The sequence below is a fragment of the Clostridium autoethanogenum DSM 10061 genome (assembly GCF_001484725.1).
Classification (GTDB): Bacteria; Bacillota; Clostridia; order Clostridiales; family Clostridiaceae; genus Clostridium_B; species Clostridium_B ljungdahlii.
Window position 1 is genome coordinate 2,825,901 of record NZ_CP012395.1, and the last position, 57,671, is coordinate 2,883,571.

Annotated in this window: 47 protein-coding genes and 1 riboswitch (2 of these 48 cut by a window edge); all 47 genes read left to right on the forward strand. The window is 30.2% G+C overall.

Going from position 1 to position 57,671, the window contains the following annotated elements; genetic code table 11:
• Positions 1-1,153, forward strand: partial view of a beta 1-4 rhamnosyltransferase Cps2T gene (cps2T, locus tag CLAU_RS12840; protein WP_013237224.1) — the 3' portion only. Its footprint begins 2 nt before the window's first position; only the last 1,153 of its 1,155 coding nucleotides appear in the window; the start codon is cut by the window's left edge — 1 of its three bases falls inside, at position 1; its stop codon occupies positions 1,151-1,153.
• A 70-nt stretch (positions 1,154-1,223) separates the two neighbouring features.
• Positions 1,224-2,339 carry a glycosyltransferase family 4 protein gene (locus CLAU_RS12845; RefSeq protein ID WP_029170088.1) on the forward strand — a complete coding sequence of 372 codons (1,116 nt, stop codon included), beginning with the start codon at positions 1,224-1,226 and terminating at the stop codon, positions 2,337-2,339.
• Complete coding sequence (locus tag CLAU_RS12850) at positions 2,323-3,471, forward strand: O-antigen polymerase (RefSeq protein WP_023162742.1); 1,149 nt, start codon at positions 2,323-2,325, stop codon at positions 3,469-3,471. The genes CLAU_RS12845 and CLAU_RS12850 overlap by 17 nt, the downstream gene beginning before the upstream one ends.
• Positions 3,471-4,199, forward strand: coding sequence for an acyltransferase (locus CLAU_RS12855; RefSeq protein ID WP_013237227.1), 729 nt, complete (start codon positions 3,471-3,473; stop codon positions 4,197-4,199). The genes CLAU_RS12850 and CLAU_RS12855 overlap by 1 nt, the downstream gene beginning before the upstream one ends.
• 13 nt (positions 4,200-4,212) lie before the next feature.
• Complete coding sequence (locus CLAU_RS12860; RefSeq protein ID WP_023162743.1) at positions 4,213-6,009, forward strand: asparagine synthase-related protein; 1,797 nt, start codon at positions 4,213-4,215, stop codon at positions 6,007-6,009.
• Positions 6,010-6,024: 15 nt separating this feature from the next.
• Complete coding sequence (locus CLAU_RS12865; RefSeq protein WP_023162744.1) at positions 6,025-7,479, forward strand: capsular polysaccharide export protein, LipB/KpsS family; 1,455 nt, start codon at positions 6,025-6,027, stop codon at positions 7,477-7,479.
• Positions 7,480-8,538 carry a UDP-N-acetylglucosamine 4,6-dehydratase (inverting) gene (gene pseB, locus CLAU_RS12870; RefSeq protein ID WP_013237230.1) on the forward strand — a complete coding sequence of 353 codons (1,059 nt, stop codon included), beginning with the start codon at positions 7,480-7,482 and terminating at the stop codon, positions 8,536-8,538. It abuts the gene before it with no gap.
• A gap of 16 nt (positions 8,539-8,554) precedes the next feature.
• The gene (gene pseC, locus CLAU_RS12875) at positions 8,555-9,745 is read left to right on the forward strand and encodes a UDP-4-amino-4,6-dideoxy-N-acetyl-beta-L-altrosamine transaminase (protein WP_023162745.1); all 1,191 of its coding nucleotides are present in this window, start codon (positions 8,555-8,557) and stop codon (positions 9,743-9,745) included.
• Positions 9,746-9,753: 8 nt separating this feature from the next.
• A complete protein-coding gene (locus CLAU_RS21470; RefSeq protein WP_023162746.1) occupies positions 9,754-10,938 on the forward strand; it encodes a GNAT family N-acetyltransferase in 1,185 nt (394 codons plus the stop codon).
• A gap of 7 nt (positions 10,939-10,945) precedes the next feature.
• Positions 10,946-11,998, forward strand: coding sequence for a pseudaminic acid synthase (gene pseI, locus CLAU_RS12885; RefSeq protein WP_023162747.1), 1,053 nt, complete (start codon positions 10,946-10,948; stop codon positions 11,996-11,998).
• Between the two features lie 9 nt (positions 11,999-12,007).
• Positions 12,008-13,012, forward strand: a complete 1,005-nt coding sequence (gene pseG, locus CLAU_RS12890; RefSeq protein ID WP_023162748.1) for a UDP-2,4-diacetamido-2,4,6-trideoxy-beta-L-altropyranose hydrolase — start codon at positions 12,008-12,010, stop codon at positions 13,010-13,012.
• Between the two features lie 25 nt (positions 13,013-13,037).
• Positions 13,038-14,468: an oligosaccharide flippase family protein gene (locus CLAU_RS12895; RefSeq protein ID WP_023162749.1), complete on the forward strand. Its 1,431-nt coding sequence runs from the start codon at positions 13,038-13,040 to the stop codon at positions 14,466-14,468.
• Between the two features lie 52 nt (positions 14,469-14,520).
• Positions 14,521-15,888: a mannose-1-phosphate guanylyltransferase/mannose-6-phosphate isomerase gene (locus CLAU_RS12900; protein WP_013237236.1), complete on the forward strand. Its 1,368-nt coding sequence runs from the start codon at positions 14,521-14,523 to the stop codon at positions 15,886-15,888.
• Between the two features lie 75 nt (positions 15,889-15,963).
• Positions 15,964-17,019 (forward strand): dTDP-glucose 4,6-dehydratase, encoded by a 1,056-nt coding sequence (gene rfbB, locus CLAU_RS12905; RefSeq protein ID WP_023162752.1) that lies wholly within the window; start codon positions 15,964-15,966, stop codon positions 17,017-17,019.
• A gap of 211 nt (positions 17,020-17,230) precedes the next feature.
• On the forward strand, positions 17,231-18,133 hold the full coding sequence (gene rfbA, locus CLAU_RS12910; protein WP_023162753.1) for a glucose-1-phosphate thymidylyltransferase RfbA: 903 nt from the start codon (positions 17,231-17,233) through the stop codon (positions 18,131-18,133).
• Positions 18,130-19,005 carry a dTDP-4-dehydrorhamnose reductase gene (rfbD, locus tag CLAU_RS12915; RefSeq protein WP_023162754.1) on the forward strand — a complete coding sequence of 292 codons (876 nt, stop codon included), beginning with the start codon at positions 18,130-18,132 and terminating at the stop codon, positions 19,003-19,005. Before rfbA ends, rfbD begins: the two co-directional genes overlap by 4 nt.
• A gap of 33 nt (positions 19,006-19,038) precedes the next feature.
• Positions 19,039-19,605, forward strand: a complete 567-nt coding sequence (rfbC, locus tag CLAU_RS12920) for a dTDP-4-dehydrorhamnose 3,5-epimerase (RefSeq protein WP_029170085.1) — start codon at positions 19,039-19,041, stop codon at positions 19,603-19,605.
• 694 nt (positions 19,606-20,299) lie between these two features.
• The gene (locus tag CLAU_RS12925) at positions 20,300-21,613 is read left to right on the forward strand and encodes a putative bifunctional diguanylate cyclase/phosphodiesterase (protein ID WP_023162756.1); all 1,314 of its coding nucleotides are present in this window, start codon (positions 20,300-20,302) and stop codon (positions 21,611-21,613) included.
• Positions 21,614-21,689: 76 nt separating this feature from the next.
• Positions 21,690-21,773, forward strand: a riboswitch (cyclic di-GMP riboswitch).
• Between the two features lie 54 nt (positions 21,774-21,827).
• Positions 21,828-22,577 (forward strand): prepilin peptidase, encoded by a 750-nt coding sequence (locus CLAU_RS12930; RefSeq protein ID WP_023162757.1) that lies wholly within the window; start codon positions 21,828-21,830, stop codon positions 22,575-22,577.
• Positions 22,578-22,646: 69 nt separating this feature from the next.
• Positions 22,647-23,174, forward strand: a complete 528-nt coding sequence (locus tag CLAU_RS21375) for a type II secretion system protein (protein WP_023162758.1) — start codon at positions 22,647-22,649, stop codon at positions 23,172-23,174.
• A gap of 63 nt (positions 23,175-23,237) precedes the next feature.
• Positions 23,238-24,914, forward strand: coding sequence for a GspE/PulE family protein (locus CLAU_RS12940; protein WP_023162759.1), 1,677 nt, complete (start codon positions 23,238-23,240; stop codon positions 24,912-24,914).
• Positions 24,911-26,104: a type II secretion system F family protein gene (locus CLAU_RS12945; RefSeq protein ID WP_023162760.1), complete on the forward strand. Its 1,194-nt coding sequence runs from the start codon at positions 24,911-24,913 to the stop codon at positions 26,102-26,104. The genes CLAU_RS12940 and CLAU_RS12945 overlap by 4 nt, the downstream gene beginning before the upstream one ends.
• A 40-nt stretch (positions 26,105-26,144) precedes the next feature.
• Entirely contained in the window at positions 26,145-27,557 is a 1,413-nt protein-coding gene (pilM, locus tag CLAU_RS12950) for a type IV pilus biogenesis protein PilM (RefSeq protein ID WP_029170083.1), read from the forward strand.
• The gene (gene pilO / locus CLAU_RS12955) at positions 27,544-28,272 is read left to right on the forward strand and encodes a type 4a pilus biogenesis protein PilO (RefSeq protein ID WP_023162763.1); all 729 of its coding nucleotides are present in this window, start codon (positions 27,544-27,546) and stop codon (positions 28,270-28,272) included. Before pilM ends, pilO begins: the two co-directional genes overlap by 14 nt.
• 28 nt (positions 28,273-28,300) lie before the next feature.
• Positions 28,301-29,722 carry a type II secretion system protein gene (locus tag CLAU_RS12960; protein ID WP_023162764.1) on the forward strand — a complete coding sequence of 474 codons (1,422 nt, stop codon included), beginning with the start codon at positions 28,301-28,303 and terminating at the stop codon, positions 29,720-29,722.
• Positions 29,723-29,749: 27 nt separating this feature from the next.
• Positions 29,750-30,109, forward strand: a complete 360-nt coding sequence (locus CLAU_RS12965; RefSeq protein ID WP_029702419.1) for a type II secretion system protein — start codon at positions 29,750-29,752, stop codon at positions 30,107-30,109.
• Positions 30,110-30,126: 17 nt separating this feature from the next.
• A complete protein-coding gene (locus CLAU_RS12970; protein ID WP_023162766.1) occupies positions 30,127-30,651 on the forward strand; it encodes a PilW family protein in 525 nt (174 codons plus the stop codon).
• A 24-nt stretch (positions 30,652-30,675) separates the two neighbouring features.
• The gene (locus CLAU_RS12975) at positions 30,676-31,158 is read left to right on the forward strand and encodes a pilus assembly PilX N-terminal domain-containing protein (protein WP_023162767.1); all 483 of its coding nucleotides are present in this window, start codon (positions 30,676-30,678) and stop codon (positions 31,156-31,158) included.
• Positions 31,159-31,344: 186 nt separating this feature from the next.
• Positions 31,345-32,007 carry an MgtC/SapB family protein gene (locus tag CLAU_RS12980; protein WP_013237244.1) on the forward strand — a complete coding sequence of 221 codons (663 nt, stop codon included), beginning with the start codon at positions 31,345-31,347 and terminating at the stop codon, positions 32,005-32,007.
• 245 nt (positions 32,008-32,252) lie between these two features.
• Positions 32,253-33,644 carry a cell wall-binding repeat-containing protein gene (locus tag CLAU_RS12985; protein WP_023162768.1) on the forward strand — a complete coding sequence of 464 codons (1,392 nt, stop codon included), beginning with the start codon at positions 32,253-32,255 and terminating at the stop codon, positions 33,642-33,644.
• A 304-nt stretch (positions 33,645-33,948) separates the two neighbouring features.
• Positions 33,949-34,875 carry an MBL fold metallo-hydrolase gene (locus CLAU_RS12990; RefSeq protein ID WP_023162769.1) on the forward strand — a complete coding sequence of 309 codons (927 nt, stop codon included), beginning with the start codon at positions 33,949-33,951 and terminating at the stop codon, positions 34,873-34,875.
• A gap of 91 nt (positions 34,876-34,966) precedes the next feature.
• Positions 34,967-36,121: an ABC transporter permease gene (locus CLAU_RS12995; protein WP_023162770.1), complete on the forward strand. Its 1,155-nt coding sequence runs from the start codon at positions 34,967-34,969 to the stop codon at positions 36,119-36,121.
• On the forward strand, positions 36,114-36,788 hold the full coding sequence (locus CLAU_RS13000; protein WP_013237248.1) for an ABC transporter ATP-binding protein: 675 nt from the start codon (positions 36,114-36,116) through the stop codon (positions 36,786-36,788). The genes CLAU_RS12995 and CLAU_RS13000 overlap by 8 nt, the downstream gene beginning before the upstream one ends.
• Before the next feature lie 268 nt (positions 36,789-37,056).
• Complete coding sequence (locus CLAU_RS13005) at positions 37,057-38,100, forward strand: hypothetical protein (protein ID WP_023162771.1); 1,044 nt, start codon at positions 37,057-37,059, stop codon at positions 38,098-38,100.
• A 17-nt stretch (positions 38,101-38,117) separates the two neighbouring features.
• On the forward strand, positions 38,118-39,296 hold the full coding sequence (locus tag CLAU_RS13010) for a zinc ribbon domain-containing protein (RefSeq protein WP_023162772.1): 1,179 nt from the start codon (positions 38,118-38,120) through the stop codon (positions 39,294-39,296).
• Between the two features lie 6 nt (positions 39,297-39,302).
• A complete protein-coding gene (locus tag CLAU_RS13015) occupies positions 39,303-41,909 on the forward strand; it encodes a GAP1-N2 domain-containing protein (RefSeq protein WP_023162773.1) in 2,607 nt (868 codons plus the stop codon).
• Between the two features lie 21 nt (positions 41,910-41,930).
• Positions 41,931-43,385 carry a vWA domain-containing protein gene (locus tag CLAU_RS13020; RefSeq protein WP_023162774.1) on the forward strand — a complete coding sequence of 485 codons (1,455 nt, stop codon included), beginning with the start codon at positions 41,931-41,933 and terminating at the stop codon, positions 43,383-43,385.
• Positions 43,386-43,404: 19 nt separating this feature from the next.
• Positions 43,405-46,812, forward strand: coding sequence for a tubulin-like doman-containing protein (locus CLAU_RS13025; RefSeq protein ID WP_023162775.1), 3,408 nt, complete (start codon positions 43,405-43,407; stop codon positions 46,810-46,812).
• Positions 46,813-46,844: 32 nt separating this feature from the next.
• Complete coding sequence (locus tag CLAU_RS13030; protein WP_013237254.1) at positions 46,845-49,190, forward strand: hypothetical protein; 2,346 nt, start codon at positions 46,845-46,847, stop codon at positions 49,188-49,190.
• A gap of 555 nt (positions 49,191-49,745) precedes the next feature.
• Positions 49,746-51,005 carry a vWA domain-containing protein gene (locus CLAU_RS13035; protein WP_023162778.1) on the forward strand — a complete coding sequence of 420 codons (1,260 nt, stop codon included), beginning with the start codon at positions 49,746-49,748 and terminating at the stop codon, positions 51,003-51,005.
• A 386-nt stretch (positions 51,006-51,391) separates the two neighbouring features.
• Positions 51,392-52,039, forward strand: a complete 648-nt coding sequence (locus CLAU_RS13040) for a hypothetical protein (protein ID WP_023162779.1) — start codon at positions 51,392-51,394, stop codon at positions 52,037-52,039.
• 548 nt (positions 52,040-52,587) lie between these two features.
• Entirely contained in the window at positions 52,588-53,100 is a 513-nt protein-coding gene (locus tag CLAU_RS13045) for a hypothetical protein (protein WP_013237257.1), read from the forward strand.
• 170 nt (positions 53,101-53,270) lie between these two features.
• Positions 53,271-53,744, forward strand: a complete 474-nt coding sequence (locus CLAU_RS13050) for an NUDIX hydrolase (RefSeq protein WP_023162781.1) — start codon at positions 53,271-53,273, stop codon at positions 53,742-53,744.
• Between the two features lie 233 nt (positions 53,745-53,977).
• A complete protein-coding gene (locus CLAU_RS13055) occupies positions 53,978-54,466 on the forward strand; it encodes a hypothetical protein (protein WP_029170082.1) in 489 nt (162 codons plus the stop codon).
• 185 nt (positions 54,467-54,651) lie between these two features.
• Positions 54,652-55,926 (forward strand): TRAFAC clade GTPase domain-containing protein, encoded by a 1,275-nt coding sequence (locus tag CLAU_RS13060; RefSeq protein ID WP_023162784.1) that lies wholly within the window; start codon positions 54,652-54,654, stop codon positions 55,924-55,926.
• 2 nt (positions 55,927-55,928) lie between these two features.
• Positions 55,929-56,984, forward strand: coding sequence for a GAP1-N2 domain-containing protein (locus tag CLAU_RS13065; RefSeq protein WP_023162785.1), 1,056 nt, complete (start codon positions 55,929-55,931; stop codon positions 56,982-56,984).
• A gap of 13 nt (positions 56,985-56,997) precedes the next feature.
• Positions 56,998-57,671, forward strand: partial view of a YARHG domain-containing protein gene (locus tag CLAU_RS13070; protein ID WP_023162786.1) — the 5' portion only. 106 nt of this gene lie beyond the right edge of the window; 674 of the gene's 780 nt are visible here — the first part of the coding sequence; the start codon lies at positions 56,998-57,000; the stop codon falls past the right edge of the window.

Here is a 57,671-nt window from a genome sequence, read left to right on the forward strand (position 1 = left end):
GAAAAATATTTTTATTATAGGTTCAAAAGGCATACCTGCAAGATATGGTGGTTTTGAGACATTTGTTGATAAACTTACTTTTCATAAAAAAAATATTGATATTAAGTATCATGTAGCATGTTTGGCAGAAGATGAAAAAGAGTTTGAATATAATAATGCACGATGCTTCAATGTTAAAGTAAAGAATATAGGAAGTGCTAGGGCCGTTCTATATGATATAAAGGCATTAAAAATGGCTGAAAAATATATAAAGAAAAATAATTTAAAAGATTCTATTATTTATATACTAGCTTGTAGAATAGGTCCCTTTTTAGCTTTTTATAAAAAAAAATTAGAGAAGCAGGGCATTAAAGTATATGTTAATCCTGATGGACATGAATGGAAAAGGAGCAAGTGGAACAAAGCAGTAAAAGCATACTGGAAATATTCTGAAAGACTAATGGTAAGGCATGCAGATTTTTTAGTATGTGATTCACTTGGAATTGAAGAATATGTAAAGGAAGAGTATAAAGAGTATAATCCTAATACTACATTTATAGCTTATGGTGCAGATATCAAAAAATCAACTTTACCAGATGGTGATCCAAAGCTATTAAATTGGTTTTATAAAAATGGTATTAAATCTAAACAATACTATTTGATTGTTGGAAGATTTGTTCCTGAAAATAATTATGAAGTTATGATTAGAGAAATTATGGCATCAAAAACTGATAAAGATTTAGTTATTATAACTAATGTTGAAAAAAATAAGTTTTATGATGAGTTATTATTAAAAACCCACTTTGATAAAGATAAACGTATAAAGTTTGTTGGTACAGTTTATGATCAGGAGTTAATTAAAAAAATCAGAGAAAATGCCTATGCTTATATACACGGCCATGAAGTAGGGGGAACAAATCCTTCCTTATTAGAAGCTTTAGCAAGTACTCAGTTAAATTTACTTGTAGATGTTAATTTTAATAGGGAAGTTGGCAGGGATGGAGCTATTTACTTTAAGAAAAGTAGGGGTGACTTGTCAACCTTAATTAAAGAAATAGATAAATTGGATATAAGTAATATTAATAAATTATCTGAAAATGCTAAAAATAGAATAATTAGTAGTTACTCATGGAATAAGATTGTAAACGACTATGAAGAATTATTTGGTATTTAGGCATTTGAAAGAAAGTAGGCTAGCATATTGACTAGTTATTTCTTTGAAAATGTCTTATTAGGGGGAATTTATGAAAATAGGAATTGATGCACATGTTATAGGTGATAAATCCGGAGGTAATGAAACATATTATAGAAATTTGATAGAGCAAATAACTAAATTAATTACAGATGAAGAAATTTATTTATATTTCAATGATTTAAAAAAATCATCACTTATTAATATTGACAATGAAAATAATATTAAAATAAAAAGTTTTAAGACTTCTAATGCAGTTAAGAGATATATGAAGTATTTACCGGATTACGTGCAAAAGGATAAACTTGATGTACTTCATTTACAGTATTTTCCGGTAATAAGGAAAAAGTGCAAGATTATAGGCACTATACATGATATTTCTTTTGAACATTATCCACAGTATTTTACTAAAAAAAATTTATTGATGAATAAGATTTTGATACCTGCTTTGGCAAAACAGGCTGATAAAATTTTAACTGTTTCCAATTTTTCAAAGCAGGATATTAGCAATAAATATGGAATTGATCCTGATAAAATTGTTGTTACGTATTTAGCTGCCAGTGAAAAATATAAGGTTATAAAGAATTATGAATTATTATCACAAGTCAGGAAAAAATTCAACATTAATGGAGAATTTCTTTTAACTGTAGGAAATCTTCAGCCAAGAAAAAATTTAAGCAGATTATTTACTGCTTATATCAACTTGAGAAATAAAAAAATGATTGATGAAAAGCTTGTTGTTGTTGGTAAAAAAGCCTGGTTATTTAACGATATTTTCAAGTTTGTCAATGAATCAAAATATAAGGATGATATAATTTTTACGGATTATGTGTCAGAAGAAGATTTAGCATTACTTTATAATGCAGCTAAATTATTTGTATATCCGTCTGTATTCGAAGGCTTTGGACTGCCGCCTTTAGAAGCAATGTCATGTGGAACCCCTGTTGTTACTTCAAATATTACTTCTATACCTGAAGTAACAGGAAATGCAGCAGTTTTATTTAATCCATGGAATGTGGAAGATATGGAAGAAAAAATTGTTACTACAATAAATAATAAGGATATGATCAATAAATTAAGTGAACTGGGATTAAAAAGATCACTGGATTTTTCTTGGAAAAAAACTGCCCAAATAACATTGGAGGCATACCATGGAATGGTTACTTAGTATTTTATTTGTTACACATCAATTTTTCGGGGGTAATTTTGACCTCTTTTATATAATGGCTTCGTTATTGATATTAAAAGATATCCTTTTTTTTAGATATCGTAATATATCAACTACATTTATATTTTTACTGCCCATAATCATTATATATATACTCCAAATTCTTATGCTGCATGATTTGAATGTTGAAAAAGGAATAGCATCTGTAGGTAAGATGTTCTTATGTTTATATTTATTAAATACAGTAAAAAATAATTTTAGCAGAATTGATGTTACTAAACTATATAAATATGCTGTGTTACTATTGATGTTACTATTTGTTATCAGCTTATTTGTGAAAACAGATGTTTTTTGGATATTTAATGATTTAACTAATAAATTCCTTACAACCAGATTAAAACTTTTATATATAGAGCCTAGTGAATTATCATTTCATGCTGCAGTTTTAGCCTTATTTATCTTATTTTACAATAATAATTGCGAGAAGCTTTTTATAAACTATGAGAATTTATTATATTTAGTTATCCTTTTAGTAATTATGGCATATTCAGGTGGTTTAGGTGGAATTGTACTAGTTTTATTTACAGTTATATTTATATTGGGTCGTGATAATTTAAAAAAATCTACAGTTGGAAGAAAAATTATATATATATATGTAATCCTATGTATGATTCCAATAATTTTTATTTTCGTTAACTATTTTCAGAGTTCTATAGTATTAAGGCTTCAAGCTATTATGAGCGGATCGGATTCTTCTTTTAACTATAGGGTATTTAAAGGATTTAATGGAATGAAAGCATGTTTAGAGTCTAATCCATTTTTAGGAATTGGCTTTGGAAATCTAAACACGGATTATTATGAATATATGTTGCTTTCATATGGATTAGTAAGTAAGATAGCGAACTCCTTTATGTATGCAATAGCAGAAGGAGGATTATTACTTTTATTTTATCTGGGCTGCCTTTTTGTTTATATGTGGAAACATATTAATAAGGATACTTTTAAATATGCACTATTAATATTCATATTTTTATATCAAATAGGAGGAGGATATTTTACCAATCCAATTAATTGGATTATTTATGGAGTAATATTAAGTAATAGTGCTAAAGAAAGATCAGAGGTGTCATGATGAAAATAAAAAATTTCTTATTAATGCTTGTTCCAATAAGTAGGCTAAAAATATATTTATACAATAAATTATTGCATTATAAAATAGATAAAAGCTGCAAAATTGGATTTTCTTATATTGATGCTGTTTATTTTGAATTAGGAAGAGGAAGTGTTATAGGAAACTTCAATTTAATTAAGAATTGCAGCAGAATAGTAATCAAAGAAAACTCTACAATATTGAAGTATAATTTTTTCAAAAGTTGTAAGAATGTAATTGTTGGAAGTAATACGGTAATTGTAAGAGATAATAAATTCTTACACAATAATAATGTAGGACTTGGATTTGGGGGCAATATTGTTATTGGAAGTTTTACTACTATTGTTAATAAGCATTATTTTGACTTAACAGATGATATTTATATTGGTGATAAGTGCACAATTGCAGGTAATGGCACTGAATTTTGGACACATGGATTTGATCTGGAAAATAATAGAGTTCAAGGTGAAATTAAGTTACTGAACAATATATATATTGGGGCAGGTGTAAAATTTAACTTTGGCTTAAAAGTAAATAGTAACAATGTTGTAGGAATGGGCAGTATATTAACTAAATCAATTAATTGTGAAGGATATTTAATAGGTGGCATTCCGGCAAAACCAATATCAAAATTGAATAATGACAAAATTGGTTACAAAGAAATAGGCACTATTAATAATAAGAAGGTATATAGAAAAATAGTTGATTAATGGAGGAGATAACTTGGATATAGGATTACAGGATAATTTATTTTTTCTAAATTCTTATGATAGTAATGTAGAGTTAAATGGCAAATTTATTGGAGAGCAATATAATTTTAGTAATATAAAAAAAGATAGGTACAATATATATTTCACTAAAACAGTTGAATATTTTAAACATAAGGATAGATATGAAATCCTGTTTTTTTCCAAGAGCAAGTATGATATAAGAAAATTATTTGAAAATTTAAGCTTTATAGATATTAGTGTCTGCAAAGAGTTATTTAATTATTTATTATATAAAGTTGACTATGCAATTATTATTATAGATAAAGTAGAAGATAAAATATATAGTTTCAGAACACCAAATGGTGTTGTACCTATGTATTATTTTTATAAAGATGGCACATTGGTTATGTCAATGCATGTTCATAGTATTGCAAAAGCTATTAAAAAGGTTGAAATTAGTAATTTTGCAATTGAACAGCTGTATGTGATGGACTGTTTAATGGAGCCATATACGTTATACGAAGGTGTTTATGAAATAGGCAGAGCATATATTTATGAATTTAACTTAAATAACAATTCTTTAAAAAAAGAAAAAGTGTATAGTTTCAAGTATGAAATTAACAATAATATCAGTTTGGAAGAATCAATATCAACTTTAAAAAATAAAATAATAAAATCTCATCAAAAACGAGTAGGTTCAATTAATGGAATAATGTTGTCAGGTGGTATAGATTCTAATGTTATGTGTTATGCCTTAAAAAATTGCACAACCAGTTCACTGGAATCATTTAATGTATCAGTGAAAAACCAAAAAAATAGTGAAGCTCCATATGCGAAAAAAGTGGCAGATTATTTTGGATTAAAGCATAGGGAAGTGTTAATAGATCCATCTGATATTAATGAAAAAATATTGGAAGATATAATAAACCTGAATTTTCCTTACTGGGGTGTGATGTATATAGGAAGTATTTTCAAATCATTAAAGCTAAATGGATACAATATATTTACAGGTCAGGACACAAGGCTGCACACTCCATACGTTAATATTTTAGATGATATGATATTTAGAAATAAAATTAGTTCTAAAGTACTTCCTTTTTTAGGTAAAAAGCTTGCAGCTTTAAAGTTCAATAAAAAAATTACAAGAGCTCTGGAGAGATGTAAGGATGCTGAACATATGGAGAAATATTTGATTAAATATTTTTTACATTGTTCAATAGATAACAATAATGTAAACAGCATGTTAAAACAAGAGATAAAAGAGAATATAGAATATGAAAAGTTAAGCTATCAAGAGTTATTTAATGAAATTACCTGGTTAAGATGGGGTCAGCAGTACACAGATGACATTAAATATATGGATAGTCTATGCAATCACTACTATAATACATGCCAATTTCCCTTTTATGATATTAAGTTGGCAGAAGTCAGTGCTTCCATACCATTTAAATATTCCAACAAGAGATATATTGGCAAATCAGGGTTCGGAAATGGATTTACAATAAATAATAAATATTTACTGATGAGAATGTTAAAAGATGAAAATGTACCTATTAATTTAGCAGGAAGAAAAAAAGCAGTTTCCAGTACAATTCATTTATATTTTAACGATCAATTTGGAAAGATAGTAAAAGGTAGGTTAAATGATAGCACACTATTAAATAATTCGACAATCATCAATTTAGGACTAGATAAATTAATAAATCAATTTTGTAGTGAAAATAGGATTTATGGTGATATGGATTATAGCTATTTGATAAAAATATATAATGTATTTGTTTTAGATGTTTTGAAAAGTTATATAGAATAGATGGATGTGAGTAAATTGAAAATTTTATATTTAACTAAGCAGGCACCCAAAAGAGAATACACTATTTCTAAAGAAATATTGTCTGATAATGAGAACAGCTTTGCTGACAGTTGTGTGTTTAGTTACCGCAACTATTTAGATGTTTATGAATTAAATAAGAAAGAAAAGGTATTTAGAAACATATATGACTTTACGGAATTTTGTAAGACATCCATAGGGGAAAGTGTAAATATAGATGATGAACTGTATAAATTTGAATTAAATTATAATTTACCAGTAAATAAGATTTTATATGCAGATAGGCTTGTGATAAATTACAGTGAAAATCATAGAAAACAAATTATATATATGCTTGTTAAGTTTTCTTTAATGCTGCTTGAAAAAACACAATACGATGTTATTATAGGTGAGCTGTCTAGTTCAAGTGATTTGATATTTTACTATCTTAGTAAGCATTTTAAAATAAAGTACCTGTTTTTTTGGCATGGCAGAATCAGTAACAAGATGGAATTTTCAGATGTATTGGGCAGACGTCATGGATTGAAAGAGCTTTATATTAATTATAAAAAGAATGGCTTTTCACAAGAGGAAATAGAATATCTTAATAAATATTTGGAGAAATTTAAAAAACAAGCTACACCTGATTACATGAAATTTAGCAAACAAACTAAGTTCAAAAATTTGTTTAGAAAGTTATATATGCAAAGTTCTGTAATTAGATTAAAAAAATATATGAAGTCCTATCACATAGATTTAAAATATTCAGCAGATCAATCTCCCAAAATATCTGAAAAAATAAACAAAAAACTTAAAAAAGTTGTGTTTCCAATAAAGTCACTATTGCTTAAGAGATACTACGATAATGTGAACTTAAATAAAAGATATTATTTAACACCACTGCATTATCAACCTGAATCCTCCACAATGACTTTTGCACCATACTATTTAAATCAGCTTGCATTTATAGAAAATCTAGCCAAGTCCATACCTGGTGGAACTTATATTTACGTCAAAGAACATCCTGCAATGTTTGCAAATAGGAAATTGTCATTTTACAAGGAGCTAAAAAAAGTACCTAATATAAAGTTAGTTCATCCTGAATTCAGTATGAATGCGTTAATAGAAAAATCTATGGGAGTAGTAACCTTGACCAATACAACAGGATATGAGGCTATAGTGAAAGATAAGCCGGTGTTTGTATTTGGAAATGTGTTTTATAATGAATACGATTACAGTTTTAAATGTAATAATTTTGAGGAATTTAGAGATAATATAATAACTGCATTAAGAGATTGGGATAGATGCGAGGGTGAGAGAATAAATAATAGAAATTGTTTTATATTAGCTTGTATAAGAAGCTTAAGAAAAGGGAATTTAAATAGCCACTTGCTTGATAAAAACTTTTTTAAAGATGAAAACATTAAAAATATAGTTAACAGCATAAAAGATGAAATAATAGGAGGACAATAAATGCTTAATGATAAATCTATTTTAATTACTGGAGGAACTGGTTCTTTTGGAAAAAAGTTTACTGAGATGATTTTAAAAAGATATAATCCTAAGAAAATAATTATTTACTCAAGAGACGAATTTAAGCAAGATTTAATGAAAAAGGATTTTATGCTAAGGTGCCCTGATAAAATAAATAAGATTAGGTTTTTTATAGGTGATATTAGAGATAGAGATAGGCTTTATAGAGCATTTAATGGTGTAGACTATGTTATACATGCTGCAGCAATGAAGCAAGTTCCGGCTTGTGAATACAATCCTTTCGAAGCAATAAAAACTAATATTGATGGAGCACAAAATATAATAGATGCAGCTTTAGACAGAGGGGTTCAGAAGGTAGTTGCACTTTCAACAGATAAGGCTGTTAATCCCATTAATTTATATGGAGGTACGAAACTTGTTTCAGATAAGTTATTTATTTCTGCCAATGCTTATTCAGGAGGAAATGAGACTGTATTTTCTGTAGTTAGATATGGTAATGTAGCAGGAAGCAGAGGTTCAGTTATCCCTTTCTTTCAGTCTTTAATTGAAAAAGGGATAAAAGAATTACCTATAACTGATTGCAGAATGACGAGATTCTGGATAACCTTAGAGGAGGGTGTTGAATTAGTATTTAAGGCATTAGATGAATCAAAAGGTGGAGAAACTTATATATCTAAGATACCTTCTTTCACTATAACTGACTTAGCTAAAGCAATGCTTGATGATGTTGTTATAAAAGAAATAGGAATTAGAGAAGGCGAAAAGCTGCATGAAATTATGATAACAAGAGATGATTCAAGAACTACTTATGAATATGAAAAACATTATATTATCTATCCTCATTTTGATTGGTGGAGTTTTGATAAACACTTTACATCTGGTGGAAAGCTAATAGAAGAAGGATTTGAATATAATTCTGGGAATAACACGCAGTGGCTTACAGTAAATGAGCTAAGACAGGAAATGTATAGATTAGGTATATTTGATGCATATAAAGTTAATGATATACATTATGATGAAGTAATGCCCACTAAATAGAAAGGGAAGATAATTAATGAATGAATTGGCAATCAATGGTGGAAGACCAATAAGGAAAACATATTTATCTTATGGAAGGCAAGATATAGATGAAGAAGATATAGAATCAGTAGTAAAAGTTCTAAAAGGTGATTTCTTAACCACTGGTCCTTTTGTGAGAGAGTTTGAAAAAAAAGTTTCAGACTATGTAGGGGCAAAGCATGCAGTGGCAGTTGCTAGTGGCACTGCAGCACTGCATATGGCTTGTTTTGCAGCAGGAATAAAAGAAGGTGATGAAGTGATAGTATCACCTATAACTTTTGCAGCTTCAGCTAATTGTGTTCTATATTGTGGAGGCACACCTGTATTTGCAGATATAGATCCTAAGACATATAACATAGATCCAAAAGAAATTGAAAAGAAAATAACAAGTAAAACTAAAGCAATAATTCCAGTAGATTTTACAGGACAATCTGTTGATATAGATGAAATAAGAACAATAGCAGGTAAAAATAATCTCATAATAATAGAAGATTCTGCGCATGCCTTAGGAAGTGAATATAAAGGTAAAAAAGTAGGTACAAAGGCACAAATGACAGAATTCAGTTTTCATCCGGTAAAACCTGTAACCAGCGGCGAAGGTGGTATGGTAGTTACGGATGATGATGAATTGTATAAAAAAATGATTCTTTTTAGAAGTCATGGAATAACCAGAGATAAAGATTTAGTAACTCATAATGAAGGCCCATGGTACTATGAACAGATAGACTTAGGTTATAACTATAGAATTACAGATATTCAATGTGCTTTAGGTGCAAGTCAGATGAATAAAATAGATAAATTCATAAGCAGAAGAAGAGACATAGCTAAAACATATAATGAAGCTTTTAAAGATGTAGCTGAAATTACTACTCCTTGTGAAGCTGAATTTTCTAACTCAGGGTGGCATCTATATGTAATTAAGTTGAACTTGGAAAAATTAACTTGTACAAGAAAAGAAATTTTTGAAGCCTTGCAGGCTGAAAATATAGGAGTGAATGTACATTACCTTCCCGGATACTTACATCCTTATTACCGAAAGCTAGGCTATGAAAAGGGCCTGTGCAAAAATGCAGAAGAATTATATGAAAGAATGATAACTATACCGCTATTTCCTAAGATGACAGATGAAGATGTATCAGATGTTATAGATGGAGTTAAAAAAGTAATAAACTATTATAAGAGGTAGTGACTGAAATGAAAGTAGTTTGTATTGTACAGGCAAGGATTAGTTCTACAAGGTTTCCAGGGAAAGTATTAAAAGAGATTTGTGGTAAAACTGTTCTGGAGCACGATGTAGATAGATTAAGAAGAATAAAAAATGTAGATGAAATAGTAATAGCTACAACCACATTAGAAAAGGATAATGTTATTGTAAAAGAATGTGAAAAATTAAAGATAAAATGTTTTAGGGGTTCGGAGGATGATGTACTATCTAGATATTATTATGCTGCTAAAGAAAATAGTGCGGATGTGGTTGTTAGGGTTACATCTGACTGCCCGCTCATAGATAGTGAAGTTACTGAAAGTATAATTCAGTGCTATATGGAAAATAGAGAAAAATACGATTATTTAAGCAATACTATAGACAGGACTTATCCAAGAGGATTAGATACGGAGGTATTTAGTTTTTGCGCATTGGAGAAAGCTTTTAATGAATCAACATCTCAAAGAGACAGGGAACATGTAACACCCTATATTTGGGATAACGATAATATTTTCAATATTTTTCAATATAAAAATAAAATAGATTATTCAGATTTAAGATGGACACTAGATACAGAAGAGGATTTTAAGTTAATATCAATAATATATGAACGGTTTGAAGATAGAGATTATTTTGGTATGAATGAAATAGTAAAATTTTTAGAGAAAAACCCTGAAGTAAAAGAAATCAATAAGTATATAGAACAGAAAAAAATTGATGACAGCTTATTTTTGATACCTGCTGGTGAAGGCCATTGTGATTTAATATATGAATGGGTAAATGAGGATGAGGTAAGAAAAAATTCTTTTAATAATAGTGAAATACCATATGAGGAGCATGTAAATTGGTATTTTAAGAAATTGAAGGATCCGGATTGTTTTATCTATTTATTGGCCGATCCCAATAAAAACATAGGAATAGTTAGAGTTGAGAAAAAGGGAAATGAAAATGTAGTAAGTTATAGCATATCAAAGCAATTTCGTGGAAAAGGTTATGGATATAAGATCTTGGAAAAGCTTCAGGATAAGCTTATGAAAGAAAACAAGAATATTATACTGACAGCTTATGTAAAAAAAGAAAACATATACTCTGTAAAAATATTTGAAAAGTTACATTATAATTTGGTAGAAAATGATGATTATAATATGAAGTTTGAGAAAAATTTAAGTAGGTGAGATTTTAATGAACAAAAATATAAAAATTAAAAATTTTGAAATCAATGAAACTAGTAAAACATTTATTATAGGAGAAATCTCAGCTAATCATAATGGCAGTTTTGATAATGCAGTAAAGCTTATACATGCTGCAAAAGATGCAGGAGCAGATGCTGTCAAATTGCAGACATATACTGCAGACACCATAACTATAGATTGTTATAATAAATATTTTCAAATAAAACAGGGTACTTTATGGGATGGAAAAACTCTCCATGATCTGTACGAAGAGGCATATATGCCCTGGAAATGGCAGCCTGAATTAAAGAAAATAGCCGAAGAAAATGGTCTTGCTTGCTTTTCTTCACCATTTGATAAAACAGCAGTAGATTTTTTGGAAGATATGGATGTACCGGCATATAAAGTAGCTTCTTTTGAAATTACTGATATACCATTGATTACATATATGGCTTCCAAGGGAAAACCTATGATAATAGCAGCAGGTATAGCAGAAATCTCAGATATTCAATTAGCTATAGATGCATGTAAAAAAGTTGGCAATGATCAGATAATTCTTCTTAAATGTACTAGTGCCTATCCTGCTCCATTTGAAGAAGTTAATTTAAAAACTATTCCTAATATGAGAGAAACTTTTGACGTAATAGCAGGTCTTTCCGACCATACATTAGGAATAGAAGTTCCTATATCAGCTGTAACACTTGGAGCAAAAGTTATTGAAAAACACATAACACTCTCAAGGGCAGATGGAGGACCGGATGCTGCATTTTCTTTAGAACCACATGAATTAAAAAGTATGGTTCAATCAATTCGAAATACTGAGAAAGCTATTGGAAAAGTTAGCTATGAACTAACAGAAAAGCAGATGAAAAACAGAGCATTCTCCAGATCTTTATTTGCAGTAAAAGATATTAAAGCAGGGGAAACTTTTACAGAGGAAAATGTTAGATCAATAAGACCAGGATTTGGATTACCGCCTAAATACATAGATAATATTTTAGGAAGAACTGCTGGTGAAAATTTACTAAAAGGTACTCCACTGCATTGGAAATATGTTAAATAGGGTGATTATATGGCTACAATTGCAATAAGAGCGGATGGTGGCTCTCAAATAGGCATGGGGCATATTATGAGAACATTGGTTTTAGCTAAGGAACTTGCGAAAACTAATGATGTTTTTTATTTATGCAGAATAGATAAACCCTTAAGTGGCAGGTATAGTTATGGCATAGAAAAAGTTAAAAATGAAGGCTTTAAAGTAATTACTATAGATGAAAATAATGTATTAGGGGAATTAGAAAGGATTCAGTGTGATTGTCTGATAACAGACAGTTATGATGTAGATGAACATTATTTTACTAAAACAAAAGAGTTATTTAAAAAGACCGGATATTTTGATGATATGAATTTATATCATTTTGATGTGGATTTTATAATAAATCAAAATATAAATGCAGAAGATTTAAATTATAATACTGACAAAAGGACAATATTATTTTTAGGACCTGGTTTTGCTTTATTGAGAGATGAATTTAGAAAATCAAAAATTAAGAAGGTAAATGAAGTTGTAAAAGATATTTTAATAACTCTAGGGGGGTCAGATTTTAATAATTATACAGCAAAAATTTTACAACTTATAAAAGAATTAAGATACAATTTTCATGTTGTAGTTGGACCATCTTTCAAATATATAGATGAGCTTAGTAACTATGAGAAAATGAACAGTAACATTAAATTACACTTTAACACAAATATGAAAGCTTTAATGGATAGGTGTGATATAGCTATATCAGCTTGTGGGAGCACGCTGTATGAATTGGCAGCCTGCGGAGTGCCTGCATTAGGATTGATAATTGCAGAAAACCAAAAGGAAATAGCTAAAAAAATGGAACAAGAAAAATTAATAATCAATTTAGGTCCTATAGATAAATTAAATAAGGAAAAGTTAGTAAATACAGTAGAAGAATTGTGCAGTGACTTAAATAGGAGAAAACAGATGAATTATAACCAGAGTATAGTTATTGATAAAAATGGAGCTGAAAAGCTTTGTAAAAATATTATGGTAGCAATCGGATAAAATAGTTAAGGCGGTATATATAGTAATGAAACTTAAGAAAATTTTTAGTAATGGTAGAATAAATATCTTATTAAAGTATTCTTCTATTAAATATATAGCATTAATTATTGCATTTTTAAAAGGAATAATTAATGCTGGGGCACTTGGACCTGAATTATTAGGTGTACTTGGCAATCTGCTGCTTGTTTTAAGCTATCTATCCTATTCTAATCTGGGAATATTGTATTCCATGAATAGAGAATATGTTATATATGAATCAACTGATGAGAAAGATAAAGCGGGTAAAGTTATTAGTACATCTTTTACGGTATTATTCATATTGTCAATATTATTAATAGTAGCTGGTATAATTGCTAAATTCATATATAAAGATAATTTAGGCAATTATATTTTGTTGGTTTTTATTATAGGAATTTTGGAGCAGTATAGAAGTTTCTATATTAATTATTATAGATTGGTTAATAAGGTTAGAAAGATAAATTTTATAGAGCTTATCAATAATGTATTATCATTTGTGTTAATAATCATATCTATAAAATATTTTAAAATATATTCTGTATTAATATCTATGTTCATAGCGGATATTATAGTTTTTATCTATGGTTATAAAAATAGTGAAAGGATTAAACTGAGTATAGATAAAAAAGTTTTAAAAGATTTAATAATAGTTGGGGTTCCATTACTTATATATAATTTGGGATTTTATATTCTAACAACAGTTGATAGGTTGATGACAATTAATTTTTTAGGATACAGGGATTTAGGATACTACACATTTTCAAATCAGCTTGTGAATGGGACTATGGTATTCATATCTTCGGTTTTGTTTTTATATTATCCTAAAGTCATAAAGAACTTGTACATTAATGGAAATAATGACAGAAGGCAAATTTTAAAAAGAATAGAACAGTATACTAGGTATGTAGAAGTCTTAGGAGTAGTTTTATGTTTAGCAGGTATAATATTAATAAAACCTTTTACCAATATGATTTTACCTAAATATTCTGTAAGTATTGATATATATCGAATATTAGTTTTTGGTGGAGTTTTCAGCGAAATATCCTATTTTGCCAATGTTTTTACCGTATCAAATAAAAAACAGATATATTCAGTGTATCTGCAATGTTTAGCAACTGCAGCAGCAGTCATTCTTAATTATATTTTCATTAAATCAGGCATGGGGATAATTGGAGTTTCCTTAGCAACCTTGATGGCCAATATATTGTATTCCATAATGCAGCATTTGATATATCTGAGGATATTAAACTTAAAAATAAGCTTCATAAGGAATACCCTAAAGGTATATCTAAAATTTACATCATTTACAGTTATATGTATAGCTCTTGGCTTTATAAATATAAATTTTATATTATATATTGTGATTCTTAGTATTATAACGTTTATTTTATATTATAGTAATTTAAGAAATATGATAATTGATATGGGAAAGTTATAGTAGTAACAAATGTATTAGATTAAGCAGCTGAATTAAAGGGAGGGTTGATGTAATGAAAGTAATAATCCTGGCAGGTGGAAGTGGAACAAGACTATGGCCGCTGAGCCGCAGCAGATATCCAAAACAATTTATTAAATTGCAAGGTAGTAAACCATCCTTATTTCAGGAAACCTTTAAGAGAAGCTTATTATTGGCAGGCTTAGATGATATATATGTAGTAACGAATGAAAAGTATAAATTTTTAGTAATGGGTGAAGTTGAAGAATTAGATTATAAATATAATGAATATAATATAATTGTTGAACCTGAAGTTAAAAATACTCTCCCTGCAATTTACGCAGGTGTTCATGAAATAGCTAAAAAGGGTAATGATACAGTAGTTGTTTTTCCTTCTGATCATATGATTATAAAAGGTCAGGAATTTGCAAATATTATTAAAAGTTCAGAAGCGTTAACTAAAGATTCAATTATAACTTTTGGAATTAAACCGAATAGTCCGAATACCGGATATGGGTACATTGCGCCGGGAAATAAAAAACTAAATGGATATGAAATAAAAGAGTTTAAAGAAAAACCCGATTATGAGACAGCTGTTACATATGTTAATGGGGGATATTATTGGAATGCAGGAATATTTATGTTTAATACTGAGATATTTATAAATGAAGTAAAGCTTTATGCTGAGAATATATATAATGCTTTTAAAAGTAGTAATACCATAAAGGAAGCTTTTAGCAAAATAGATGAAAAAATTTCAATGGACTATGGCATTATGGAAAAAAGTAAAAATATTGCGGTTAAACCCGTAGATATAGGTTGGAATGATCTTGGAAGTTTTGATTCTTTTTATGAAGTTTTTGATAAAGATGAAAATAGTAACATATCTCATGCTGATAGTATAATTATTGATTCAAAGGATAATTACATATATTCGGGAAAAGGCAAGTTAGTTGCAGCTGTAGGTATTAATGATTTAATTGTAGTTGATAATAGAGATGCCTTGCTTATTTGTAAAAAAGACAAGTCACAAAAGGTAAAGAAAATTGTAGAAACTTTAAAAGAAAGAAATGATAGTAGGGTAGAATATCATGTTCAAGATTACAGACCCTGGGGGAACTATAAAGTTCTAGAAGAAGAGAAAAATTCATTTAAAATTAAAAGGATTAAATTAAGTCAGGGTAAAAAGTTAAGTTATCAGATGCATTATTATAGAAGTGAGCATTGGATAGTTGTTAAGGGTATGGCAAAAGTTACAATAGATGATATAGAAAAGTTGGTATCTGCAGGAGAAAGTATTTTTATAAAACCTGGACAAAAACACAGACTTGAGAATCCAGGGAAGATACCTCTTGAAATTATTGAAGTTCAGATGGGTGATTATTTAGAAGAAGATGATATTGTAAGATTTGATGATGACTGATGTGCTGCGAAAAATCTACATTAACTATTAATTCTTCATTCTTAACTATTAACTAAAAAAGTGAGGGATACCTATATGAAAACATATTTGGTGACAGGAGGAGCAGGATTTATTGGATCTAACTTTATTCATTATATGCTAAAAAAATACTTAAATGTAAAAATAATAAACTATGACAAACTAACCTATGCAGGTAACCTTGAAAACCTAAGGACCATATCTAAAAATCCTAATTACATCTTCGTCCAGGGAGACATATGTGACAGAGAAAAACTTCAACAGCTATTTGAAAAATATGATATAGACTATGTGATAAACTTTGCAGCAGAATCTCATGTAGACAGGAGTATAAGAGATCCTGAAGTATTTGTAAAGACAAATGTTCTGGGCACTGTGGCACTTTTGGATACTTCAAAAAATGCATGGACTATAGAATGTGGGTTTAAAGAGAACAAAAAATATCTTCAGGTTTCCACAGATGAGGTTTATGGGTCGCTTGGGAAAGAAGGATATTTTACGGAAAAAACTCCCCTCGATTCTCACAGCCCTTACTCCTCAAGTAAAGCGTCTGCTGATTTGATGGTAAAGGCATATTTTGATACCTATAAAATGCCTGTAAATATAACCCGCTGTTCAAACAATTATGGTCCCTATCAATTTCCAGAAAAGCTCATTCCCCTTGTTATAAACAATTGTTTAAATAAAAAAGATATTCCCGTATACGGTGACGGGCTTAACATAAGAGATTGGCTTTACGTAGAGGATCACTGTAAAGCTATAGACATGGTTATACATGGTGGTCAGTGCGGTGAAGTTTACAATATAGGCGGGCATAATGAGAGAACAAACATTCATATAGTTAAAACAATAATTTCATATATACACGACAATGTAGATCCTTCTGTAGATGAAAATCTTATAAAATATGTGGAAGACCGAAAAGGACATGATAGGAGATATGGCATTGATCCTACAAAGATCAAAGACGAACTTGGATGGTATCCTGAAACAAAATTTGAGGATGGCATAATAAAAACTATAAAGTGGTACTTAGATAATAAATATTGGATGAATAATGTGACTTCTGGGGAGTATAAGAAATACTATGAGAAAATGTATAGAAATAAATAACAAAGTTTAAATATCAAAGAACAAATAATGAAATTTTGCCATAGGCAAAATAAATATAATTATTTTCTGACGCAGGAAGAAAATTTCCTAATTTGATATTTGTTATCTGAACTTTGAACTTTAATTGAAGTTTAAACTTTCAATTGGAAATTATCCATAACTATTAATTCTTAACTATTAATTCTCAACTAAAAAAAGGGGGTGTTAAACTTTGAGAAAGGGTATAATACTGGCTGGTGGTTCTGGAACCCGGCTTTACCCAATGACTAAGGCAATATCTAAGCAGATTGTTCCAATATATGATAAACCTATGATTTATTATCCAATTTCTGTACTTATGCTAGCTGGGATACGCAATATTCTTATTATATCCACACCAAGGGATACAGGTGCTTTTAAAGAACTTTTTGGTGATGGAAGTCAGCTTGGACTTCACTTTCAGTACGAAGTTCAATATGAGCCAAAGGGACTTGCTGAGGCTTTTATAGTTGGAGAAAAATTTATTGGAAATGACGATGTAGTTCTTGTTTTAGGAGATAATATATTTCATGGATATGGTTTTACGGAAAGGTTAAGGGCCGCTTCAGACAGGCATAACTGTTCAACCATTTTTGGATATCATGTAAGCAACCCTGAGAATTTTGGCGTAGTGGAGTTTGATGAGAATTTTAATGTTATTTCCATAGAGGAAAAACCTTCAAAGCCAAAATCACATTATGCAGTACCGGGACTTTACTTTTACACAAATGATGTGGTGGACATAGCAAAGAATATAAAACCTTCTTCAAGGGGAGAACTTGAAATTACAGATATAAATAATGAGTATTTAAAAAGAGGCAAACTTAAAGTAGAGCTCTTTGGAAGAGGAATGGCCTGGCTTGATACTGGAACCCCCCAGGGACTTTTAAATGCCGCTAATTTTGTAGAGGCTGTTCAGACAAGGCAGGGACTTTATATAGCTTGTATAGAGGAAATTGCTTATAGAGAAGGATATATAGATGACAATCAACTGATAAAGTTGGCAGAGCCTCTTAAAAAAGTTGCTTATGGGAAATATATTTTAGGCTTACTTGATAAAAATCATCATTCATATTTTAGGAGTGAATACAATTGAAGATATTGATTACAGGAGGAAAAGGACAGCTTGCTGGGCAGCTCCGAGAAATTTTGGTTATGGGAAAATCTAAAATAAGAGCACTTGATAAAATTTACTCTGATGCTGAAGTAAAATTCACCAGTAGGGAAGAATTGGACATAACCAAATTAAATGATGTCAGAGACTTTATGGCTGATTATACACCAGATATAATTGTAAATTGTGCTGCCTACACAAATGTGGATAAGTGCGAAATTGATTTTGAAAATGCTTTTAAGGTAAATTCCCTAGGAGCTAGAAATTTAGCATTAGCTTCGCAAAATACAAAAACAAAACTTGTACATATTTCTACTGATTATGTTTTTAACGGCAGAGGTGCTATACCTTTTAGGGAATGTGACTTGCCTGATCCTATTAGTGTTTACGGAAAGACTAAACTTTTAGGAGAACAGTATATTAGAGAAAATTGCAGCAGGTATTTTATAGTAAGGACGTCCTGGCTATATGGTTTATACGGTAAAAATTTTGTATACACTATATTGAAAGTTGCAAAGGAAAAAGGGCATTTAGATGTGGTAAATGATCAGAGAGGTAATCCTACTAATGCAGAGGATCTGGCCTACCATCTTTTAAAGCTTGCTCTTACTTGTGAATATGGTATATACCACTGCAGTGGTAAGGGCGAATGCAGCTGGTATGATTTTGCTTGCAAGATTGTGGAATATGCGGGCATAGACTGCACTGTATCTCCTATGACTTCGGAAAAACTCAACAGGGCAGCTAAAAGACCGGAATTTTCTTCTCTTGATAATATGATGCTCCGATGTACTATTGGTGATAACATGAGGCACTGGAAAGATGCACTTAAATCCTTTATTAAAAAATTGTGAACTGTGGATTGACTAAGAAGGGATATGATTAAAATAGGTAAATTTAATTTCGTAAAAACAGAAATAGAGGGAGTATACATAATAGAAACAGGTATTTTTGGAGATAACCGTGGGTACTTCATGGAAACTTATAATTATAGTGATTTTAAGGCAGTGGGACTTGATATGGTATTTGTCCAGGATAATCAGTCCAAATCAAAAAAAGGAGTCTTAAGAGGACTTCACTTTCAAAAAAACTATTCTCAAGGAAAACTGGTGAGAGTGGTAAAAGGTAAGGTATTTGATGTTGCCGTGGATTTAAGAGATGGATCCAGTACCTATGGAAAATGGATAGGGGTTACACTATCTGAAGAAAACAGGAAACAATTTTATATTCCAAAGGGATTTGCCCATGGATTTCTAGTTATTTCAGATGAGGCAGAATTTTGTTATAAATGTACGGAGTTTTATCATCCTGAAGATGAAGGTGGTATTATATGGAATGATCCTGATATAAATATAAAATGGCCTCTTGAGGGAATTGACAATATTATTTTTTCTGAAAGAGATAAGTTATGGCCTACACTAAAGGAGTGCAAAAATAATATAAAAAAGTGTTGACTTATATAAACGTTTACTATATAATAAAGTCAAGAAGAAAGATATAACTTCTTCTAGCAATCCTAACTCAAAGAGAGTACTAAGGAAATTGTTTTAAAGGAGTAGAAAGTTTAAAAAATCAGATATTAATACACTTATTTAGAACGAAAGTAAATATGATTAAATATTCACTGGAGTAAGTTATAAGGAATATCTGAAAAATACTTGTGAATATTTAATTTGTAAGAATGTTCAACAAGAATGTATGAAATTTGGTAAGTTTAAATTAAAGTGTTATGTAATAAAGAAGTGTAGTTTTAAAGGTAAGTATTTTGTTAGAAAGTTAATTGAAGTTTTTAAAAAGTGTGTTTGAAGAAAAATAATAAATTAAATTTTTATAGTGTATTAATACATTGTAATGGTAATTGAAAAAGGGTGATGAATATTCAGGTAAGATCAAAGTACTCAAAAGAGTTAGGATTTGCTTAACCACCAGTTAGTTATATGATAGCTAATTGGTGGTTTTAATTTTATTTACAAAAGTTAAAATATGTCTAAATAATCAATTTAAAACTTTAAGTTAATTTTTATATAATTATCCTATTAATTTGAATTTAAGCTAAATTTATGATATAATGAATTATTAAAATATTTAATCTTCATATATAATTCATTATATTTTGTAGCATTTATCAAAATATAGGAGTGGTGAGACATGCCAATAAAAAAAGATTGTTATGCGTATGATTTCAATTATTCTATCCACAATTTTGATGAATTTATGCATAAGTATGTAAAGGAAAAAGATAGTTTTGCAATATGTTTTCTCAATATGACTAATTTGGGGTTATGCAATCATATATTAGAGTATAAATATGGGAATGTCTTATTACATAATGTTGTAAATAAAGTAAGACACTGTATCAATCAAAAGGCATATATTTATAAATTTGGTGGAGATGTTTTGCTGCTTATAATACCTAATATAAAGTGCAGAGATAATGCTGTGAAGATTATTAAAAGGATAATAAGTATAAATAATGATATATTTCTATTGGCCGGTAAAAAAATTAGGATAGAGATAAAACTTGGTGTAGCCCTGTATCCCTATGACAATGGTGAATTACACGATGTATTTAAATATGCAAGTATAGCTTTAAATTGTGTAAATAAAAATTGTGATAGTACATATGAGTTTTTTAATGTTAATATGTATGAAAATAATGCTATGGAAGAAAAAATTGGAACAGATATACAGGATGCTTTCATTAATCATGAGTTCATATTGTATTACCAACCGCAGGTAAACGTTGACAGCGGTAAGGTGTATGGGGTGGAAGCTCTTATTAGGTGGAATCATCCAGAGTTTGGAATACTAACACCGTCATATTTTATTGATGGAATAGAGAGAAGCGGCGAAATAAAGAAAGTAGGCAGAATTGTCTTTTATATGGCATGTCTTGAGGCAAAAAGACTTCATAAACTTGGATACTCTGATTTAATTATGTCTGTTAATTTATCTATAAGACAATTTGAAGATGATTTTTTTATTACTTTTATTAAAAATATATTGGAAATAACGCAGGTTAAGCCTGAATATATTAATTTTGAAATAACTGAGAGGACGGCTATTAATTCTACTGAAAAAATCACATCTGCCTTGAGAAATATAAAAGATATAGGAATAAAAATATTTGTAGATGATTTTGGAACTCAATATTCTTTTTTAAATTATCTATATACCGTACCTATAGATGGTATAAAAATAGATAGATCTTTTATTAATGGCATAGATAGATGTGAAAAAAAATTTATTATTGTAAAAAATCTTATTAAACTTGCAAATGACTTAAATTTGGAGGTAGTGGCAGAAGGAATGGAAACAGTGGAACAGTTGAGATACTTAGAGAGAGCTAATTGCAGAAATGTGCAGGGATTCCTCTTTGGAAAACCACTTAATCCAAATGAACTTACAAGTTTTATGAAAACAGCAAAGTTTGAAACAAGCAGGGTAATAGCCTCCCTTTAAAAAATAAAGTAGTAAAATTTTAAAAATACTTACATTTTTAAGAAAATTATGGTAAAATTAAAAAAGATAATTCAATATATTAAAGGGAAACGATGAGATATGCACTTTATATGGGCATCTAGTGTGTATTGAGTTAACGATGCAACCGGCCTTATGATTATAAAATTTTTTTATAATCATAAGGTTTAATTTTACCCTAAAAAATGGAGTTTATATGTATATTTATTATGGTATTATTATTTTTATTTTTGGAACTATAATAGGAAGTTTTTTAAATGTATGCATATATAGAATACCAATGCAGGAATCTATTGTGTATCCATCTTCCCATTGTACAAATTGCGGCAATAGAATTAAATGGTATGATTTAATTCCTATAGTGAGTTATGTTATTTTAAGGGGAAAGTGTAGAAATTGTAGAGAAAAGATATCTAAAAAATATCCTATTGTGGAATTTATTACGGGTTTATTGTATCTTATGCTTTATATTAAGTTTGGAATTAGTATAGATATTGTGAAGTATGTTGTATTTATAAGTATTTTGATTGTCATAGGAATAATAGATTTTGATACAACAGATATTTATTTTAAAACTACAATAGTAGGTTTGATTTCAGCATTTGTATTTTTAGGAATATATTATTATAATGGACTGCCTATAAGGACATATATTTACGGAGGTATAGCAGGCGGTGGACTTTTAGTACTTATTATTCTCATAACAAAAGGTGGTATGGGATGGGGAGATGCGGAAATTTGTCTTATATGCGGCTTGTTTCTTGGACTTAAGTTCACTTTTGTAATGCTATTTTTATCTTTTATTATAGGGGCAATTATAGGAGTAATACTTATTTTGTCGGGAAAGAAATCAAAAAAAGATTATATACCTTTTGGTCCATTTATTACAGCAGCATCTGTTATTACAGTATTTTGTGGACAAAATATTTTAAGTTGGTATTTATAACAGGGGGGTAATATAAAACATATATTAATTTATAATATATTATTTTAATTGTTGAAAGGATGGGGATCTATGGAAAATGTAATGACATTAGAAAAGAAAAAAGGCTTTACACTTATTGAACTGATGATAGTACTTGCCATTATTGCCATACTTGCTGTAGTTTTAATTCCTAAATCTCAAATATTTAAGAACAATTCTAAAAATGCAGGTGTAACTACCAATGTGAATACTGTAAGGGGTTATTTGGAAACAACAGTTACAAATAACGGAGGAGCTTATGGCTATTTAGGATATGACCAACTTATATCGAAGATGAAATCAGACTTTAATTTATCAGCGTCTAATAACACTAATGCTGGAGATCTTAGTCCTAACAGTAGTACAACTAATGCAGATGAACAATTAATTAATCCATTCGCTAAAGGCAATGCATCAGTTGTAATTATTAGTAAAACAGGATCAATTAATAGCTCAATTTCTGCAGATACCGACACTAGTCATGATGGTGCAGTTATAATTTATGTATATGGTGATGGATATGCTGTTTTTGGTTATGATAAAGGTGGAGCTGCTACTTCAATATTTAAAGTTAAATAGGTTAATTAAAGAACATGGTTTTCCATGTTCTTTATAATATAATGATTTTTAGAGGTGCTTATTATGCCAAAAATAAAAAAACGTCTGGGACAGATACTTGTAGATGAAGGAGTTATAACTGAAGAAGTTATGGAGAAGGCTCTCAGAATGCAAAAGGAATCAGGTGAAAAGCTAGGAGAAGTACTTGTAAATATGGGATTTACAACAGAGGAGCAGATAGTTAATGCAGTAAAAGAACAGCTTGGCATACCTTTGATAAATTTAGATAATATCAATGTATCCCAGAATATTATAGATATTTTACCTGTAAGTACTGCAAAAAAACATGAGACCATTCCCATAGACATTGTAAATGGCTCTTTACTTGTAGTTATGAGTGACCCTTTAAATTACTTTGCCATAGAAGATATAAAAGTAGCAACAGGCTATCATGTTAAAACAGCTATAGCACTTAGAAATAGTATATTGAAAAATATTGATAAATATTATGGAAAAAGTAAGGCACAAGAAGCAGTACAGGATTATAGAAAAAACTTTGCAAATAGGACAGTGGAAAATGACCGGGAGTTAGCCGACGAAACAGCTGCACCAGTTATAAAATTTCTAAATACTATAATTGAAAATGCAATGTTATATAATGCTTCGGATATTCACATAGAACCGGATGAAAAAGAAATGAGAGTTAGATTTAGAGTAGATGGTATGCTTAGGGAAATTATGAGAACGGACATAGACATGCTTTCTGCTGTAATAAGTAGAGTAAAAATAATGGCCAGTTTAAACATAGCTGAGAATAGAATACCCCAGGATGGGAGAATTAACTTTAAGGTTAAACAGCATGTAATAGATATTAGAGTTTCTACAATTCCAACGATTTTAGGTGAAAAAATTGTAATGCGACTGCTTGATAAGAGCAGCTTTTCAATGGATCTTGAAAAAATTGGACTTGAAAATGATGAATTAACTAAACTAAAGAGGATGATTGCAAGTCCATATGGTATAATAATGGTATCAGGACCTACCGGAAGTGGAAAAACTACAACTCTATATTCTATATTAAACATATTAAATGACGTATCAAAAAATATAATAACAATAGAAGATCCCGTGGAATATAATTTAAAAGGAATTAATCAGATGCAGGTAAATACTAAAATAGGATTTGATTTTGCTAGTGGCTTAAGAAGTATACTGAGGCAGGATCCGGATATAATTCTTGTAGGAGAAATAAGGGACAATGAAACCGCGGAAATATCTATAAGATCCGCACTTACAGGACATTTGGTATTATCAACTATTCACACCAATAATGCAGTAGGAACTATTGGAAGACTTTTGGACATGGGTGTAAAGCCTTTTCTTATATCTTCTACTTTAGCAGGTGTTGTAGCCCAGAGACTGGTTAGAAAAATATGTCCAAGTTGTGCCGAGGAATATATGAGTGATGAGAGAGAAATGAGGATACTTGGAATTAAAGAACCGGTTAAACTAAAGAGAGGTAAAGGATGCAGCTTGTGTAATAATACAGGTTACAGGGGAAGAATAGGTATATTTGAAATACTTGAAATAGATAATGATATTAAAAATATTATAGATACAGATTATACTGAAAATAAAATTGAAAAGTTAGCTGTGGATAAGGGAATGAATACTTTAAGAAAATCCTGTATAAGTAAAGTCTTAAATGGAGTAACTACTGTTGAAGAAATGTTAAGGGCTACTTATGGAGATGGTATATGAAAAAGTTTGTATATAAAGCTTGGGACGATGAATTTAATGTAATAAAGGAACAAATTGAAGATAATGATGTTGATGAAGCATTTAGAAATTTAAAAAGTAAAGGGTTGAAAGTAATATATGTAAAAGAAAAATTTAGTTTATCTAGATTTAAGTTTTTAGATAAGAAATTTGATAATGAAATTTTGGCTAATTTTTGTGGGCAAATTGCTATGATTTTAAATTCAGGAATAACTCTCTTAAATGGACTTGAAATAATGGAGCAGCAAATTAAAAGTAAGAACATGAAGAAAATAATTTTAAATATAACGGATAGTATAAAAAAAGGCAATGGTTTGGATGTATCTATGGAAAGCTGCGGTAAATTTCCAAAACTATTAATTGATATGGTCAAAACAGGAGAAATCAGTGGAAATTTAGATACCGTACTATATAACATGGAGAGTTTTTATAAAAAAGAGGCCAGTATAAAAAGTAAGATTAAAAGTGCAGCTGTGTATCCTATGTTAATTTTAATTGTAGCACTAGGAATGCTTGTATTCTTTAATTTTATTGTATTTCCTGAAATAAAAGGTCTATTTGAAGACATGAAATTACCCGCTATAACAGTAATTGTACTTGGTATTATGAATTTTTTTGATAATAATTATCTATATATAATTATTTGTGCGATTATAGCAGTAATTTTTTTGAAATATATAAATACACTTCCTAAAGTTACATATTTTATTGATAAGTTTAAGCTAAAGATTCCTATTTTAGGAGATGTTAAGCTAGATATTATAACAGCTAGATTTACTAGAAGTATGGGAATATTTTTAAAGTCTGGAATTCCTATTATAACTATAATGGATAATGTGCAGCTTGTTGTAGAAAATGTGTTTATATCGAAAAAAATAGATAAAGTTAAAAACCAGCTAATTGGTGGTACAACTTTTGCTGATTCTATTGAAAGTGAGAATATTTTCAAGCCGCTTGTAACGCAGATGATGAGAGTAGGACAAGAAACAGGTAAGCTTGATGAGATTATGTTTAAACTGGCTGACATATATGATGAGAAAGTAGAAACAGGAGTTGCTAGAATTATGTCACTTGTGGAACCTATTTTAACCCTGGTTATAGGTTTAATTGTTGGGGTAGTTATATTAGGAGTAGCATTACCTATAGTTCAAATGGCACAGGGGGTGAAATAAAATAAAAATTATATTTAGTTTTAAGGAAAATTATGCAGATGTGGCTGTTGCATCAAAGATAATAAATAAAACAAAAATAAAAAAAATAAGTAAGATATATGAAAAGAATGAATTTATTTCTGGGGGAAAACCTTATGCTGATGAATATAATTTAAATAAGATCAAAAGTATTAGACAAAAGTTAAAAATTAGAAATAAAGGTGTAAGAATAATATTGAATTGGGAAAGTATTATAACAAGAATAATAGAAACTCCAGTTATGAATAAAAAGGAGCTTGCAAGTTTTATAAAGAATAATATAGAAGAGTACTTTTCTGTTAACATGAATGAATATCTTTATGATTATGAAGTTATTTCTTTAACTAATAAGGATAAAATGGCTATTATGCTTGCAGTTGTGCCTAGAGCAAAATTAAAGCAGATATTGGATTTTATAAAATATTGTGGATTGATCCCACAGTCAATAGGGATATATCCTGATTCCGTATCAAATTTGTTTTTAGATGAAGATTATTGCAGTATAGCTATTATAGACGCAAATGTAGAAAAGACTACTTTAACTATACTGGATAAGGGGAAAATATTTCTTTATTCCAATATATTAAATGAAACAGAGGATGAAGATTTTAATGACTTAATGAGAAGTCTTGATTATTTTTTTAATTTTTATTCAACAAGGCATTTCGGGGGTAAGCTTGACAAGATATATGTATTAGGAGAACTTTATACAAATTCAAAGCTTTGTGAGCTTATTAGCACTCAAACTTCAATAGAAACTAATATAGGATTCAATATTAAAGCATCAAAATTAGTTAAAAAGAGTACAGTAGATGAAAACATATATCCTGATATACTGGGAGATTCTATATCGGTAAAAAATATATATAATAAAAGCATAGATTTTATTGATAGATTTTATAGAAAAAATAAGAAGAAACAATTTGAAAATAGGTTAATTATACATGAAATAGAATTATTTTTTTTAATAACTATTATTATAATAGGAGCAGCACTTATATATACAAAGTTAAATTTATTAAAGTATGATACTTGGGACATAGATTCACAGATAGCTGTTTTGAGTGGTGTACAAAGTGATGTAGATAAATTAGATAAGGAAAATAAGGCTTATGAGGACAAGGCTCGTTACATAAAGAAAATTGAAGGTGATGATTTCAACTACATAGGAGTATTAGAAACTTTGAGGAATGGATTACCTAAAGGTGTAACTATAAAAACGATTACCATGGATAAACAAAATGTAAATGTTGTGTTTGATGTGAATAAAAATACAATAGATGCAGCCAGACTTATTGTGGCAATAAATTCTATGAATGCATTTGAACCTGTTGAGCTTCCCGAGGTAGATCTTAATGATAATGTAAAAGAGGTTGAACTTAAATTGAAATTATTAGAATCATATAAAGGCGTGAATACAGATGGAAAAAAATAAAAGGGATTTGATGATTTTAATAGCAATATTGTTTATAGGATTTAATTACGTGATTTATACATATTATATAACTTATAAATTAGATACGGTGAAGCAGGCTAAAAATAAGTATTCTTTAAAAACAAAAGAATTAAATTCTCTTAAGGCTAAGAAAAAATCTATTGAGACTAAGCAGCAGGAGTTAAAAAAGTTGAGACAGGAGACTTCTAGTTTTGATAGCATGGTTCCTACCCAAATAGATACACCCCAGCTTATATATGATTTTTATAATGGATGCAAGTCATTTGGAGTAAATGGAGAAAATATCTCTTTTGAATTGTTGAATGGGGATAGCAGTTCAAGTAGTAACAATTTTCATACTCTTATAATAGACTTAAAGATTACAGGAAACAAGGCAAATATAGAGAATTTTATGAGAAACCTAAATACTGTTACCAAAAGAAAGCTTAATGTAAAAAGCATTACTATTGGCTCTAGTGATGATGAAGAAGTGAACAATGGTGAATTAAAGAGTTCTGATAAAGAAGTGAGCACGGATAACAGTAATAAACCTGTTGATAATGCTAAGAAAAATGGAGATGAACTTCCCGGAGAAATTATTTTTTATCAATATGTACAGGGCAGCGGAAACAGCAATACAAAAGTCCCCAATAGTTATATTTTTTATAATAGCCAAAAACAGGGATTTAACAGTATAGCTGATATGTTCAAGTAAAATTTTCTGATTGTAAGGGGTGCAGATTGTGAATAGGAAAAAAGGTTTTACATTAATAGAAATTATGATAGTATTATCAGTCATAGGATTACTTTCCATAATTTTAGTACCGAAGATAGGGGCCATTAAGCTGCAGTCCAAAGACAATAGTGTAAATACAAATGTACTTTTAGTCAGAACTTATCTTCAAAACAGATTGGCAAAAGATACAAGCTCCTATCAATCGTCTATTAATGCAAATCAAACAAAAGATCAAGCTCTTACTGCTATTTTAAACAATATTGAAACAGATATGAAGTCTAATTTTTCTGGAAGTAATTCTTTGATAAATCCTTTTAACAATAGCAAATCTGTTACTAAAGATTTGTCTGGAAATTCATCTGTTTTACTTTCCTATTCTTCTAATGCTTTACCAAAAGATAATGATGAAATAGCTAATAACAACACTTTGCCTGCTGGAGGAAATGTTAAGGGAAATGTAGTAATTATCGTCTATGGAAGCAGTGGAGATAAAGTTGGAGGCTATGCATTATATGGAATAGACAGTACTGGTAAGATAACTAATCCATATATCATTAAATTTAAATCTTCCACAGTTATTAATGAAAACACAAATACAAATACTGATTCTGGTATGGAAACGAATGTAAATAAAGTAGCTAACTATATAAGAATTAATGCAATAAGAAGGATAATAATGGGAGTGCCTGAAAACAGAATTTATGATGTAATCCAAGGACCGTTATATAACTATTTGAACAATAAGTTTACTTCTGGAGATGCTTCAAAGCATATTGTCAATCCGTATTATTTGAATAAGGACGCAATTGATGACGATGGATATCATACTAATGGAGACCCTGGCATAAATAGAAATTATTCTATAATAGTTAATGCTAATCCTTCAGATTATTCAAATATAGATAGTAAATATTCTGATCACCCGGGTACTGTAGTTGCATATGTGAGCAAAAATCCGATGGGATACGTAGTGTACGGAGTCGATAAGAGCGGCAAAATGGTTTATAAAACTCTAATTAATCTTTCTACCGAAGTAACAGGAGATATGACTGCTGCATTAAAAAATAATGTAAATTCTGCTGCCAGTACACTAAAGAATAACCTTACTGCAAATCTTAAGTCAGCATATGATAAGTATCCTCAGGACACCTCTCGCAGAACTACTGAGCTTCAGTCCCTGGCAAAAAATCAACTTCAGCAGTTGAATTTAAAGAATTCATATATACCGGATTGGACTAGTATAAGAACAGATACTTATAATTTTGATAAGGATGATGGAACTTCATTAGTCATAGAGCTTACTCCGGGAAATTATGTTACTGATTTCAAAGGTACAGTTATTGTAGATGTACTTTCAGATGCTAGTGGTTATGAAGTCTATGGTATAGATTATATAGGAAGTAAGTATGATTATATTGAGGTAAAGTAAATGAGATTGTTAGAAGTAGGGATCAAAATGAAGAAAAGAGGATTTACTTATATAGAAGTAATGATGGCCATCAGTGTATTTATAATGTTATCAGTTTTTGTTATTAGACTTAATATTGCAGCTAATAAAAATGTAAACAAACAGGTTTTAAGGCAAAATATGATGATGGAAGCACAAAGGTGTCTTGAGGAAAGTAAAAATGATCCGGACAGCAGGAAATATAAAGGCAGTGATTATAAAAAGATGGATGGTTACTATGTAAATATAAGTTCCATACAGGTTAAAGCTGATTCGCCCAATCTTTTTCAGATTACAGTAAGGGTTAGAAATAATATTGATGATGAGGAAAATGAAGTGGTGTTAAAGTCACATTTTTTAAAAAAATAAGGTGGTAGGTTTTCAGTATGAAAAAAAGAGGATTTACTTTAGTAGAGCTGATGATAACTTTGGCTATATTTTCTATATTTTCTGTATATCTTTATCAAACTTTTTTTTCTGAAATAAAACAATCTTTTAATTTTAAAAATAATATAGATATTCAGTATAATGCAAATAAAGCCTTAAATATGATTACAGATGAAATAAGAAATTATGATTCAGTTGATGATACTAAGATTTTAAAATCTTCAGATGGAAATACTGTTCTTAAGTTAGGGCCTAGAGATAAAAATGGAAAAGTTCAGGTTAGTACTGTAAGTAATGCTGGTGCAGCTAATGGAAATGAAATTAATCTGATTTCAAATGCATCTTCTAACATACTTTATAATATAAAAAGCAAAGTACTTCAGGATAAGGATGAGAATAAATGTTCTAATATAGATTCAGTTGATTTTTCTTATAAAGATGGATTGATTTTTATAAGTGTTTCGGCTTCAGAAGGAAATATAGTTCTTAAAAGTCATACTGCCATTAATGTTCAGGCAAATTAATTTGTAAGGAGAAATAGGATATTGATGAAAAAAAGAGGTTCTGCCCTTATAGTTGTTATTATTATTATGACAGTAACTTTTTTATTGGCTGCATTTATGGTAGATACTAGTATAAAAAGCAATAGAGTAGCTTCAGATACTTCTGATAAAACTAGGGCATATTATAGTGCTGAGACAGGTATCTATGATTTTATAAATTATGTCAATGATGATATTGAAAACAATATTAAGAACAATAAACTTGATATATCTTTAGGAAACTCTATAACTAATAATTATAACAAAGCTGGTCTTTATAATGACAATATGGAAGCATATAAAGCTGGACTTATGCATGATATCTCAATGCCCCAAGATAGTGACTATATAAAAACCTATACATTTGATGTTTATTCCAAAGGGAATTTTGGCTCTGAAACTTGCACCATAATTGTAAATGTATCTATTCTTTATACAGATAATAAGTATACGTCTTATACAATAAATTCTAGGAAAGTAGAAGACTGAGTAGAGTTTCAAAATACCGAGCTTTAGACTTATCAAAAGTTTTTAGTGTGATGAAATTTGTTAGTATATGGCTGGTATAAGTTAAATTCCTATTTAGAAACTCTATAAAAGTTTTTATAAAAATATGTATTTTATTTGCCATATATATTATAATTAAATCTATAATGTTAAAAGCGGAGGGATACTATGGGAGAATGGGAAATGTTACTCAGGCTAGTACTCTCGGGAGTACTTGGGGCTTTAATAGGATTTGAAAGAAGAAGCCACTCTAAGCAAGCAGGACTTAGAACTCATTTTGTCGTAGCAGTTGGAAGTGCCCTTATTATGCTTGTGTCTAAATATGGATTTTGGGATTTAGTTGGTATGAATTCGGTTTCACTAGATCCAAGTAGGGTAGCTGCTCAGGTTGTAAGTGGTGTTGGTTTCTTGGGAGCAGGAACTATTATTGTGGAGCACCAGTTTGTAAGAGGACTGACTACTGCAGCTGGATTGTGGGCTACAGCAGGTATTGGTATAGCAATTGGTGCAGGCATGTATATACCTGGTGTGGGAGCTACAGTGCTTATAGTTATAGGACTTGAAATATTCAACAAACTTCAAAAAAACGAGGTATATTCTATAGGAAGGGCAAATTTATCAGAAGAAGGTATTAATTCTGCACTGGATATATTAAAAAATTCAAAAATGAAAATATCTAATATTCAGGTTAATAGGCATCATAATAAAAGTAATAAGGATTTAGAAGTGAGGATTACCTTTAAAGTTTATACCAGAAATCAAAATGAAATAAAGGATATGATGGTAAATCTTCTGAAAATTCCTTACGTAAGGGACGTAAACATAGAATAAAATTTTTAAAAATAGCAAAGTTCAAATAACAAAGAACAGGTAAAGATGATTTCCATCGTATCTCACGAAATCTATAATTTTAATATTTTCTGACGTTAGGAAGAAAATTATACTTATTTGATATTTGAACTTTGAACTTTGTTCTTTTAAAATATTGCGTTGCAATATTTTTATATTAAGTCAAAATTTTATATGTGAGGAAGTTGAGCATTAGCAAACTATAATATAATATTGGAGGAAAACATATGAAAAAAATATTTAAACTGGCTTTAGGGCAAGCAATAATTTTAGGACTCGCTTTCCCTGGAACTGTATCTGCTGCTTCCAGCCATAATGTGAGCAGAATTTACGGATCAAGTAGATACCAAACCTCAATAAATATTTGTAACAACTTTAGCAGCGGGAAAGTACAAAATGTTATTGTAACTAGTGGAAACAATTTCCCCGACGCCTTAGCTGGTAGTGTGCTTTCAAAACAATTAAATGCCCCTATTCTTTTGGTAGACAAGTCTTTAAGTGACAGTCAGGATTCTATTAATTATATAAAAGATCATTTGGATGCAAGTGGAACTGTATACGTTCTAGGTGGATATGCTTCTGTAAGTGATGAATATATAAATTATATTAAATCTTTAGGGTTTAACAATATTAAAAGGCTTGGCGGAAAAAATAGATTTGACACTAATAAAGTAATAGTAGAAAATATGAATGTAAGTAAGGGAACGCCCCTAGTTATAGTTAATGGCAGTAATTTTCCTGATGCACTGAGTATATCAAGCATAGCAGGTATGAAAGGTTATCCAATAATTTTAAGTAATACAGATACACTGCCGGATGAAGTAAAGGAAAAGATAAGCGAAATAAGCCCTTCTTCTGTTTACATAATAGGAGGACAAGGTGCATTAAGTGATAATATTATTTCTGAAATAAAGAAATTGGACACAACTATAGAGGATGGAAATATTATAAGAATATGGGGAAAGAATAGATATGAAACCTCATTAAACATATGTAAATATTTTAATTTGGACAGCAGTAGTATAATTATTGCAAATGGAGAAAATTTCCCAGATGCTCTATCTGGAAGTGCTTTAGCAGCAAAACTTCAAGCGCCTATTTTACTTACTGATGGAAAGAATATTTCAACTCAAAAAGAGTATATAGATACCACAAAGTATACAGATGAAATTATACTTGGGGGAAGTGGTGCTGTAAGCGAAGATGCGGAGAATGAGTTAAAAGGAATAGAAAAGAAGCTGTTTGAAGTAACTAATGAGTATGTAGGTGAAGATGGAAAGTATTATATAGAAGGTAATTATTTAAAATATGTTACAGATATAAATGAAGCTTTGGATTATGTAAAAAGAACGGGAGATAGCAGTGTAGTTGAAGAAGATAATGGACAGTGGTTTATATTAGATGATGGCTTTGACATGACCATAAGCGATAAGGTAAAATTAGAGGTAGATAGTGATGTGAGTATAAAACTAATTCATTTTGATAGTGATGGAAATATATCCTATAATCAACCTAATTTCACTGATATGGTCAATGGTAAATATGAAGATAGGCCTGTATTTAATTTATTCATTAAAGATGGTAAAGTAATGAAAATGGATCAGCAGTTTAGACCATAAACAGAGTTCTTGGCATCAGATGGAGTTTTGACTCCACCTGATACTTAGAAATCGTTATCCAGGGACGTAGCTGCTCTTTACTCCAACTTGGAAAAGTTGGAGTATTAGAGCAGGTAGTCATCGGATAAAAGAAGAATAGGGCTATGTGTAATTATTAATTTGCAAATAGAACCTTCTTAATGTATGAAATTGGTTTTATATGTTAGGAAGGTTCTTTATATAATTTTGAATGAAAAATATCATAAAGAAGGGAAGCGAACATTTAGCAGTTTCATGTTAAGTAATTTTGCTGCTAAAATAGCATATGGAAATAAAAAATATAAAGGGAAATACATTTTGTATTGATACTAAAATGGCATGCATACCTTTTTATAAGATCAATTATAGAGAAATAATTATGATGGATTCTGGATGGCCAAGAGGAGGAGAAAGGGAAGGTATAGCTGAAGTTTTAAAAACGAATAATTTAAAAGTAGCTGCTATAATATGCACTCATGCTCATATGGATCATATAGGTAATGCTGAATATTTGAAAGAAAAGTATAATTGTATTATTGCTATGCCGGAATGTGAAGCTGTTACTTGCAGTTCAATTATTAACTTGAAATTTTATCATAATAATTATAACATGGCTGAAATTGCAAAACATTTTGGACAGATGGTTTGTAAAACAGATATTATGATTACACCTGATCAAGAAAGTATATATGTTTGTGGTGTCAAATTTAAAATTATTCATACACCAGGACATAGTGCTGCCCATATATGTGTCATTACTCCTGATGATGTGGCATATTTAGGGGATGCCCTTGTTGGATATGAATTAATGGAGCAAGCTAAAATGCCTTATTCCTATTCTCTGACGGATGATTTGAAAAGCAAAGAGAAACTTTATGACTTAAATTGTAGTAAATATATTGTGGCACATAAAGACATATATGATGATATTACAAAGCTCATAAAGGATAATATAAAATTTTATAAAGATACGGCAAATAGCATATATGATGTAATAGATAAAAATGGAAGCATGACAATGGAAGAAATTTTTAGATCAGTAACTAAAAATTTTAACATTAGTCTGGATAACAGGGTAAAATATGGATTAACAGAAACAATTTTAGTATCCTATGTGAGATATCTTAATGAAAAAGGTATGCTGGATTTAAGTATGGAGAATGGACTTTATAAATATTTAAAAAAGGCACCTATTTGTACTAACGTTTATTAATTATATAGAAAGCAATAATTATCTTGTCTTTAATAAAAATTAGTAATAATATAAAATTTGTGGATAATATGTTCTAAGGAGGAGATAGTTATTGTTTATATCATCAAAAGTAGCTCTTCAGTTTTTAAAACACAGTAAATTGCAAACCTTTGTCATAATACTGGGAATTGCAGTAGGAGTTTCTGTGCAAATATTTATAGGGCTTTTAAGCAGTGGACTTGAAAATACTATTTTAAATAAAATTGCAGGAAATTCAGCTCAGGTTACGGTTTATTCTAATAACGGCAGCATAGAAAATTGGAGTGATATAAAAAATAAGATTGTAAAAGAAGATAAAAATGTGAAAGCTACGGCACCTGTAGTTGATTCCCAGGTCTTTATTAAATTAAAGGATACTAACCAACCTGTTCAGATTAGAGGATTTATGCCTGAAGATGTAAATTCACTTTATAACATAAAAGGCAGTATATATGAAGGAAAAATGTATGAAAATAGTGGACAAGTTATTATAGGAAAGGACTTGAAGAAGAAGCTTGACTTAAAACTTGGAGATAATATAGATTTGTTTACCATGGGCGGGAAAAAGTTGACTTTAAACATAGTTGGTTTCTTTGATCTTGGAGCTGCTAAAGTAAATGGAGCCTGGGTTATTACAGATTTGAGTGATGTTCAAAATTTAATTGATTTTGGCAATAAGGCTACTTCTATAGAAATTGCAGTTAAGGATATATATAATGCGGACTTGGAAGGAAAGAAAGTAACTAAAATACTTTCTGATAATAGTCTTAATGTGCAGAATTGGAAAGATCAAAATAAATTTTTAGCCAGTGGAATGGTTGGAGAAAAAATTTGTACAATAATAATTCAATTTTTTGTACTTCTTGCAGCAGTTCTCAGTATTATAAGTATACTTGGTATAAGTGTAGTTCAAAAATATAAACAGATAGGTATATTAAAGGCCATGGGTATAAAAGATGGAAGTGCAGCCTTTATATTTTTTGTACAAGCTTTTATACTTGGAGTATTGGGAACGGCTTTGGGATTGCTTTTTACATGGTTGTACATAAAAGGGTTTAATAGATATATAGTTAATTCCGAAGGATTGCCTCTAGTTAATATAGTTGTGAACCATAAGTTTATTTTAGCATCATCTATTATTGATATAGCTGCATCAACTTTTGCGGCACTCTTTCCGGCATTTAAGTCATTTAGACTTAATCCTGTGGAGGTAATAAAAAATGGATAACATTATTCAACTTGAAAATGTAAATAAGATATATGGAAGAAGAGTTAAAAATAAAGTTTTGTCAGAAGTAAATATATCCGTAGAAAAGGGATCTTTTAATTCCATTATAGGTGCATCGGGAAGTGGAAAGACCACTCTTTTAAATATAATGGGGATGTTGGATAAGCCAACAACAGGAGAAGTGTACATACAGGGTAAAAGTATAAAAAGTATAGGGAGAAATTCAAGAGCTGCAGTGAGAAATAAAAGCATAGGATTTGTTTTTCAGTTTCATTATCTTCTACCCGAGTTTAATGCAATACAAAATGTACTTATGCCTTACAGAATAAAGCATTTTTTTTGCGGTAGAAGTGCTAAGAGAAAGGCAGAAGAACTTTTGGAACTAGTTGGACTTTCTGAGTGCAAGAAAAAGAAGGTATATGACTTATCAGGGGGACAGCAGCAAAGAATTGCTATAGCTAGGGCACTTATGAACGATCCCAGCATAGTTCTTGCGGACGAGCCCACTGGAAATCTTGATTCTACAAATGCAGAGAGTATTTATAAACTCTTTCGACAAATAAATGATAAGTTTAGTACTACCTTTATTATTGTAACTCACGATGTAAATATAGCTAATAAAACTGATAGGATAATACAGATAAAAGATGGACAAGTGCGGGATTAACCTTCACTTGTTTTTTTATCCGATGACTACCTGCTCTAATACTCCCACGCACTCTGTGAAGGCGACTATCACCAAATCAAAGATTTGGAATATCTGCTTTTCTCCAAGTGTGAGTAAAGAGCGGCTACGTCCCTGGATAACGATTTCTAAGCATCAGGTGGAGTCAAAACTCCATCTGATGCCAAGAACTCTGTTTATATTCACAAAATTTTAATTTTGAACTCCTAATACAATGGTATATACTAATATTGAAGGGAGTATGAGTAAAATGGACGAAAAAAAGGAGAGAGAAATGGAAGAATTAGCTGAGGAAATTGACATAATATTTTCAGTTAAAGATAATATTTCTCAGAGTGAAATAAATAACTTCCTAAATAAATTTACTGAGTTATCGGAAGATGATATACGAAAAAAAATATCAGAAATTACTGGAGATAATTCCTATATAGAAAATTCGTCTTCAGATCAAAACGATAAAAACTCCACAGAGAATATAGATTCTGAAAGCTGCAGTGAAGTAAAGGTTGAAGATTCTCCAGAAGAATTGGATGAAGATAAAATTGAAAATGTAAATGATGATTTACAATTACATATAGATGAATTACCTGAGAAATCAGAGAATAGTAAAATTAAACCTGTTTTTGATGATGGAAACATTCCGGATGTACCCTTTGTAAGAGCAGAAATAAAATATGGGCAACTGTCTCTGGAATGGGGATGGCCAGAAGGTATAGACAAAGTACTTTTATGCTGCAGGATGGATAGGTTTCCCGAGGCATCCTCAGATTCCAGTGCTTCTCATGTAATCATAGAGAGAGAGGAAGACTTTGAAACAGGAGATTACACCATAAGTAAAATAGAAGAAGGAAATTATTATTTCTGTATTTATGCTGTGGTGGAATATGAAAACAAGACATTGTATTCTGAAGGTCAGAGAAGGCTTGTGGTAAATAAAGTACCTCAAGAAATATTTTATGAAATAGACTTAAAAAAAAGCCTCTTGGGTAAATTAAAATCTGCTAAGATAAGCTTGTCTGCACCATCTTCTAAATCTTCTTCAAAGGACGAAATAGAACTACCACAGCTTGTTTTAATCAGTAAGATAGGGAATATGCCTATTCAAAAATCTGACGGAGAAACTTTGTTTAATATAGATTATGAAACCTTAAAAAATGATGAAATCATGGATTTTGAGTTGCCTATTGAAAATATAAGAAAAAATATGTATGTGAAATTATTTTTTGTAGATGACTCTAACAGCAAGTTATACAGGATAGTTTCGCCAGCTAAGGAAAAGCTGTACTTTAAATAGAGAGAGGAGGATTAATTGTGAAACTTAACTTTAGAAAAAAAGATGATTATATATGTCCCTATTGTTTTTCTAAACATGCTTTAAATGAAGTGAATTTTATATGCAAAAATGATCCTGATTTATGTGAAAATGCAAGAAACCTAACGCCTATAAAGCCAAAGAACGTTGAGGACAAAAATGAAATGCCGGATTATGTGTTTTGCAATGAGTGTGGGCAGAAAACCAATATAAAAGTATGCCCAACCTGTAATCAGGAACTCCCATATTCAATTGGAGAATATGATAATTTAATATTTGCAGTAATTGGTGCAAAGGAGGCAGGAAAAAGCCATTACATTGCAGTTTTAATTCAAAAGATAATGAATGAGATAGCTTCAGCCTTCAATTATAGTCTTTCAGCAGTTGATGATGCTACTATGAATAGATATAGAAATGATTTTTATAATCCTATTTTTAAGAGAAATGAAATTATAGGAGTAACTCATTCTGCTAAAACTGATGCCTCTGTAAAGCAGCCTCTTATATATAATCTTGTTTTTAAGGATAACGGAATATTTGGAAGCTTTTTAAAAAGTAAGAAGATAAGCAATGCAGTTACTATTGCTTTTTTTGATACTGCAGGTGAGGATTTAGATTCTGAAAATACTATGAAAACTGTAAATAAGTACATATATAATTCTTCAGGTATAATATTTTTGCTTGACCCTCTTCAGCTGGAGGAAGTCAGGAGAAAGCTGCCTAAAAATATTAAATTGCCGCAGCAAAATACAGAAATAGAAGACTTGCTTTCTAGAACGGCAAACCTTATTAGAAAAGCAAATGATATAGGAATGGATAAGCTTATAGACATACCTGTGGCTGTGGCTTTTTCAAAAATTGATGCAGTGGAATCACTGATTGATCCATCAAGCTGCATAAATTATCCAAGCAGCCATGTAAGTAAGGGATATTTTGATTTGGCAGATTTTGAGGATGTAAATGGAACAATGGAATCTTTAGTCAGGAACTGGGGTGGAGAAAATTTTGCAAATCAGCTTAGTTCAAATTTTAAAGAGTACGCTTATTTTGGATTGACAGCTCTTGGATGTAATCCTGAAAGTAACAGGATAGCTAAGCTTAGACCACATAGGGTAGAAGATCCTTTTTTGTGGCTTCTCTATAAATACAAATTTATTAAGGGAGAAAAGAGGAAGTGATAGATAATGGCAGTTCAGCAGCTTTTTTATACGTCCTGTAAAAAGGGCTTGTCCTCTGGAATGGGATTTCAAACTTATTCCATGTCAAAAGGTATTACAGACAAAGAGAGAATGGAAATAGAAAGCCACTGCATATACATACCGCCTTCTAATCTTCCAACACAACCTACCAAAGAAGAGATAGACAGGTTGTTTCCTATATCTTTTTCTTATTTTAGACTTGAAAGTGGAAAGTACTGTATTTCACAAATTAAATATGTGGGAAAAGATTATTCAGAGAGATATGGAAATTACTTTTGCCATGTACTTATATCGAATAATGCTTGGGAGTTTTATCCTATAGAGCTTTATGAATCGCCTGTTTTTAGAGATTGTTTGAGTGAAGAAGAAAAAAATGCTGTTGAAATAGATTATCTTCCTGAAATTACGGAGATTCCACTAGGAAATGTAGTTGATTTTGATGAAATAAGTAATTTTTTAAAAGGCAGTGGAGGAGATAGGGGTAAGAAATTTACAAGTCTTTTAGAACGTGTTGTGACGTATAATAGTTCCAAAAAAAGAATTATACTTGCAGATGTAAAAGAAAACATTCCTTTTTGGATTGGGTCAGTTTGTATGTCACTACCTAAAAAGCTGGCACTGCAATTTAGTTTTACTACTTACAGCTATAACCCAGATAATACAGACTATATATTCTGCGGTATAAGTAAAAATGGCAGCAAATTTAATTTTGCAGACAATCGAAAGATGTATGAGTACAGTGCTATGAATTTTTCAGAAGATTGTCCAAGGAGCAAAAGCAGTTTTTCAAAGCGGGCTGAAGTAGGATACACTGTTTCAAAAGAAGTATTCCTGCCTTTTTTAAAATTTTTAGATCAGTTTGAGTACAATAGACTAGATGAAGAAGTGGATAATTGTGTAACCCTTTATAATATAGTAAAAAAGGGACTTGAAAAATGCAGTATAGAAGATGTGAAAAAAGCCCTTAGTTTTGCAATTAAATATAAATCGGAGGAGGCCTATAAAGAACTCTTTCATCAGATTGATGCAAGACTTGAAAAGATAAGCACACAGGTGGATGTACAGCTTTGCTATATGATAACTACATTTTTACTTAAAGTGTCTAGAGACATAGGTGATGATAATTATATAGTAAAGGCTTATAAATTTTTCTTTGACTCTCTTGATTATATTGCAGTTTACAGCAAAGATACTGATATTTATGAAATGTTGAATTTGCGTAAAAAGATGGCACAGGATGAAATGGATAATATGAGTCAATTTCTAGAAGTCTCCCTGAGTCCAGATAGAATAAAAAGTATTCAAAAGGATATTAAAGAAAATCCAGTTTATTATTCAATTTCTACGATAGCAGATATAATTTACTCCGGGTACACTTTTAAAGATAAAAATGTGACTTTGCTTTTAAATAACTGTATAAAATTTTTAATATCATCTGAGGACAACACTTTATATGTGCTCAATTATTTTAAAAATGATTGTGAGTGTATCTCAAAAATTATTATTAGAATTTACTGCATAAACTATTATTTAGGTAGAAACGAAACTATTTTGGATTTGCTTGCGAAATTTGTTGTAGATGAGGGAAACAGGGATGGTAATTGGAAGAAAAAAGTCTATTCAAATATGTACAACCTTCCAAACTCCTATAATTTTTTATTTTCTCTATATGTTTTTGAATTAAAGAAAAATATTGAAAACCAGGACTTTTTTATAAATTACTGTAGTGAAATATTCAACTCTTTTGAAGAGTACAGAAGTGAAAAATTTTCAGATGCTTTTAAATTGTATTTGGAATTTTATCATGGAGATGACGCAGCCCTTGAAAGTTACAAAGACATATTGAATTATATAATTGATAACTTAAATATGCACATTGTGGATAAAAAAGTAATGGAGAAGTTTATAACGGATGTAGAAGAAAAATTAAGTATAGATAATTCAGTAGAAGAAAATGCACTTATTGAAACAATTTTAAAATTGAAAAGAAAGTGTAATATTACAACCATCTGTAATATATCAGAACTTTTGTATATTGGTAAGAGAATTGAAAATCCAGATATGGACTACAATGAAAAACTTCTTAAGAAGGTTAAATATAACTTTTCACATATGAGTGAGGAAAAGTATAGAGAATACTTAAGCTGGCTTTTACCTAATATATTAGTGCAGTCTTCTGGATTTACAGGCCATATAAAGGTAAAAAAGACTTTTTTTTGTTCCAAATATGAAGATACCTTTTACGATGTATATGTTAATGGTATAGAGGATATACTTTTTACAAAAAAATATAAAAACTTAATGGGCTCCCGATATAATGAGAGGTATAAAATATTTTTAGATTTTTTCATAACCTTATATAAAAATAAGAAAAATTTAAGTGAAGAAAGGGAAAATATTATATATAATAGAGTAATAGAAATACTTATAAAAATTTCTCAAAAAAAGTTAAAAGAGTATACTGCCTATATTGTTGATAAGACAAGTAGATTGAAAAATCAAGTTTATATTAGAGAAAAGTGGCTTGAAATTGAAAAAGAAGCAGAGGAAAAGGGCAAGAAAAAGGGTATACTTGATCTTTTTAAAAAATGATTTAAAGAGGTGTTATTTACTGTGAAAACTAGAGCTAAGATGGTTCTCATTGCAGTTTTTGTGTATGTTCTTCAATTGGGTTTTATACCTTCACAAAAGGTATATGCCAGTACATCATCTCCAAATGTAGATGTAGTTTTTGTGCTTGATTCAAGTGGGTCTATGAAACAAAGTGATCCAGAGGAGATAAGGACAGAAGCTATAAAGATGTTTTTGGATATGGGACAGGTACAGGGAAACAAGGCAGGACTTGTGGCTTATTCAGATACCATAATAAAAGAACATAACCTGGATGCAATAAATTCTGAATCGGATAAAGAGAGAATAGAGGAAATGGCTTCCAATATACCTCTTGGGCAGAAAACCGATATTGGAAGAGGTCTTTTGGAAGGTGCAAAGGTATTAGATAGTGGACATGACAGCAATAATAGACCACTTATAATACTGCTGTCCGATGGTAAAAATGATTCTCAAAGGAGTGCCAGTGAATCTTTAAAGGATTTAAATAGTGCAATAAGCACATGCAAAAGCAAAGGTTATCCTGTGTATACTATAGGACTCAACTATGATGGAACTGTAGATAAAGCACAGTTAACTCAAATAGCCAGTGAAACAAAGGGAAAAAACTACATAACCAATAAGGCATCAGACCTTACAGATATACTAAAGGATATATATGGAGACAGTGCAAATGTAAAAGTTCAGGATCAGGGAAATATTGTGGCTGATGGAACCTTTCAGGATTTTAAAATAAATGTACCAGGGTCAAATGTTTTGGAAGCCAATATATCCATGATTACAGACAAACCTTTAGAATTAAAGCTTATAAACCCTTCAGGTAAGGAAGTACAGATACCTTCAAGTGATGTGGTTTTTACAAAATCAAAGAAGTATTCAGTACTTAAGATTGTAAAACCTGCAAGCGGTCAGTGGAATCTAAAGGTGAAAGGTGTAAGCGGCAGCAATATAAAGATAAGTTATGTATTTAATTATAAAAATCAGGGAAACCAAAGTTCTGCAGATAAAAACATTCAAGGCGATAAGTCTGTATTTAAAAGTCCAAAGGTCATAGGAGCAGCTGCGGCTGCAGCACTAATTATTATAGGTCTTGCAGCCTTTGTACTGATGAAGAAAAGACGTGTACAGGGATTTGGAAGGCTGGAAATTCACATTAAGGATGAAAGTACTAGTGAGGTTCTTTCACCTCAATTTAGAAATTTGGACAATTACAGCGGAAGTTTTACACTTTTTGAAGTCTTAGGATTAAAAGAAGAGTATGCAGAAACAGAAAATATAAAATTCATATTTAAAGAAGATGACAGCATAGAACTTGTAAATAAGTCAGGCTGTGTACTGCAAAAGTCTGGTAGAAAGCTTGAGGAGGGTTCTAAGCTACTCCTTTATAACAGGGATAAAGTAACAGTGTTTTTAAATAAAGTAACAAAGAGTATAACATTAGAATTTCACTCAAAATAGTGTCAAAGGGAGGTAGAATATGAATACTAGAGTTAGGGAACACCTGGAAGACCTTGAAGTTAGCAAAGGTGGAGGAATAATAAGTGATAAGATACGTATAGAAACCATACCTAATCCAGTTCTTGTAATAGGACTTGGAGGAACAGGTATAGATGCTATGCTGAGATTAAAATATCAAATAAATAAAAGATTTGTGCTAGAACAGGACAGTATTTCAAATACAAGAAAAGATAAACCCAAGAAAGTTGAGTTCTTAGGTTTTGAAACAAATCAGGGAGAAAAAAATAAAAGATATCCCATGAATGGTGGGGTAGGACTTGATCCTCAAAGTGAACTTGTCATGCTTTCAAATGCAGAAGTTAGGTCCATATTAAACGATCGTAAGATACTAGATGATTGTATAAAAGAGTGGCTGGCACCAGAGTTGTCTTCTGAAAGTGGTACTGATGGTGCAGGTGGAGTTAGACAGGTTGGCAGACTGCTGCTTTTTACAAAAATTAATGAGATTGTGGATTGCTTAGAAAAGAAAATAAGACTTCTTCAGGAAGACACAGAGGAAATTTTACATGTGTTTGTACTTTCTGGACTTTCAGGAGGAACTGGAAGTGGAACCTTCATAGATATTGCCTATATAGTAAGGGGAATAATGAATAATATTTACGGAGCAAAAGGCGATGACAAGGTAAATATTATGAGCTATTTATTTATGCCAGATGTTAACTTATCTAAGACTTCTGACAACCAATCTGCACAATCCTATATTATAAAAAATGGATTTGCAGCACTTAAAGAGTTGGATTATCTTATGGGTATTGGTGATAGGCATGAGAGGTTTACTCAAAAATACAGAAACAGGATTACAGTGGATTCACCTATGCCTCCTTTTAATCTGTGCCATCTTATTTCTGCTACAAATGTAGACGGCAGACCTATGAGCAATGCCTATGACTACTGCATGAATGTAACTGCAGAAAATATTGTAAACTTCATGTCAAATGAGGTTAGAGAATCTGGAGGAGTATTTGCAATACAGGATTATATAAGCAACTTGAAGCAGAACACGGATAATATGGCAAAACCATATATGGCAAATTACAAATATGTAATGATAGGTGCCTCCTCTGCAGTACTTCCTCTTGAAGAAATTACTACTTATATGGCATATAAACTTTTTGAAAAAATACAGTATATGTTTGAGAACATGCCTAAAGAACAGGAAATAGATCAGTTTATAAGAAAGGCAAGATTAGATGAGGATGCTGTAATAGACAGATTTGAAGAGCATCTTCAAAATAGAAAGCCACTAACAGGTTATAAAAACAGGGAAAAGTTTAATTATGACAATGTAATAAAAAAGCAGTCCGTGAATATAGATGAAGAGATGAAGGAGTACTTGAGGGACTGCACAAATGAATATGATAAAGTAAAAACACAGTATCCGGGCGAAATTTTAAAACTGGTTAAGGATATGGTGAATCAAATTTTTAAAGACCCTAAAAAAGGACCTTTTTATGCATCCAGGGTGTTGTTTTCAGATGGATTTTGTGTTGTAAGAACTCTAGAGGCACAGGTAACTTCTTTAAATGAAAGACTTATGAATATTTCTACGGAAATAAAGTCTGCAGAAGAACTAGCTGAGGATAAGTTTGTAGAAGCTAGAAAATCCCTATTGTTTACTAAAGAAGGCAAAAAAAATGATTACATAGAGGCTAAAAGTGAAGAGTATTTATTAAAATCTGAAGAACAGAGAATAATGAGGATGGCTGATTTTTACAGCAGTGTAATTGAAGAGCTTAGCAAACTGAATAACAGTATTTATAGGGTATATACTGAAATATTAAATGAATTGAACAGGATATTTAAAGAAGATGGAGACGTACTTGTAAAGGGAGAGGAAATAGAAGGAGCTCTTGGAAGAACTTATTCCTGGACAGTAGTAAAAGTGCCGGATTTAGTGGATTATATTGAAAAAGTTGTGAATAAAGAAGAAGCAGATGATATTGTAAGGAGATTTTCTGAGAGACTTTTAGAGGAATCTGAGAAATGGATTGACGAAATGCATATTGATGTAGTTGGCTCAATTTCAAGTTTTGTCTCAGAAGAATACGGAGATGTAATAACAAAGTCCATGGAAGATTTCCTTGCTTTAGAATACGGAGAAGATAAATCCATAATAAATATAGTTAAAGATGAAATTGCACCAAAGCTTGATAGGGATGCAGTGCCTATTTTCCATTTAAGTAATACGGAGGCATTGAATTTCCCAGCGTGGAGTATGGTTTCAGTGCCTAGAAATGCAAAGAAAATTCTTGAAGGAATTAAGGAATATAAGAAAAATTCCAATAAAGGCAATGCCATTAACATTAAGGAGAGTATGGTTACAAATAGGATATTCTGGCTTAATACTAAAAATGGAGTTCCATTGTATTCTTATGCTCCTATAAAACATTACGAAGAGATTTATGAAAAGACTATGTTTGAACGGGATGGAATAGGAAGGCATTTATATCAAAACGGAGAGAAAAATTGGGTATACCTTCCATCACCTATTCCAGAAGAAGCTTGGGGTACAACTTATGTAAATGATAGAGTGAAAGAATATAATGAAAAAGTAAGGAATCTCTTTGACAGAGCCTTAGAACTTGGATGTATAGTAGATACCCAAAAGGGAAGCAATGAAAGATACAAGTGTATTATTACTGAAGAATTTGATATAGATGATTTTATGAAAAATTATAATATGGATATGAAAGGTGACAAAATAAATATAGGAGAGGTAAAAAGGGCCATAGGGGATATGAACAAACTTATTCAGGATAAGCTGACCCCTGTGCAAGATAGTGACAGCCAGAAATATTATATTTATGAAAGCAGCAGCAGCGAAAAGGCTAAAATTGATCTGATAAGAACTCCAGAACTTACAGAGCTTGTAAAAAAAGAGGTGGAAAAGTATGAAAAAATAATAGATAAGAAAAAGGAGCTTGAAAATATAATATCAGATTTGAGCAAAGCTGAAGCTAATGTAGATAGTTTTTTAAGGGCACTTTATACGGAAACTATAATAAAGAAGGGTTTGCTTTATGTCTATAATGGAAGTGAAGACAGCAAAGTAGATATAGAACCTTTTATAAATGTATTAAAGCAAAAGGAATATCAGTATAAGGCTATATTTGATAAATATGAGACTTTAGATAAGGGAGAAAAGACTATTGTAGATAAAACTTCAGATAGAAAGTTAGAACAACTTTCCACAGGAGATGGAGTTGAAATTCTAAAATTGAAAGTAAGTTCTATTATAGAAGAAGTGAAATCATCTGTTGGTGAACTGGACACTAGAAAGTATCAGATGGTAGAGGGTGATAAATTGTATGCTTTTTATACTGACATACTTTCAAGACTTCAAGAAGTACAAAAATTGCTGGCTTAGATAATATGGATCTGTAATTGGGAGGAATTTTCATGGAAGAAGTTTTAAAAAATTTTGTGGAAAAGTATGATTTAAAGGTGGAAAAAACAATATACGACGGTGACACTAAAAGAAATGTGAATAACCCCATACTTTTCCTCTTTATAGGAGATAGTACTGAAGATGCCTATGAGTATATTAGAAATAGTATAGATAAAAAATGGGATAATGGCAGAGGTGCAGTTTTTATAAATGTTTCCACAAAATCTGTTAAAGACACGGATAATTCTTTTAACATCCAGCTCCATGAAGATTTTAAAAATAAAAAGACGTTGAGAAAAGATATAAGAGATAGATTTTATAGTGATAAGGAAGATCTTAAAAATTTAAATCGAAAAATTACAGAAGCTAGAGATAAATTGTTGTCAGAGGGGGACATGTTTAACTCCTTTGACAGCATAAATATTTCTGTAATTACTACATCTAAAGATCCATTGAATGTAATACTTACAGAAGTAACTGTACTTTTAAAAAAGAGGATGCTGGAGGTATTTAAGCTCAGCTCTGCAGATCTCTATGTTTTGATTAAAAGTCAAAATTTAGGAGATGAGGTCTATGAAGGGGCAGTTACAGTAGGATTTTTTAGGGAAGTGGAATATTTTCAAAAAGATAGCTTTAGGTTTAAAGAAGACATAGCTGTTTATGGGGATGAGACACAGCTTAATGTTACCTGGGAAGGACCTTTATTTTATCTTACCTATGTTCTGGAAGAAAAAAATGAGAAGGGCATAATTCCTAAAGGTTCCATGGATAACAACTATGAAATAATTTCCTATATAAATCTTATAAAAAATAGGGAGGCATCATCCAATGCCTATTCGGATACGGAAAATCAGTACTACGACAACAATATATTTAAATCAAACATAAGTTATGATAATTCTATGAATAGGTATATTTCAGCAGGACTTTCACAGGTGAAAAGACCTAATAGTGCCATTGCTATTTCTGTGCTTGGAGCATTTTATGAAAGAATGTTAAAGGAAATGAATACACTTTCTAAAAAGCAGCAGGAATTTATAAATGAAATTTTAAAAATTGATGAGGCAAGTATTGAACTGCAAGTTGAAGAAATACTTCCTGAGGGAGTAACAATAGAAGACATGCAGGGGATTATGACAGATAATTTAAAACAGGTAGAGAAAAAAATATCAAGTTTTAACTTAAGGGAGATAGAAGAAAAGTTATATGACGATAGATGCGAAAAGTTTTTCTTTGAAAACTTTCAAAAGCCTTCTGAGGAATCGGTGAAAAACTGTGATTTAGAAAATAATATGAGGACTTTGATTAGAAAAAATATACTTGAGGACAATAAGCTTAATTTATATTGTGCCTTTAACTGGACCTCGGAGGAAGGAGAAACTGTAAATTATATAAGAAATAGAAGAGATTCTATTTTGAAATTTGTAAGTAAGTTAAATGATGAAATTAAGGATATATATGAGACAAGATTTGCTCCTAGCTTTGGTATTAAAAGTTTTTTTTCAAAAGGTGCCCAGGTAAAGGAAGCTCAGGAGAAAATATTTTTAGATATATACGGTAGAAAACTAGAAATACTGAAATTAAATATATCAAAGAAAATTCTTGATATTTACGAGGATATACTTTTAAAAGTTCACAGTGAAATTTCAAGTTACATAAATAGGGTAAAGGATATAGGACAGACAATAAAAAGTTGTGAAAATAAAGTTATAGAAAAACAGGATAAATATACAGCTCAAAATGTAAGGGCTTATTATAAAAATGTAGTAAATGATATATTGGATAAACTTGAGAAAAATTTTGGAAAAGCTTTTTATTTAGAAGATAAATACCTGGGAAATACAGTAGAGAATTTAAAGGAATCGGATGAAAAATTTCTGGGGAAGATAATATATTTTTGCACTAAATATATTTTAAGTGAGGATCAGTTTAAAAAATCTTTTGAAGAAGAATTTAATGAAAGGGCCAATGTGAATGTTCCTAATTTGGAAACTAAGGTGCTTTCAAAAGAAGAACTATATCGAAAACTCTACGACATGTTGGATAAAAATTCAGCTTTAAAAATTTATATAATGAATTATGATGTAAAGCCCTACATGGAAAAATACTTTTTTGGAGATTACAGCAGTGACTTTATAAAGTATGCTTTTGATTTTGACAGAAAAACCAGAAATTATAAAATAGGATACATAGATGAAATAAAGAGCAGTGGTATTGAAAAATTGAATTTAATGGGTGGTTTTGGAGCAAAGGATATTATTTATGTAAGAAATTCAATGGAATTTTATAATTATTGTATGGAAAATGGATATTTGATCCATGGAGTAGATGAGAAACTGTTGCCAGAGATAAACTAGCGTAGGGGATTGCAACTCAAAATTTGAATTATTCTCCGGATATTTTTACAACCTTCAGCCCGTTAAATATTTTGATAAGTCTAAGCAAAAAATTTATAAAAATACTGAGAACTTTTGAAAACTCGTGCCTCAAACAATTCAAAAGTTCTAGATTTTTCAAAAATTTTTTACTAAGACTTATGTGCAAAATATTTAAATGTGCTTCATTATTGTAAAAATATCTCTACGAATAAGTTCAAATTTAGGGTGAAAATCCTATGCAGAAGTGTTTTTGGATAAGTTAAAAATTAATAATTAAGAATGAATAGTGAATGAGGATTTTTCTCCACTATATTACGAAAAATCTTAAATTAGAGCTTATTGAAGCGAAGTTTCAATTGCATTATGTTATGATTTAGATTTTCTGAAGTGTTAACGGAAGAAAATCATCCATAACTGTCAACTCTCAATTGTCAATTATCAACTATATTTTATTAGTTAAGAGAAAAATAATTCTATGTACAAATCTAATTTTACTTAGAATATCTATACAAAATAGATAGGAGGGGTATCCAGTTGGTAGAAAAAAGAATAAATTTAACTATGACCGTTATGAGTTTAATAGGAGGCATTATAGGATTTATTATAGGGGAAATTTTTATAAATGCTTATAAGTACAAGATGAGTGGAAGTCTGCTTATGGGGTTTTACTTTGGAATCATAGCACTTTGCATAGGTACTTTTTGCCTTGTAGGAGAGATGATAAATCCAAGGTTGAATGGAGTTACGTGGAAAAATAATTATTTAAAGACTTCTTTTAAATTTTTGATTCCCTGTACTTTTATTGCAATTTTTGTATTTGGCATGCTTTTTCAATTTATATATGAAAGCAGCGGATTGAAGTTTCAAAAGGTGAATGATATAGTTTTTGTAATAGACACTTCAGGAAGTATGGCAAATACTGATCCTCAAAATGAGAGATTTTCTTCAGTTTTAAATCTTATGGATAATATGAACACACAAAATAGGGTTTCAATATATAAGTTTGACGATACTTCAAAGAGAATAATACCTATGACAGAGGTTTCAGAGTCTCTTAAGAAAAATGCCGAGGAAGAGTTGAAACAATATGAAACTCCAACTGGAAATACCAACATGGGAGAAGCTATTGACAGTGCTTATGATGAAATAAATTCAACTAAAAAACCGGGAAGAAAGGCTGCGGTAATTTTACTTTCAGATGGTGAAGATAATTTTGGATTAAATAAGAAATTTGATGAGACTCTTAGTCCTTTTAAAGACTCAAATATTTCTATTTACACAATAGGTATGTCTAATGAAAATAACTTTACTACCTTAAAGAAAATTGCAAAAGATACTCATGGAGAATATTATAATGTAAAAAATGCCAGTGATTTAAAGGGAACCTTTAGTAAGATATATTATGCAACTCAGCAGAGGTTATTAGTAGACAGAAGAGATGGATTAACTGAATCTTCTACTTTATATATGATACTTAGAGTACTTTTAATTACAATTATATCTGGACTTATAACAATGTCTATAAGTTTTGTATTTGATAATAAGAATTTACTTAAGAGATTTTTAATAGGTGGAATTGCAGCTGGATTTTTAGGAGGACTTATCATGGAAGTAGGATTTTTAAATTCTCCAGATCATGGTTCTCTTTATAGGGCACTTTTAGTTATTATGATTGCACTTATATTTACGCTAATTCCAGTTATAGTTGATATAAAGGATTATTCTAAAAGCAGTTATTTGAGAGGAAATCAGAGGACTAGTTTTGACAAAACTAAAGGTAATACTTTTAGGTAATTACTCAACTTTTGCACATAATATAAAAATATTGCGAAGCAATATTTTCAAGAGGACAGAGGACAATTGACAGTGGACAGTGAATGAGGATTTTCGCTGTACTGCGAAAAATCTTTAATTTAAAAGAAACTCATGCTTTTTGTTTCTAAGAAGTACTTTCTGAGCAAGCAATTATCTGAAAATCACAGATTTTAGAGCCTGCTTAAGAGATGTTTTGCATTAGCAAAACAAGCTTAAAAATAAATTAGTTTTCTGACGTATGGAGGAAAACTCACCTTCATTGTCCTCTGTACTCTGTCAATTGTCCTCTTGAAAAAGTTGCTTTGCAATTTATGCTTAAACTGTGAAAGTTAAGATAATTATATTTAGAATTGGGTGGTAGGTTAATGAAGATAATTGAATTTGAAGATAGCTCCAATGAAATATGTGAAATTAGCTGCGAAGTTGAGAAAGACAGGCTTTATATAAGATGGAAGTGGCCTAAAAATACAGATATAGTGTATGTAATGAAAACTGACAACTTAGATGATCTTTCCTTGAATGATGCAGAGTTGAAAAGTGCAAAATTATATACTATGGAAGAGTATAAGGAATTCAATGGGTATTGTGAGAGCATTAAAGAAATAAATCAGTATAGGTACTATGTTTTTCCAGCTGTTGAAAGTGATGATGATATACTGCTTGTAAAGCAGAATAATGGTAAGAACCAAATTGTAGTGAGTACGGGAAAACCTGACATATACTATGACATAAAAGAAGTAAAATCTCTAAAAGGGTTATTTTCCAAGGATAAAAAATTGCAGATAACAATAAAGTCAGAAATTCCTCTCCACAAGGATGTACTGTGTTATGTAAAAAAGAGAGATTCTTATCCTGTGAACAATAAGGATGGTATAAGTTTTGACTTTATCTGTGACATTCATGTTGGCATAAATGAGATGCCAGAAATAACAGTAAAAAAAGATGAATATGTGAAAGTATTTATAAAGGACATTGATAAATACGGTGGTAGTTATAGATTAAAACAGATATAGCTTTGTAGGTTGTAAGTAAAATTTTACTTATTCTCTGGATATTTTACAACCTTCAGCCCGTTAAATATTTTGATAAGTCTAAGTAAAAAATTCTAGAAAATCTAAGAGCTTTATAAGAGAACTCACATTTGTAAGATATTATTAATAATGGATGATAGGTGCTAAAACATGAAAAAGAATAAATTATTTGCATTAATAAATTTCTTAATTATTTTCTTAACATTTTTTATAGGATTTGAGGTTATCAAACTAAAAAGTAATCTAATTAATTATATTATACTTGGAATAGTAGATGGATGTCTATTGTACTTATACCCGAAACTATTTGATAATTAGCAATATTTGAATTTAAAATGAGTAATCTTTGTTAGAAAGGGGAAAAAAATAAAATTTTCCACTTTCAATTCTCAAGTACTCTAAGACATTTTTATTAGCGATTTATGAGAGAGTTCACATTTGTAAAATATTACGAACGATGCAAGAGGAAATGTTAATACTCTGAGACAATTTTGAAGGAATTATAACTGTCAGTAATGGGGGCATGGTAAATGTACAAGACAATAAATAATTTACTCAGTTTTTTTACTATCATAGTTTGTATTGGATTTGGGATGCCGTTCATGGGCTTGCTAAAAGGTAGGAGAGGTACAGACTCTCTTTTTCATTATAACAAAACTATGTATTTCAGGGTTTCATTAATTGGAATAGTTATAGCGATACTATTCATAGTTATCTGCATTGTCTTAAAAAAGAAAATTAGGGCTATGGAATGTAAAATAAAATACCTACCTTCTTATACTGCACCTGTAGTTAAATATACACTATTTAAAAGCAAATATTCAGTTGTCTTTAGTATAGATGGTAAGAAATATAGACATAAATTTGAAGCAATAGGAGTTAAGAAAGTTTATGACTTTAAGCAAGGTTCTTATGTAAGATATAGGATTTATAAGGATGAAATTATTCCTGAAAAATTTTATTTAGCAATTCCTAAGTATGAGAAAGGTATTAAAAACAAGTGGACTTATTTAAGCAAAAATCAATATAGAAAACAATGCTAAGTCACATTAATATTAATTTTTAACTTACAACATTCATAAAAAATTTTAGTACACAAAGGGGATAATTAATTGATTAAAAGATACTTTGACTTAGTTCATAATATTCTTATTATGTGACTTAAAAGTAAATTATGATGAACTAAAATTGGTAATCGTGTAGGGGGAATAGTATGTTTATAAGGAAATCAGCCCGAGCCATATTAATTAGTAGTGAAAATAAAATATTGCTATTCAAATTTAAATTCCCTAAAATTCAAAATGAGAAGGTTTTATGGGTAACTCCTGGTGGTAAAGTTGAGGAAGGCGAGAACTTTGAACAAGCATTAAAAAGAGAATTATTTGAAGAAACAGGCTTAATATTTGATTCAATAGGACCTTGGATATGGACAAAAGAAGTAGTCTTTAATGGCAAAAAAGGAGATTTTGTTAGTTATGAGAGGTATTATCTTATTAGATCAGAGAATGCAGATATATCCTTTAAAAACATGACACTCAATGAGGTAAGAACTCTAAAAGATTATAGATGGTGGAGCCTAGATGAGATAGTATCATCGAACGAAGAATTTTTCACGCCACAAATTGGTAATCTTCTTTTGGAGATTATTGCTGGAAATATACCCAATAGTCCAATAAACATTTATTAAATAATATAAATGTGTAATATTCTTTTATTATTGAACAATGGTAAAATATCGTGAACTGAAGATTATTTGAATTTGGGGGAAAATGGTTTATGGAATATATGTTTTAGAGAATTTAATTCACACTCGTAAAATTATATGTCTAAATTAGTGTGCTTTAATTAAATAGTATAAAATAGTTGTAAAATTAAGGTGGATAAAAAGTGGCAAACACTTTAAAATGGGGGATTAGTAAAATGAAAAAAGAGAAAAAATTAATTATTTTTGCCTTAATAGTTATAATAATTGGAGGAGGAATGGCATTATATAATAATTATTTCCATAATATTGACTCAAATAGGTATTTATCAAGCATAAATGAAGATAAGAGCATTGACTATAATGGAACTCACAAAAGTGATAAAAATAGTGAAAGTTTTGATTTCAAAAAATTTGATGGAAAGTGGTCTTTAATGCAGTTTACATCTAACAAAGGTAATAAAATAAGTATTAATGATGATACAAAAATCAGTGAAGGAAAATTTTACATTGTTATTTTAGATTCAAAATATAATATTATAGCGAAAAAAAATGAATTAAAAGACAAAGGTAATATAAATTTTACTACGCCTAATGATGGAAAATATTCTATTAGAATTATCGGGGCAAATGCAAGTGGTAATTTTGCCATAAACGTAAGTGCCAGTAATAATATAGATATTTCTCATAAGGATTTTTTTGATTAATCAATAGAATAGAGGTACTAAAGTGATGGATGAAGAAGGAAATTTGAAAGAAGAATTTTCAATAGAAGGTATACATATGTGGCCAAATGGATATTCGGTTATTCTTGAAAATATGAAAAAATATTTATAGTAAGCACTATGTGTTTATTCTCAATTTAGGAGATTTAATATGGAGGAGTGAGAGTATGGGAATCTTTAAATTTTTCAGGAGTGGTAATAGTGAATCTAGAAATACTTATGAGAAGGCAACTTATGAAAGAGGACCTTTTATGATAACATGTCCTTTTTGCTTTAAAAAATTTAAATCAGATCATGTGGTATTCAGGGCTTCTCACTCGGAAAAGGGCGATCCTGAATATGAAAAGGTAGAGGATGAGCTTCTTAATAGATACTATAAAAAGATAGGAAAAGGAACTTTAGGACCAATGAATCCCGTTGTTAAGGCCCAAGTGCTTCCTGAAAGAAATAAGACTAGAGTGGACAAAGTACTGATTGAAATAAAGGATAAATATGATGTAAGTACAGATGAAAGATTATGTCCTTACTGTCATAATGATTTGCCCATAACTTCAGGAAGAGGACCTTCTAAAATTATATCTGTTATAGGAGCTTCTCAAGTAGGGAAGTCCGTATATATGACAACTCTTCTTTATGTTCTTGAAAAGTATACTTGTGAAAGAATAGGGGCATCTCTTATTGCAGGAAACTCTGGTTACAATGATGAGATAAGAGAAAATCAAGAGAGAATTTTTGAAAAAAATTTAATGCTGGACCCTACCCCAAAACAGCATGTAGAACCTTTAATAGAAAATTTTAAATTTAAAGAAGATAAAATTCCACCTTTGACTCTTATTTTTTACGATATACCAGGTGAGGGTATGACAGATAAGGCCTATATGGAAAATCATGCAGAACATATAAAAAATTCAGATGGAATAATATTTCTTGTGGATCCACTTCAAATGAGGACTTTGAGGAAAAAGTTAAGTATTGTGAATAGGGAAAAAGGTGACTTTACGGAAAAGTATCAGGAACCGAAGGATATAATAGTGTATTTGTTTGAAAATTTTATATCCAAGGAATCTAAAGAAAAAACGCACATACCTACGGCAGTAGTAGTTACTAAAAGTGATATGCTTAAGAATTTAAAGGATGAAGAATATATAGGAGAGAACAGTAATATATTTAAAAATTACAATCATGAGGGATTTTTTAATTTAAATGAATTTGAAAATATTGATGGTGAAGTTAGAAAGTTTTTATTGAAAGCTGATGCCCCATTTAAAGGTGCCGTGGATGCTTGCTTTAAAACTGCAGGTTATTTTGCAGTATCTTCCCTGGGTTCTAATTCCAATCATCTTGAAATAGATAGAAGCAGCAGTATAAATCCTATTAGAGTGGATGAGCCTTTTTTGTGGCTGCTTTATAAAATGAATTATTTGGATGGGGGCAGGGAATAGATATGATAGAGCAGCAGTATTATACTAGGGAAAAAAGAGGAATATTTAGCAGTACTCCAGGTTATGATACTATTGCAAAAAGCAGTGGACTTGAGGATGAATTCATAAAAGACACTATTCACAGTTTATGCTCTTATACTGCTCCTGCATTTTTAGCCGGAGAAAAAGATTTAAGTAAATATCCAAAGGCACTTTTTTATGCAAATACTGGAGATGGAAAAATTATAATAGGGCAATCAGTTTTTGCAGGGGAGGACTATACCTTAAAAAGAAACAGGTATTTTACTCACTGCTATGTAATATCTGAGAATGAGAGAAAGTTATACATAGAAAATCCTGAAAAAATAATATATGCCTCAGGATTTGTAGAAAATTATGATATGGAAAAGGGAAATTCTATAGAAAGTTTGAGAGAAGTGAAAGTTGATAGAGTCTGTGATGTGTTTAACTCTATAGAAGATTTGTTTTTAGCTGCTTCTATAGATAAAAATACGTTTATAAATATGGTAAAAGCTTGTTTTGATGCAGCTGCTTTTAATAAAAAGATATATATTGTGGTTCCTTATGATGAAAATATGGATAAAGTTATAAAAGGAATACTAAAATACCTGTATAGGGCACTTCCTTTTGCAGTAAGGAGAAAGGTTGGTTTCACAACTTATGTGAAGCAGCCTGAAATAAAGGAGTTTATAAATATTGAATTTCTACTTGAAGGAAGCATAAAAAGGCTTACTCAAGATGTAAAAGCAGGATATGTTTTTGATATAGCAGATAATAATTTTTATCTTGAAGGAATTGATGAAAGACATCATATTTTTATAGACTTTGTTATGAATAATATAGAAAATGAGCAGGCTTTAAATGAATTCTTTATTCAGGCAGATAATGTTTGCTCTAGAGAAAAATTTACCATTGATATGTATGATAATATTTTATGCCCATCTTCTAAAAATGAAGAAGTTAAAGAAAGTACTATGTGTATGGAGGAAAATGAACAAGTTGAACATAAACATAATCTAGTGTATTTTTTAAAGAAGTTATTTTTAAATAAAGATTAGAGGTGACAAGTAGATGCCTAAATGTAGAGAATGTGGTACAGAGCTGGATGAAAATGATAAGTTTTGTGTATACTGCGGTGCAAAACAGGAAAAGGAACGTGAAAGAGAAGAGGATAAAAATGATGATACAAAGTATTATGGAAAAGAAAATAATGACTATAAAAAAGAAGATAAAAAGCATGAGGATAGCTTAAAGAACAGCGATACTTTTGATTTTAGTTCATCTCATGAAACAAAAAAGACAGATAGAAAAGATAAAGATGAATTTACCAGAGAGATAGATGACACTCAACTTAAAGATAAGCGGCCATTTAATTTCAAAATGATAGGTATAACTATTTTAACTATAATTGTATTTGTTGTTGCCTTTAAGATGATATCCTCACTTATAAATAAAGGTCCCGGCAAAAATGTTTCAAATGTGGAATCCAAGCAAAACGTTTCTTCTGATTTGAATAACAATGATGAAAATGATTCAGATAATAATTCAGGAGAATACGTGATACCTTACAGCAATACAAGGGCACTTACTAGTAATGACCTGAAAGGTATGAGTAAAAAGCAGCTGGCACTTGCTAGAAATGAAATATTTGCAAGGCATGGCTACACATTTCCTACAGAACCATATAAGAGTTATTTTGCAAGTAAGTCCTGGTATAAGCCTAATCCTAATTATACCAATGATGG

Excerpts from the sequence above, each read along its gene's own strand:
- CLAU_RS12845 (WP_029170088.1), top strand. The coding sequence starts at position 1,224 with ATGAAAATAGGAATTGATGCACATGTTATAGGTGATAAATCCGGAGGT.
- CLAU_RS12850 (WP_023162742.1), top strand. The coding sequence starts at position 2,323 with ATGGAATGGTTACTTAGTATTTTATTTGTTACACATCAATTTTTCGGG.
- CLAU_RS12855 (WP_013237227.1), top strand. The coding sequence starts at position 3,471 with ATGAAAATAAAAAATTTCTTATTAATGCTTGTTCCAATAAGTAGGCTA.
- pseB (WP_013237230.1), top strand. The coding sequence starts at position 7,480 with ATGCTTAATGATAAATCTATTTTAATTACTGGAGGAACTGGTTCTTTT.
- pseC (WP_023162745.1), top strand. The coding sequence starts at position 8,555 with ATGAATGAATTGGCAATCAATGGTGGAAGACCAATAAGGAAAACATAT.
- CLAU_RS21470 (WP_023162746.1), top strand. The coding sequence starts at position 9,754 with ATGAAAGTAGTTTGTATTGTACAGGCAAGGATTAGTTCTACAAGGTTT.
- pseI (WP_023162747.1), top strand. The coding sequence starts at position 10,946 with ATGAACAAAAATATAAAAATTAAAAATTTTGAAATCAATGAAACTAGT.
- pseG (WP_023162748.1), top strand. The coding sequence starts at position 12,008 with ATGGCTACAATTGCAATAAGAGCGGATGGTGGCTCTCAAATAGGCATG.
- CLAU_RS12895 (WP_023162749.1), top strand. The coding sequence starts at position 13,038 with ATGAAACTTAAGAAAATTTTTAGTAATGGTAGAATAAATATCTTATTA.
- CLAU_RS12900 (WP_013237236.1), top strand. The coding sequence starts at position 14,521 with ATGAAAGTAATAATCCTGGCAGGTGGAAGTGGAACAAGACTATGGCCG.
- rfbB (WP_023162752.1), top strand. The coding sequence starts at position 15,964 with ATGAAAACATATTTGGTGACAGGAGGAGCAGGATTTATTGGATCTAAC.
- CLAU_RS12925 (WP_023162756.1), top strand. The coding sequence starts at position 20,300 with ATGCCAATAAAAAAAGATTGTTATGCGTATGATTTCAATTATTCTATC.
- CLAU_RS12930 (WP_023162757.1), top strand. The coding sequence starts at position 21,828 with ATGTATATTTATTATGGTATTATTATTTTTATTTTTGGAACTATAATA.
- CLAU_RS21375 (WP_023162758.1), top strand. The coding sequence starts at position 22,647 with ATGGAAAATGTAATGACATTAGAAAAGAAAAAAGGCTTTACACTTATT.
- CLAU_RS12940 (WP_023162759.1), top strand. The coding sequence starts at position 23,238 with ATGCCAAAAATAAAAAAACGTCTGGGACAGATACTTGTAGATGAAGGA.
- CLAU_RS12945 (WP_023162760.1), top strand. The coding sequence starts at position 24,911 with ATGAAAAAGTTTGTATATAAAGCTTGGGACGATGAATTTAATGTAATA.
- pilO (WP_023162763.1), top strand. The coding sequence starts at position 27,544 with ATGGAAAAAAATAAAAGGGATTTGATGATTTTAATAGCAATATTGTTT.
- CLAU_RS12965 (WP_029702419.1), top strand. The coding sequence starts at position 29,750 with ATGAAGAAAAGAGGATTTACTTATATAGAAGTAATGATGGCCATCAGT.
- CLAU_RS12970 (WP_023162766.1), top strand. The coding sequence starts at position 30,127 with ATGAAAAAAAGAGGATTTACTTTAGTAGAGCTGATGATAACTTTGGCT.
- CLAU_RS12975 (WP_023162767.1), top strand. The coding sequence starts at position 30,676 with ATGAAAAAAAGAGGTTCTGCCCTTATAGTTGTTATTATTATTATGACA.
- CLAU_RS12980 (WP_013237244.1), top strand. The coding sequence starts at position 31,345 with ATGGGAGAATGGGAAATGTTACTCAGGCTAGTACTCTCGGGAGTACTT.
- CLAU_RS12985 (WP_023162768.1), top strand. The coding sequence starts at position 32,253 with ATGAAAAAAATATTTAAACTGGCTTTAGGGCAAGCAATAATTTTAGGA.
- CLAU_RS12990 (WP_023162769.1), top strand. The coding sequence starts at position 33,949 with ATGGAAATAAAAAATATAAAGGGAAATACATTTTGTATTGATACTAAA.
- CLAU_RS13000 (WP_013237248.1), top strand. The coding sequence starts at position 36,114 with ATGGATAACATTATTCAACTTGAAAATGTAAATAAGATATATGGAAGA.
- CLAU_RS13005 (WP_023162771.1), top strand. The coding sequence starts at position 37,057 with ATGGACGAAAAAAAGGAGAGAGAAATGGAAGAATTAGCTGAGGAAATT.
- CLAU_RS13015 (WP_023162773.1), top strand. The coding sequence starts at position 39,303 with ATGGCAGTTCAGCAGCTTTTTTATACGTCCTGTAAAAAGGGCTTGTCC.
- CLAU_RS13025 (WP_023162775.1), top strand. The coding sequence starts at position 43,405 with ATGAATACTAGAGTTAGGGAACACCTGGAAGACCTTGAAGTTAGCAAA.
- CLAU_RS13030 (WP_013237254.1), top strand. The coding sequence starts at position 46,845 with ATGGAAGAAGTTTTAAAAAATTTTGTGGAAAAGTATGATTTAAAGGTG.
- CLAU_RS13040 (WP_023162779.1), top strand. The coding sequence starts at position 51,392 with ATGAAGATAATTGAATTTGAAGATAGCTCCAATGAAATATGTGAAATT.
- CLAU_RS13045 (WP_013237257.1), top strand. The coding sequence starts at position 52,588 with ATGTACAAGACAATAAATAATTTACTCAGTTTTTTTACTATCATAGTT.
- CLAU_RS13050 (WP_023162781.1), top strand. The coding sequence starts at position 53,271 with ATGTTTATAAGGAAATCAGCCCGAGCCATATTAATTAGTAGTGAAAAT.
- CLAU_RS13055 (WP_029170082.1), top strand. The coding sequence starts at position 53,978 with ATGAAAAAAGAGAAAAAATTAATTATTTTTGCCTTAATAGTTATAATA.
- CLAU_RS13060 (WP_023162784.1), top strand. The coding sequence starts at position 54,652 with ATGGGAATCTTTAAATTTTTCAGGAGTGGTAATAGTGAATCTAGAAAT.
- CLAU_RS13065 (WP_023162785.1), top strand. The coding sequence starts at position 55,929 with ATGATAGAGCAGCAGTATTATACTAGGGAAAAAAGAGGAATATTTAGC.